The sequence below is a fragment of the Amycolatopsis sp. N2S4-7 genome (assembly GCF_058119595.1).
In genome coordinates this window covers 9763009-9820679 of record NZ_CP172299.1, presented here as the reverse complement: position 1 = coordinate 9820679, position 57671 = coordinate 9763009, and the positions used below count along the sequence as shown (strand labels likewise).

Sequence of the window (57671 nt, the reverse complement as noted above, 5' to 3'; positions counted from 1 at the left end):
GCCGGCGCCGGTGGTGGGGATGAGGTTCAGCCCGCTCCCGCGCTCGCGGCAGACCTCGGCGACCCCGGCCAGGAAGCGCCGGGCCTGCGGGTCTTCGAAGGCGTACGCGAGGTGCTCGCCGAGCACGACGCCGATCGCGCCGTTGTGGCGGCGGCGCAACGACCGCGCGGTCGGGTCCGGTCCGCGGTAGCCCAGCTCGGCGGCGGCCTCCCGGACCCGGCGCAGCGTGTCCGGGGCGACCCGGTCCGGCTGGTTGTAGCAGTACGACACGGTCATCGCCGAGACCCCGCAGCGGCGTGCCACGTCCGCCATGGTGACGCGTGCGGCCCTGGACATGGCCCCACCTTAGCTGTGTATCGTTAAACAATGCCCGTCGTACCGCGCACCGGGATCGCGCTGGGAGCGCTCGGCGCCGCCTGCTTCGTGTCCGTGACGTCGGAGAACCTCCCCGTGGCGCTGCTGCCCCAGCTCGCTTCCGGGCTCGCGGCCGGGGACTCCGCGATCGGCTTCCTGATGACGGGGTACGCGGTCGTCGTCGCGGTGACGGTGGTGCCGCTGGTCGCGCTGGCTTCGCGCTGGGACCGCCGCGCGACCGCGCTGGTGACGATCGCGCTGGTCGTCGTGTCCAACCTGGTGCTCGCCGCCGCGCCGGGGTACGGCGTCGCGGTGGCCGCGCGGCTGGTCGCGGCCGCGGGCCACGGGGTCTTCTGGTCGGTCGTCGCGGCGATGGCCGCCCGGCTGCTCGGACCCGGCCGGGGCGGCCGGGCCACGGCGGTCGTGTTCGCCGGGAACTCCCTGGCGTTCCTCTTCGGGCTGCCGCTGAGCTCCTGGCTCGGCGCGACGCTCGGCTGGCGGACGGCCGTCCTGGTCGTGGCCGGAGTCGCGGCGGTGGCGGCCCTGGTCATCCGGGTCACGGTCGAGCCGATGCCCGCGGAGGCGCCGGACCGGGGGCCGGTCGCCGTCCGGCGCGTCGTCGCCGACCGGTCGCTGGTCCCGGTCAACCTGACGACCCTGCTCGTGGTGACCGGGCACTTCGCGGCCTTCACCTACATCACGGCGATCATCGCGGACTACGTCCACCTGACCGGCCCGGCGACGTCGAGCCTGCTGTTCGCCCACGGCACGGCCGGTCTGCTGGGGCTGGTCCTGATCGGACGCCACGTCGACGGGCACCCGCGGGCGACGGCGCTCGTCACCACCGGCGGGCTCGCCGTCTGCATGCTCGTGCTCGTCACCGGCGGCCCGGCCTGGGTTTCCGCCGCGGCGATCGTGCTGTGGGCGGCCCCGGCGGCCGGGATCGGCGTGGTCCTTCAAGCGGCGGTGTTGCGCGTCGCGAAGACCCGCCCGGACCTCGCCTCGGCGGTGTACATCGTGGCGTTCCAGATCGGCATCGCCCTGGGCGCCGCACTGGGCGGATTCGGCCTGGACAAGGGAATGCTCCCGGCGGCGGTCCTGATCGCGGCGACCGGCGGCCTCACGGCGGCGCTCGTCGTGCGGCGGTCCACGGCGTTCGAGCGGCCGGAACCCGTCCTGCCGAAATGACGCCTCCACCGGTGAGGTCGTTCTCGTGTGGACAGCGCCTTCCCCGATCGCAGCCGCTGTAATAGCCTTGCCCGATTGCGCTCCACTGGGTTCTCGAGGGGGAAGTTCCACTATGGGATTCGAACGTGATGTGCGGAATTTCATTGTTCGAACTCCGCTGGCGGAGAGCCGGCTTGTCGGCAATGCCTACGCAACCCTGAACCGGGTCAGGTTCAGGCGCTCTTGGGAGTTGCCGATACAGTTCCGCGGCGGCCGGTTCGTGATCGGCCGCGATCTGACCCTGTATCCGTTCGTGCGGGCCGGCGGATTCGAGGAGCGCGAGCTGGATTGGCTGCTTCCGCGGATCAAGACGACCGACGTGGTGTGGGACGTCGGCGCCAACATCGGGATCTACACCGTTCTGATGGCCAAACTCGCTGATCGGGTCGTGGCCTTCGAGCCGATTCCGGCCACCATGGAACGGCTGCGCGCGAATGTCGAGCTCAACCAGCTCGACAACGTCGAACTGGTCGAGCTCGCACTGGCGGACAAGGCCGGGCGCACCTCGATGGCGGTCATGGCCGAGGGTTCCGGCGGCTCCCACCTGGTGCGCGACGGTGGTGGCGGCCTCGACGTGACCGCCACGACGGGTGACCTGTACATGGCCGAACACGGCGTGCCCGACGTCGTCAAGGTCGACATCGAGAGCTTCGAGCCGGAGTTCGTCCGTGGCGCGTTCGGCATGCTCCAGGCCCGGCGGCCGCTGCTGACGCTCGAGGTGAACCGGACTTCGATGGCCACGCCCGCCGCGCGCGAATCGTGGCAGACCATGGCGGACGGCCTGTTCGACCTCTACGGCGACGCCGTCTGGTTCGGCCCGTCCGGTCCGCCGGTGACCATCCGCGGGCTGACCCCGGACGAAGTTCCGCTGCGGCCGTGCACACTGGCGTTCGGAGGGGCCTAGCCGACGCCTCGCTAATCCGCCTGCCGTTGCGGTGCCAACCGGTGCATCCGCAACGCCAGCTGGATCTCCAGCGCCCGGTCCGGCGCCTGCCAATCCTCCCCCAGCAGCGACGCCACCCGCTCCAGCCGCTGCACCACCGTGTTCACGTGGACGTGCAGCACGTCCTTCGTCCGTGCCAGCTGCGACCCGTTCGCGAAATACGCCCGCAGCGTCGCCACCAGCTCCGTACCGCGGCGCTCGTCGTAGTCCAGGACCGGCCCCAGCGTCCGGCGGACGAACGCGTCCAGGTCCGCGCGGTCGCCCAGCAGCTGGCCGAGGAAGCCCAGGCCCGCCATCGCCGCGCCTTCGCCGGTCCGGCCGAGGGCGAGCAGCGCCCGGACGCAACGGGCCGCTTCCGCGTGGGCTTCCGCGATCGCCGACGGCCCGCTCGCCGGACCCGCGGCGCCGACCGTGACCGGGCGGCCGGTCGCCGTGCCGAGGTCGGCCGCCACGCGGCGGGCCAGCTCGTCCGGGTCGCCCGCGCCGAGGAGCACGACCTCCTCCGCGTGCACGCCGACGAGCGTCGCGTGGCGGACGGCCGCGCTCGCCAGGCGCCGCCGTGAACCGCCGTCCGCGTGGGCGACCAGCACCGCGTGCGGCGCCGACAGGTCGATCCCCAGCCGGCGGCCGCGGGCCAGCAGCGCGCGGGGGTTGCGGTCCGGGGCCGTGAGCAGGTCGGTCAGCAGCTCGCCGCGGACCTCGTCTTCGGCGCGCACCACCGACCGCCGGAGCATCAGCAGCAGCGCCGTCACGACGCCGGCGCGTTCGAACAGCCGCCGGTCGGGGTCGGTGAGCCCGTCGCGGCCGGCCAGCACCAGGCTGCCGAGCAGCTCCGGCCCGGCCTGCACCGCGCACACCCAGTTGTCCTTTGTGGACACCGCGCGCCCGGCCGCGCGGGCCGCGGCGAGCACGTCCGGGTCGAGCACCGCCGGCGCCGCGGAGCTAGCCAGCAGCGTGCCGTCGGCGTCGTACACCGTGAGGTCGCCGTGCAGCACCCCGGCGACCGCCGCGGCGACGTCGGGCAGGTCGCCGCCGCGCAGCACGAGGTCGGTCAGCCGGTCGTGGGCGTCCTCGGCGCGTTCCATCGCCGCGTTCTGCGCCCGGATCGTCGCGTTGGCCTCGTTGAGCTCGGCGACGGCGCGGCGCGTCTGGTCGAGGAGGTTCGCGCTGTCCAGGGCGATCGCCGCGTGGTCGGCGAGCGACGACAGCAGCGCGACTTCGTCCGCGGTGAACTCCCGCGTGGCGCGGTCGGATGCGAACAGGACGCCCAGCACCTTCGGGCCGATCGCGAGCGGGACGCCGAGGATCGCGGTCAGGCCTTCGTCGCGGACGCCCGAGTCGATGTGCCGGGTGTGCTTGAACCGCTCGTCGTTGAAGTAGTCCGAAGTCGCGTACGGCCGCGCGGTCTGCGCGACCAGGCCGCCGAGGCCCTCCCCCATGCCGAGCACGATCTGCTGGAACTCGGCCGACACCGACCCGTCGCTGACCCGGACGTAGGTCTTGTTCTCCGTCTCGTCGTTCAGGCTGAGGTAGGAGACGTCCACGCCGAGCAGCGCCCGCGCCCGCCGGACGATCGAGCGCAGCACGGTGTCCGGATCGGACAGCGCGGCGAGCTCGCTCGCGGTGTCGAACAGCGCGGCGAGCTGAGCCTCGCGCCGCCGGTGCTCGGCGAGCGTCTCGCGGATCCGCAGCGCCAGCTCGCCCGCGCCGGCCAGCGCGGCCAGGTCGGCCGCGCCGAGCGTGCCCCCGGCGCGGGCGGCCACGACGACGTGCGCCAGCTGCTCGCTGCTCGCCCCGGAGGCGAGCAGGTCGAGCAGCCGGCGCAACGCCGTGACGTTCTCGGAGGGTGCGGTCACGGCGGTCATGCTAGGGCGAAACGGTCGCCGTCTCCGCCTCGACGCTGTCGTCGTGCAGCGACTCGCCGCGCGTCTCGCGGGCGGCGAGCAGCGCGATCACCGTGATCAGGCACATCGCCGCGACGTACAGCGAAACCGGCAGGGTGCTGCCCCACGCCGAGAACAGCGCCACGGCGATCAGCGGCGCGACGGCCCCGGCGGCGATCGACGACAGCTGGCCGCCGACCGAGAGGCCGGTGTAGCGCACCCGGGTCGGGAACTGCTCGGCGAAGAACGCGGCCTGCGGGCCGTACATCGCGCCGTGCAGCACCAGCCCGACGGTCGTGGCCAGCACGATCACCGCCGACGACTTCGTGTCCAGCAGCGCGAAGAACGCGAAGGCCCACACGCCCATCCCGATCGCGCCGAACAGGTACACCGGGCGGCGCCCGACGCGGTCGGACAGCGCGCCCCAGACCGGGATCGTCACGAAGTGCACGGCCGAGCCGATGAGCACCGCGGTCAGGCCCATGCCCTTCGGCAGGTGCAGCCCGGTCGTGACGTACACCAGGATGAACGCGGTGATCACGTAGTACGACACGTTCTCGGCCATCCGGGCGCCGATCGTGATCAGCACCTGGCGCCAGCTGTTGCGGAAGACGTCGACGACCGGGACGTGCTTCTCGGCGCGCGCCTCGGCCTGGCGCTGGGCGGCCAGGAACACCGGCGATTCCGCGACGGCCAGCCGGATCCACAGCCCGATCAGCAGCAGCACGCCCGAGAGCAGGAACGGGACCCGCCAGCCCCACGACATGAACGTCGCGTCGGACTGGGTGGCCGAGAGGATCGCCAGCACCGCGGTGGCCAGGAGGTTGCCGCCGGGCGCGCCGCACTGGGGCCAGCTCGCCCAGAAGCCACGGCGGCGGTCGTCACCGTGCTCCGAGACGATCAGGACGGCGCCACCCCACTCGCCACCGAGCGCGAAGCCCTGGACGAGGCGAAGCAGCGTGAGCAGGATCGGCGCCGCGACACCCGCGCTCGCGTAGGTCGGCAGGACGCCCATCAGGCACGTCGAGCCGCCCATCAGCACCAGGCTGACGACCAGGAGTTTCTTGCGGCCGAGCCGGTCGCCGAAGTGGCCGAACACGAGCCCGCCGACCGGCCGGGCCAGGAACCCGACGGCGTAGGTCAGGAACGCCAGCAGCGTGCCGGTGAGCGGGTTCGCCGTCGGGAAGAACAGTTTGTTGAACACCAGCGCGGCGGCCGAGGTGTAGAGGAAGAAGTCGTACCACTCGATGGTGGTGCCGATCAGGCTCGCGCCGACGATCTTGGCGATCGCCGACCGGTGGGGTTGGCTCACTGCGGGCTCCACTTCCTTGTGGGGTCGGTTTCCGGGCTGGGTTTTCAGGCAGCGGTCCAGCCGCCGTCGAGCGGGATGGACGCCCCGGTGACGTGGCCGGCGTGCGGCGAGCACAGCCACGTCACCAGGGAAGCGACGTCGTCGGCTTCGATGAGCTTCTTGATGGCGGCGCGCCTCAGGAGGACCTCGGAGACGACGTCCTCGCGCGGGATGCCGTGCTCGGCGGCCTGCGCGTCGATCTGGTTGTCGACCAGCGGGGTGCGGACGTACCCGGGGTTCACGCAGTTGCTGGTGACGCCGTGTCCGGCCCCTTCCAGCGCGGCGACCTTCGAGAGGCCTTCGAGGCCGTGCTTGGCGGCGACGTACGCGGCTTTGTAGGGCGAGGCGCGCAGCCCGTGGACGCTCGACATGTTGACGATCCGGCCCCACCCCCGGGCGTACATCGACGGGAGGGTGTGCCGGACGAGCAGGAAGGGAGCCGTGACCATCAGGGCCTGGATGCGCGTGAAGACGTCCGGCGGGAAGTCTTCGAGGGGCGCGACGTGCTGGATCCCGGCGTTGTTGACCAGGATGTCGACCTCGGCGGGGAGGGCGTCGATCGTCGTGGGGTCGGTGAGGTCGGCGGTGTGCGCCCAGCCCCCGGCCTCGGTGGCGGCGGCTTCGGCTTTGGCGGCGTCGACGTCGACGACGTGCACCTTGGCCCCGGCCGCCGCGAGGGCTCGGACGCAGGCCAGGCCGATACCGCCGGCCCCGCCGGTGACGAGGGCGGTGCGCCCGTCCAGATCGCTGGTCATGGACGGGAACGGTAAGCGTGACGCCGGTCGCGGGCTATGTGCGCGGCAGCCACACCTGGGGAAGATCCGATGGTTTCCGCCCACACAAGGTGATCAGGGGCGTTCCGCCAGCACCGCGAGGTAGTGCACGTTCGTCATGATCCCGAGGAGGTTGCCGAACGGGTCGACGACGGTCGCCGTCACGAACCCCGGCCCGCGTTCGGTGATCGGCTCGAACTCCTTCGCGCCCAGTTCGAGCAGCCGCGCGAGCGTCGCTTCGAGGTTGTCGACGTGCCAGCGGACGATCTCCCCGCCCGGCCCGGTCTGCGGACCGGGCGCGTACTTCCGGTCGATGATGCCGAGTTCGTGCTGGTAGTCGCCGATCCGGAACTCCGAGTACCCGGGGACGTTGAAGTACGGCTCGATCCCCAGGAACTCCGTGTACCAGGCCTTCGCGGCTTCGTGGTCCTCGGCGTAGTAGGTGACGGTGGCCATTCCTCGCAGCATGTCTGCTCCTCTCACGCGGTGGTGAAGCCAGCATGCGGAGTGAAAGTGCGCACCGACTGAGCACTTTGTTTGCGAGACTTCCCCCATGCGCGCCGACCGCCTCGTGGCCACGCTCCTGCTGATGCAGACCCGCAGCCGCGTCACGGCCGCCGAACTGGCTGCGGAGCTGGAGATCTCCGTCGCGACGGCCCGCCGTGACCTCGAAGCGCTGTCGGCCGCCGGGGTGCCCGTCTACCCGCAGCCGGGCCGCGGCGGCGGCTGGCAGCTCGTCGGCGGCGCGCGCACGGACCTGTCCGGGCTGAGCGCCCGTGAGGCGCAGGCTCTGTTCCTCCTCGCGGGTCCCGCCGCGGCCGCCGCACCGGAGGTCAAGTCGGCGCTGCGGAAGCTGATGGGGGCGCTGCCCGGCACGTTCCGGGCGGACGCCGAGGCCGCCGCGGAGGCGGTCGTCGTCGACCAGGCCGGTTGGGGCGAGCGCCCGAAAGAGCGGCCACCGGTGGTGGAACTGCTGCGGGACGCCGTCATCGCCCGGAAGAAGGTCCGTCTGACCTACACCGGCCGCGAGCGCCTGGTGGACCCGTGGGGCCTGGCCGACAAGGACGACGTCTGGTACCTGATCGCGGGGACGCCGAAGGGCCGCCGCACGTTCCGGGTGGACCGGATCGCCGAGGCGGTCACCACCGACGAGGCCGCCGACCGGCCGTCCGACCTGGAGCTGGCGAAGGTGTGGGACGAGGTGGTCGAGGAAATGGAGAAGCGCCGGTCGTTGCTCACCGCGGACGTCGTGCTGTCCCGCCGGCACTACGGGGTACTGCGCGACCGGTTCGGCCGCCACTGCGAACTGGCCGCCGAACTACCCGGCGACCGAGTACGCGCCCGGGTCGCGGCCGCCGCGCCGGTCATGATCGCGCAGGAACTGGCCGGGTGGGGCGCGCTCGTCGAGGTCGAAGGACCGGAGTCCGTGAAAGCCGAGCTCGCACGCCTCGGCGCCGAACTCGTCGCCCGCTACACCACCGGGTAAGCCGCGCCGACGAGGTGCTGCGCGACCAGATGAGTCGCCCCGCGGGGGGCCGCACAACCGCATGAGCCCCGCCGACAGGGTGCTGCGCGACCGGTTCGGCCGCCACTGCGAACTGGCCGCCGAACTACCCGGCGACCGGGTCCGCGCCCGGGTCGCGGCCGCCGCGCCGGTGATGATCGCGCAGGAACTGGCCGGATGGGGCGCCCTCGTCGAGGTCGAAGGACCGGAGTCCGTGAAAGCCGAGCTCGCACGCCTCGGCGCCGAACTCGTCGCCCGCTACGCGACCGCCTGAGCCGGGGACGTCATAACGGCTTCAACCGACACGAACGAGTCCGCCATCGTGGCCCTTATGCTCGGTGAACACCGTTAATCACTCCACAGTAGACACTCCAGGGACCCACTACGAGTGTCCGTTACCCGCCGGTATCTGGCCGTTCGGAGTATCCCTGATCACCCATTTGCTGCTAATGTGACGCCTCCGTGACCTGAACGTGTGTTCGGTGACACTCCGGTGAGGGCAGACGATGCGTGACGATGTGGTCGAGGCGAGTGCCGTGGTCGGACACACGCCTGACGTGGTGTGGCAGATCGTCGGATCGCCGGAGTGGTACTCGCGCTTCGTGCCGGAGATCAGCTGGTGCGAGGTCCAGGAGCCGGCCTCGCGCGGCCGGGGGCCGAAGGGCATGATCCGGATCGCGCCCGAGCGCGGGCCGATGCTGGAGGCGCAGGTCCAGGCCGTCGTGTACCGGCCGGGCGAGCACGTCGTGTGGTGCGGCGTCCCCGACGAGGGCACGTGGGTCTCGCTGGAGCTGAGACCCCTGGCCGGCGGCCGGACCGAGCTGTTCGTCCGGATGATGCTGCCGCCGTCGCACCTCGATCTGGTGTCCTCGGTGAAGAAGGACCTCCGCGCCCTCGCCCGGCGCCTCGACCTGCACCTGGCCGGCGAGCACGACCCCGACGCCGACCTCGACGGCACCAAGGCCACCAAGCTGCGCACCACGAGCGTCCTGCTGCGCGCCGGGGTGCTCGCCCCGGCGCGGCCGGACAAGCTGGCCCGCCAGCTGAACTCCCTCGCGCAGTGGGGCGCCACCGTCGCGGGCGGCTACCAGGCCGCCGCCGGCCGCGTCCCCGACGAGCCCGCCCTGCACGACGAGCGCAACCTGCGCACCTTCCGCCAGGTCCAGGAGCGCAGCGACCGGCTCGCCAACGCGCTGAGCGAACTCGGCGTCTCCGAACGCGACCGGATCGCGCTGATGTGCCGCAACCACTCCGCGATGGTCGAGTCGTTCGTCGCCGCCAGCAAGCTCGGCGCCGACGTCGTCCTGCTGAACACCGGGCTGTCCGCGGCGTCGGTCAAGGACGTCCTCGCCGAGCACAAGCCGGCCGCCGTGCTGGCCGACGACGAGTTCGCGCGGACCATCGCGAACGTCCCCGGCGAGTTCGCCCGGATCAGCACGTGGCCGGACGCCGACGCCGGCTACCCGACCGTCGACGAGCTGATCCACGCCGCGCCCGCCGACCCGCCGAAGCCGGTCGACCGGCCCGGCCGCCTCGTCGTGCTGACCTCCGGCACCACCGGGACGCCGAAGGGCGCGCGCCGCCCCACGCCGAAGGGCCTGGGGTCCGCCGCGGCGATCCTCGACCGCATCCCGCTGCGCGCCGGCGACCGGATCCTCGTCGCGGCACCGCTGTTCCACAGCTGGGGCCTCGCCGCCATGCAGATCGGCATGGCGCTGCGGGCGTCGCTCGCGCTGATCCGCAAGTTCGACGCCGAGGAGACCCTGCGGACGATCGCCGAGCAGAAATGCGACGCGCTGTTCGCCGTCCCGATCATGCTGCAGCGGATCATGGACCTCCCCGAACGGGTCCGCGCGCGCTACGACCTCTCGTCGCTGCGGATCGTGGCGAGCAGCGGCTCGGCGATGTCCGGGGCGTTCGTGACGTCGTTCATGGACTCCTTCGGCGACGTCCTCTACAACTTCTACGGCTCGACCGAGGTGTCCTGGGCGAGCATCGCCGACCCGGCCGACCTGCGCGCCGCGCCGACCACCGCCGGCCGCTGCCCGCTCGGCACGCGGGTCGCGATCCTCGACGAGGAGCGCAAGCCGGTGCCGCCGGGCGGTGAGGGCCAGATCTTCGTCGGCAACGACATGCTCTTCGACGGCTACACGAACGGCACCGACCCGGCGCGCGCGGCGGACCTGATGGCCACCGGCGACGTCGGCTACCTCGACGCGGCGGGCCGGCTGTTCGTCACCGGCCGGGCCGACGAGATGATCGTCTCCGGCGGCGAGAACGTGTTCCCCCGCCCGGTCGAGGAAGCCCTGGTGGCGCTGCCCGGCGTCCACGACGCGGCGGTGGTCGGGGTGGCGGACGCGGAGTGGGGCCAGCGCCTGGCGGCGTACGTCGTCCCGCGGCGCGGCGCTTCGCTGCACGCGGAGGACATCCGGCAGTACATCCACCAGCGGCTGGCCCGGTTCGCCGTGCCGCGGGACGTCTACTTCGTGCCGGACCTCCCCCGCAACGCGACGGGCAAGATCCTCAAGCGCCTCCTGCACGACGACACCTGGCCGGCGACCAGCGAGTACTGATGCCGGAGCACACACCGGACGGCCGGTACGTGGTGATCGACGGCCGCCGCTGGCGCGCGACGGACCCCGAGATCCCGGCCGAGGCCCGCGACCGCCTGCAGAAGCACCTCATGGCGGCCCGCCGCGCGGTCGGCGCGGCTCGCGACGACTCCGCCCGCGCGCCGGCCCGCGCGCGGGTGCAGGCGGCGAAGGTGGCGCTCGGGGAACGCGGCGAACCCTGGTGGGAACAGACGTCCGCGCAACGGCGTGAGCGCTGGGAAAGCGGCCTCGCCGAGCTGGATCAGCCGACCGGCTGACGCAGCACGGTCCTCAGCTTCGCGGGCTCCACCCGCCGGGGGTCACCGAGGTACACCTCGTGGTGCAGCCCGGCCGGCTTCAGTCCTTGCGCGGCCAGGAATTCGTCGTGCAGGCGGGCCAGCAGCGGCCCTTCGTCGTCGTACGGGCCGACGTGGAGCGCCTGCGCGCACCGGCCTTCGCGCAACGTCTCGAGCCGGACGGGGGCGTCGATCTTCTTCTGCCGCACCACTTCCCGGGCTTCCTCGACGGCGTCCGCGCCGATCCACGGCGGCTGCGCGATGAGCATCGTCCACTGCCAGGAATCCTTGGCCCGCACGGTGAACGCGGCGTAGTCCTCCGCCCACCACAAGCCTTCGAGCGGTCCGACGACGAAGTCCTCACCGCGTTGCTTCGCGGCCATCTTGATCGTGTACGCGAAGGCGTAGAGCGCTTCGACGGCCCGTCGATAGCTCTCCGCCGTGTTGGGGTTGCCGCGGCCGTCGATCGCGAGGAACCGCTGCTCCGGCACCTCGACCAGCGCCCAGTCCCGGTTCTTCGGGGCGTAGAGCTGCTTCAGCTCCTTCTTGGTGTCGTACGGCATCAGGTCATTCCTTCCAGCCACCCGGCTTCCGCCTCGAGCTGCGCGATGGAGTAGTCGAAGATCGCCCGGACGAACGGCGGCGCGCCGGGCTGGGCCGCCGCGGCGCGCCGGACCTCGGCCAGCCGTTCCGCGACCGCTTCGGCCCGCCGCGCCAGTGCAGCGGCCAGCCGCTCCGGCGGGACGAGCGGGCTGCCGGCCAGCCCCACCAGCACGGGCGGGTGCACCGGGCGCAGCTCCGCGATCGCCGCCTCCGCGGCGGCCGCGCACGCCTTCCGGCCCGCCTCGGTGGCCGTGAACGTCTTCTTGGCCTTCGGGTGCGCGCGTTCCCCCTCGACCTCGGCGACCAGGCCGCGGTCGCGGAGTTTGCCCAGCACGTAGTAGATCGAGCTGAAGCCGAGGGCGGTCCAGTCGCGCATGCCGCGTTCGGAGACGACTTCGTCCAGCTCGTAGCCGTGCCTCGGCCGCTCGGCCACCAGGCCCAGCACCGTCAGTTCCGCGTCGGTCAGCACGGCCATATTCTAGCACTAGAATAGTCGGCCACCGGAAATTGTCGGTGGGTGCTGGCATGCTTCAGCAGTACCCGAAAACCGAGGGAGCACAGTGGGGGGACAGGTGGTGGCGGCGGTGCCGTGGACCGCGGAACGCGTGGCCGGGCTCGCGCCGGATCCCGCGTCGGAGAAGGCGGGCCGGGCGCTCGCCGGGCCGGCGAGGTGGTCGGGCGCGGGTGCGTCCGAAGACGCCGTGTGGGGCTTCTGCCAGGGCAGCGGCAAGAAGCCGTACCAGACGTGCGTCGAGCTCGCCGAGCCCGCGTTCCGGTGTTCCTGTCCCAGCCGGAAGTTCCCGTGCAAGCACGCCCTCGGGCTGCTGCTGCTCTGGTCGGCCGGGCAGCTCGACGCGGCGGAGCCGCCGGAGTGGGTGCACGCCTGGCTGGCCGAGCGCGCCGATCGCGCCCGGCGGGCGGAGAAACGCGCGGAGGCGGCCGGGCCGAAGGACGAGGAGGCCGCGGCCAAGCGGGCCGGCGAACGCGCGGCGCGCGTCGAAGGCGGCGTGGCCGAGCTGAAGGTCTGGCTCACCGACCGGATCGGCGCCGGGTTCGCGGGCTTCGAACGCAGCGGCGGCGAAGAGCTGCGCACGGTCGCGGCGCGGATGGTCGACGCGCAGGCGTCCGGCCTCGCGGGCGGGCTGCGCCGGGCGGCCGGGATCGTCGGCCGTCGCGACTGGCCCGAGGCGTTGCTCGGCGAGCTGTCGTTGCTGTACCTGCTCGCGGACGCGGCGAGCCGGCTGGATGCGCTGCCGCCCGCGTTGGCCGACACGGTCCGGACCCGGCTCGGGTTTTCGGTGGAGACCGCGCGGGTGCTGGAGAGCGGCGAGCGGGTCGCGGACGAATGGCTGGTCACCGGCGCGGCCGACGAGGAGAACGATCGCCTGCTCACCCGGCGCACGTGGCTGCGCGGCCGCCGCACCGGGCGGGACGCGCTGGTGCTGTCGTTCGCGCCACCGGGCCGTCCGCTGGACTCGTCGCTGCCGCCCGGCCACCTGCTGACGGCGGAACTGGCGTTCTACCCCGGCGCGGCCCCGCTGCGCGCCCTGGTGGCCGAGCGCGGCATCCCGGCCCCGGCGCCGGCGGCCGACGGCGGTTCGATCGAAGACGCGCTGGCGGCGTACGCGCGGGCGATGGCCGCGGACCCGTGGCTGGAACGCTGGCCGGTCCTGCTGTCCGGCGTCACCCCGGCCGAGCACGCCGACGGCTGGTGTCTGTCCGAAAAGGACGGAACGGCGCTGCCGCTGGTGCCGTACGCGTTCCCGTGGTCGTTGCTGGCGATGTCCGGCGGCCGCCCGCTGACGGTGGCGGGCGAGTGGAGCCCGGCGGGGCTGCGGCCGCTGACCTGCTGGCACGAAGACCGGGCGGTGCGGCTGTGAAAGCCTGGGAAGACCTCGTCGGCACCGCCCTGCTCGGCACGCGCCGGCGCACCCTCGACGCCTCGGCCCAGCCGCCGGCGGTCCAGGAACTCATCGCGAACCGCGCCGACCCGGCGGATCGGCTCCTCGGGGCCGCGGCCGTGCTGACCACCTACCGGCGGGCCGGGCGACGGCCGCTCGCCGACGTCAAGCCGCTGCCGGTCGCCGCCCCCGACGAACGCCCCTTCGTGCCGCCGCTCGCCCGGGAACGGCTGGCGCGGCTGCTGGCCGCCAGTCACCCCGACCTGTTGCTGGAGTGGCTCGGCATCGTCGCCACCACCGGCTACCGGGTCCCGCCCGAAACCCTGCCCCTGCTGGCCGAAGCCGCCCGCACCAAGGCGGCCCTGCGCGGGCCGCTCGTCACGGTCGCCGGTCCGGTCGGGGCGTGGCTCGGGCAGCGGAACCCGGACTGGGCCTTCCTCGCCGGACCTCCCGAAGAGTCCGGGGACGTCTGGCAGTACGGCAGCCTGGCCCAGCGCCGCCGCTGGCTCGCGGCGAAGCTGGCCGAAGACCCGGGTGCCGCCAGGGAAGCCCTCACGACGTCGTGGAAGAGCGAACCCGCCGACGTCCGCTCGGACTTCCTCGGCGTGCTCGCCGGGCACGTCCGGGCGGAGGACGAAGCCTTCCTCGAAGCCGCGCTGACCGACCGCGCGGCCGCCGTCCGGGAACGGGCCGCGGACCTGCTCGGCCGGCTGCCGGGCACGCGCTACGGGCAGGGCATGGCCGAACGGCTGCGTCCCCTGGTCCGCCGCCGGGGGCGCGTGCTCGAGGTCTCGCTGCCGCAGGGCGGCCGTGACGAGGGCACCGTCCGGCTGCGGACGCTCGTCGCGGCCACTCCCCTGTCGTTCTGGTCCGAGTTCGGCCCGCCCGCCGAGGTGGTGCGGATGACCGTCGAGGGCTGCCCGGCCGGCGTGCTGCGCGACTCCTGGGCCACCGCGGCCCTGCGCCAGCGCGACGAAACCTGGGCGCACGCGCTGATCGGCGCCGACCCGGGCGGGCGCACCACCCCGCCGCTGCTCGGCGTGCTGAGCCCGGCGAACCAGGCCGCCACGGTCGGGCACCTGGTGGGCCGGCTGCCCGTCGAGTCGTTCGCGCGGCTGGTGCACGAACTGCCCCGGCCGTGGACGAAGGAACTCGGCACCGCCCTGCTCGACTGGATCGCCCGCCAGGACGACCACCGCCTGGTTTCCCACGCGGCCGTCGTGATCGCCCGCGCGGTCCCGCCCGGCTGCCTGCGCCACCCGCTGGCCACCACCCGCCTGACCATGGACGCCGGGCCGTGGCGCCGGGCGCTCACCGAGACGTTGAACTTCCGCCGCGAAATGTACGAGGAGCTCGCATGACCACCCCCGCCACCGTCCTCCGGCCGCACGCCGAGCAGGACCACGCCGCCGAGCTGGCCGCGCTGGCCGCCGCCGACGAGCGGGCCAAGCCGCCGAACTGGAACCTCTCGCCGTGGGCCGTCGTCGAGTACCTGCTCGGCGGCACCCTGCCGGACGGCACCGTGATCACGCCGAAGTACGTCGGCCCGCGGCGGCTGATCGAGGTCGCCGTCGCAACGCTGGCCACCGACCGCGCGCTGCTGCTGCTCGGCGTGCCCGGCACGGCGAAGACGTGGGTGTCCGAGCACCTGTCCGCCGCGATCAGCGGGGACTCGACGCTGCTGGTCCAGGGCACCGCGGGCACGTCGGAGGAGTCGATCCGCTACGGCTGGAACTACGCCCGGCTGATCGCCGAGGGCCCGAGTGCCGCCGCGCTGGTGGAAAGCCCGGTGCTGCGCGCGATGCGGGACGGCAAGCTCGCCCGGCTCGAGGAGCTCACGCGCATCCCGGCCGACGTCCAGGACTCGCTGATCACGATCCTGTCCGAGAAGACGCTGCCGGTCCCGGAGCTGGGCACCGAGATCCAGGCCCGGCCGGGGTTCAACCTGATCGCGACGGCGAACAACCGCGACAAGGGCGTCAACGAGCTGTCCAGCGCGCTGCGGCGGCGGTTCAACACGGTGGTGCTGCCGCTGCCGGACAGCGCCGAGGCGGAGGTCGAGATCGTCAGCAGGCGGGTCGCCGAGCTGGGCACGGCGCTGCAGCTGCCCGCGGAGGCCGCCGAGCTGGCGGAGATCCGCCGGGTGGTCACGGTGTTCCGCGAGCTGCGCTCGGGCCGCACCGAAGACGGCCGCACGGCGGTGAAGTCGCCGTCCGGCACGCTATCGACCGCGGAGGCGATCAGCGTGCTCACCGGCGGCCTCGCCCTGGCGGCGCACTTCGGCGACGGCGTGCTGCGCCCGCACGACGTCGCGGCCGGCATCCACGGCGCGGTGGTCAAGGACCCGGTGGCCGACCGCGCGATCTGGATCGAGTACCTCGAGACGGTCGTCCGCGAACGCGACGGCTGGGCCGACTTCTACCGGGCGGGCCAGGAGATCTCGTGACCACCACCGGAGACGCGCACGGCGGGCGACCCGCGGGCGAGGCGAGGCGTCCGTGACCACCCACCTGCTCGGCATCCGCCACCACGGCCCGGGTTCGGCCCGGGCCGTGGCGACGCGGCTCGCCGAACTCGAGCCCGACGTCGTGCTGATCGAGGGTCCGCCCGAGGCCGACGCGCTGGTCGAGCTCACCGAAGACCCGGCCATGGCCCCGCCGGTCGCCCTGCTGGCCTACGCGACCGACGACGTCTCGCGTGCCGCGTTCTGGCCGTTCGCCGTCTTCAGCCCGGAGTGGCAGGCGCTCACCTACGCCCGCGAGGCCGGGATCCCGGTGCGGTTCTGCGACCTCCCGGCCGCGAACACCTTCGCCGCGGGCCCGGACGAGCACGCGGGCCCGCCGGTCGACCCGCTGGCGCTGCTGGCCTCGGCCGGGGGCTACGACAACCCGGAACGCTGGTGGGACGACGTCGTCGAGTCCCGGCGGGACAGCGAAAGCCCGTTCGAGGTGATCGCGGACGCGATGACCGCGTTGCGGGAGGACGAGGAACCGCCCCGCGGCAGCGAAGCGCGGCGCGAGGCCTACATGCGCTCGGTGCTGCGCCGCACCCGCAAGGACGGCTTCGAGAACATCGCCGTCGTCTGCGGGGCCTGGCACGTGCCCGCGCTGGCCGACCCGTTGCCGCCGGCGTCGCACGACCAGGCCGTCCTCAAAGGACTCCCGAAGCGGAAGGTCGCGTGCACCTGGGTGCCGTGGACCCACGGGCGCCTGGCCACGGCCAGCGGCTACGGCGCGGGCGTGCGGTCGCCGGGCTGGTACCACCACCTGTTCACCACGGCCGGGGACGTCACCACGCGCTGGCTGGCCGGCGTCGCCGCCGTGCTGCGCGAAGAGGACCTGCCCGTCTCGACCGCGCACGTGATCGAGGCGGTCCGGCTCGCCGAGACCCTCGCCACGCTGCGCGGGCGGTCGTCGGCCGGGCTCGCCGAGGTCACCGAAGCCACCCGGTCCGTGCTGTGCGGCGGGGACGAGGTGCAGGTCGAGCTCGTCACGCGGCGGCTGGTGGTCGGCGAACGGCTCGGCGAGGTCCCCGACCGCGTGCCGCAGCCACCGCTGGCCGCCGACCTCACGGCGACGGCGAGACGCCTGCGGCTCAAGAAGGACGCGGTCGTCAAGGAACTCGACCTCGACCTGCGGACGCCCGGCGGGCTCGACCGCTCGAAGCTGCTGCACCGGCTGCGGATCCTCGGCATCGAGTGGGGCAGCCGGGAGGCGTCGGCGCGGCGGAACCGGGGCACGTTCCGGGAGACCTGGGCGCTGTGCTGGGAGCCGTCGTTCGAGGTCGACCTCGTCGCGGCGGCGGTGCACGGCACCACCGTGCCGTCGGCGGCCACCGCCGCGGTCCGCGGCACCGTCGAAGGCACCCCGCCGCTGGACGAGGTGACCACGGCCGTCGAAAACTGCCTGCTCGCCGACCTGCCGGAGGCGTTGCCCGAGGCACTCGCGGCGCTGGACGCGCGGGCGGCGGCGGACGCGGACGTCGCGCGCCTGATGTCCGCGCTGCCCGCGCTCGCGAGGGCGACCCGCTACGGGAACGTGCGCGGCACGGACACCGGCGCGTTGCGGGCGGTCGCCGACCGCATGCTCGACCGGATCTGCGCCGGCCTGCCCCCGGCGACCCACGGGATCGACGACGACGCCGCGGCCCGGATGGCCAAGCTGGTCGACGGGGTGCACGACGCGACGTCCCTGCTGGGCGACGACGCGAAGGAGCGCTGGCTGGCGGCGCTGGCGCGGCTGGCCGAACGGCCGTCGCTCCCCCCGCTGCTGGCCGGGCGGCTCACCCGGATCCTGCACGACGCCGGGCTGCTCGACGCGCTCGACATCGAACTGCTGCTGGGCCGGGCGCTCACCCCGGGCATCGCGCCGTCGGCGGGCGCGGCGTACGTCGAAGGCTTCTTCGACGGCGGCGCGCTGCTGCTGGTGCACGACGAAGGCCTGCTGCGGGTGATCGACGCCTGGCTCGCGGCGATCCCCGGCGACGTCTTCACGGAGGTGCTTCCGTTGCTGCGCCGCACGTTCGGCGCCTTCAGCGGTCCCGAGAAGCGCGCGATCGGCCAGCGCGCGGCCGGGCTCACCGGCCAGGCGGCCGTCGTGGCGGTGGCCGAAGAACTGGACGAGGACCGGGCGGAGCGCGTGCTGCCCGTCCTGGCGACACTGCTGGGGGTGGGGGCGTGAGCGTGGCCGACAACCGGGTGCGGCGCTGGCGGCTGGTGCTGGGCGGCGACGGCGCGGGCCCGGGGTCCGGGCTGGCCGAGGCCCAGTTGTCCGAAGAGGACAGCGGGGTGGACTCGGTGCTGGCCGCCCTCTACGACAAGCCGGACGAAGAGACCGCCGGCGGGCCGCGGAGTGCGAACCTGGGCGCGTCGGCGCCGCGGGTCGCGCGCTGGCTGGGTGACATCCGGCGCTACTTCCCGAGCACCGTCGTGCAGGTGATGCAGCGCGACGCGGTCGACCGGCTGGGGCTGACCCGGATGCTGCTGGAGAAGGAGCTGCTCTCGGCGGTCGAGCCGGACGTCCACCTGGTCGGGACGCTGCTCTCGCTGAACGGCGTGCTGCCCGAGGAGACCAAGGAGACCGCGCGCGAGGTCGTCCGCAAGGTGGTCGAGGAGCTGGAGGAACGGCTCGCCGAACGCACCCGCGCGGCGATCAGGGGCGCGCTGGACAAGGCGTCGCGCACGCACCGGCCCCGGCCCGGTGACGTCGACTGGGCGCGCACGATCCACGCGAACCTCAAGCACTACTCCCCCGAACTGCGCACGATCGTGCCGGAGAGGCTGATCGGGTTCGGGCGGCGCCAGCGGGCGGTGCAGCGGGAGGTGATCCTGGCCGTCGACCAGTCGGGCTCGATGGCGGAGTCGGTGGTGTACTCCGGGTTGTTCGGCGCGGTCCTGGCGTCGATGCGGGCGTTGCAGACCAGCTTCGTCGCGTTCGACACCGAGGTCGCGGACCTCACCGAGCACCTCGCCGACCCGGTCGACGTCCTGTTCGGCACCCAGCTGGGCGGCGGTACCGACATCAACCGGGCGATCGCCTACTGCCAGGGGCTGGTCGGCCGGCCCGAGCAGACCCTCCTGGTGCTGATCAGCGACCTGTACGAGGGTGGCGACGAGGACGAGCTGCTGCGCCGGATCGGCGAGCTGACCGGCGCGGGCGTCCAGGTGGTCTCGCTGCTGGCGCTGTCCGACTCGGGTGCGCCGTCGTACGACCACGAGAACGCGGCGGCACTGGCCGAGCTGGGCGTCCCGGCGTTCGCGTGCACCCCGGACCAGTTCCCGGACCTGATGGCGGCCGCCATCCGCGGCGACAACCTGCAGAGCTGGGCGGCCCGCGAGAGCAGCTGAGTTGCGGAATGAAACCGACTGCCCGGCGGTTGAGAGGAGAGCGGGACGCACTCGGGGCCCGCACCACCGACCAGGAAGGGACGGCTCGCCATGAAGGTTCGCAGCTCGGTCCGTTCGCTCGCCCGCCAGCCGGGCGCCCAGGTGATCCGGCGCGGCAACCGCGTGTTCGTGATCAACAAGGACAACCCGCGCTCGAAGGCTCGTCAGGGCTGACTCGGCGCGGCCGCCCGCTCACCGGCGCGGCCGAAGCGCAGCACGCCGTCTTCGAGGCGGTTGAAGCGCATGTCCGCGAAGTCCAGCAGGTAGTTCTGACGCATCATCCAGGGCCGCTTCCCGCCCTGCTTCGGCAGGCCGGGGGCGGCCCGTTTGATGTACCCGGACGCCAGGTCCACGATCGGGCGCGGCGCGCCCGCCGCCGAGGCCGAGGCCGGGTCCGGGGCGCAGAAGGAGAACCCGCGCCGGTCCAGGTACTCCACCAGGCGGCACACGTACTGCGACGTCAGATCCGCCCGCAGCGTCCACGAGTTGTTCGTGTACCCCACGCACCACGCGAGGTTCGGAACGCCGCCGAACATCATGCCCTTGTAGGCCCGCTGCTCCCCCGGCTCGATCGCCCGGCCGTCCACGCTCAGCGCGATCCCGCCGAACGCCACCAGCTTCAGCCCGGTCGCCGTCACGATGACGTCCGCGGGCAGCTCCCGGCCCGACGAAAGCCGGATCCCGGCCGGGGTGAACCGCGCGATCCGGTCGGTCACGACGTCGGCCTTGCCCGACCGCAGTGCCCGGAACAGGTCCGCGTCCGGCACCAGGCACAGCCGCTGGTCCCACGGGTCGTAGTCCGGCACGAAGTGCGGGTCGACCGGGATCGACGCGGGCAGCTGCGCCGCGACGCGCTTGCGCAGCGCCAGCGACGCCCGGCGGGGCAGCCGCCGCATCAGCTGGAAGAACAGCGTTCCCATCACCACGTTCTTGCCACGCACCACCCGGTGCGCGAGCTTCTCCGGCAGCAGCGCGCGGATCCAGTCGGCCAGTGCGTCCCGGCCCGGGCGCGCCACGATGTACGACGGCGAGCGCTGGAGCATCGTCACCTGCGAAGCGCTTGAAGCCAGAACCGGGACCAGCGTCACCGCGGTCGCGCCGCTGCCGATCACCACGACCCGCTTGCCCGTGCAGTCCAGCGACGAGGGCCAGTGCTGCGGGTGCACGATCTCGCCGGCGAACTCCGCGCGGCCCGGGAAGTCGACCACGTGCCCCGACTCGTACGAGTAGTAACCACTGCACAGGTACAGGAACCGGCAGGTGAACGTCGCGCCGTGCTCCGTCGAGACCGTCCACAGGGCCGACGAAGACGACCACGCGGCACGCACCACCCGGTGCCCGAAGCGGATGCGCGAAGTCACGCCGAACGCGGCGGCCGTCTCCCGGATGTAGGTGAGGATCGACGGGCCGTCGGCGATCGCTTTCGCGTCCTTCCACGGCCGGAACGGGTAGCCGAGGGTGAACATGTCCGAATCGGACCGGATGCCCGGATAGCGGAACAGGTCCCAGGTGCCGCCGATGGTCTCGCGCGCCTCCAGCACGGCGTACGTCTTGCCCGGCAGCCGCTCCCGCAGCCGGCAGGCCGCGCCGATCCCGGACAGGCCGGCGCCCACGATGAGGACGTCCACGTGCTCGGCGGTGGTCATGAATTCCAGCCTAACCCGAGGTGGGGACCCCGCCGGGCCGGGTCGGGGCACCGGCCCGGCGGGGAGGCCTGCCTAAGCTTCCGGGGGTCCGGGTGGCGAAGCCCCCGGCCGGGGCGAAGCCCCGCATGTCACAGCGGCACCACCCGGGTGGCACCGAACGTGCCCTTCAGCGGCACCACCACGGCCTTGCCCCGCACGGTCACCGTGACGCTGTCCTGCGTCTGCGTCGGGTCCGACACGGCGAGCAGGCGCCGCGTCCCGGTCCGCCCGATCGCCACCGCCGCCGGTCCCGACACGCTCACGTCGTCGACCGAGCCCGCCGCGAAGAAGTTCGCCAGCAGGGTCCCGTCGGCCAGGCGGACCGCCTGCACCACCGGCGTGTTCGCCCGCACGCGCCACGCCCAGGACGCCGTGAGCGTCTCGATCACCGAAGCGCCCGGCAGCACCGCGTACGCGTACGTCGCGTTCGTTGGCTTCATGCCGTGTTCGAGCACCAGCTTCTGGTACCGGCGGGTGTTCGGCGTCGTCGTGCCCTTGGTGTTGGCGCCGGTGTCGATGTCGCGCCACGCACCGGTCCGGTCTTCGCGCAACGCCGTCACCGAAGCGTCGTCGAGCAGCACGTACCCGCCGACGTTCTCCAGGTGCGCCCAGCGCGGCTTGCGCAGCGCGGAGACCTGGCCGAGGCCGGTCGCGACGCGGCGGCCGTCCGCGAGCAGCGCCCCGCGGCCGCCTTCGCCGAGGTTGCGGTTCTCGATCGTCGTGCGCACCGCGTGCCCGGAGGCGTCGGTGATGCCGGCGCCGAGGCAGACGATCCCGGACGGCGTGAAGAACCACGACTTCTTGGCGACCAGCGACCCGTCCCAGGACTTGAAGTCGAACGCGTACGCGCCGGTGCGCGCGTCCCAGCGGACCCCGCCCGTGTGCGGGTTCGGGCCCACCGGCACGCCGCCGAACTTGGGATCGACCGGGCCGTCGTTCTCGGTCGTGCCCGGCAGCAGCAGCGGGTCGACCGTCGGCCAGTAGGCGTCGGTGTAGTGGCCCTTGGCGTTCGGCAGGAACGTGTAGAGCACGCCGTCGCCGACGTAGTAGCCCTTCAGGTTCTGGCCGTTGATGGCTTCGTAGCGCGAGATCCGCGTCGAGCTGACGCCCAAGGACGCCGACCAGTCGCCGGTGACGTGCACCATCCGGTCCTGCTGGCCGAAGATCCGGTGCGTCGCCACGACCCGCGCCGGGCGCGCCCCCGACGCCAGCATGTCCTGCGCGAACTCGATGCCCGGCGTCGCCACCAGGTCCGGGCCGGGCGCGAAGCGTTCCGGGTCCGGGATCTTCAGGAACGGCGCGAACGTGCCTTCCTTGATCCACTTCGCCGCCAGCGCGTTCAGGTCCGACTTCGTCTTGCCGGCCGCCGTCCGGGCCAGGACCAGCGTCGCGACCGTCAGCTGGTGGCCGATGTCGTGCCCGGTCTCGCCCTGGCGCGACAGCATCCGGCCGCGTACCGGCTCCATCAGCGCGCCCGCGTAGACGAACGGCGCGAAGCTGTCGGCGACCAGCGCGTAGATCTTGTCCTTCAACGGTTGCGGGAGCGCGTATTCGGTGCCCTGCGTGACGTGGATGGCGCCGGCGAGCGCGGTGAGCAGGACGATGCCGTAGTGGCCGGGGTACGGGATGGTGTCGTGCTGGATGAACGAGCCGTCGACGTGGAACCCGTCCCCCGCCGCCCGGTCCAGCTTCGCGACGACGCTCGCCGCGCCTCCGCCCGCGACGTCGGTGAGCGCGTCGATGCCCGTCTTGATCCACGCTGTGTCGCCGAGCATCGCGCCGGAGACGATGGAGATGAGCGCCTTGTCCGCGCGGTTGGCGCCGGTTTCGACCACCGACGCGTTGTTCGCGCGCAGGTTCGGGTTGCCGACGAACCGCTTGACCGGCGCCAGGTAGCGGGCCAGCTCGGCCGCGGTCAGCTGCTCGGCGACCACCGAGAGCGTGTGCAGCAGGTAGTACGGGATGCCGATCTCGTAGGTGTACCAGTTGCCGATCTCGCCGACGTTTTCGTTGTACTGGCTGGTGTAGATGAGCTCCAGAGCCGCCTTGATCCGGTCGAGCACCACCGGGTCACCGGACAGCGCCCCGCCGGGCGTGCCCCAGTCGACGGCGATCGCGCGCAGGCGCGCGTACATCGACGTCGTGTAGTCGCTGCCCGGCCCGAGCGGCAGGTCCGTCCACAGCGGAGCACCCCCGCCGGCGACGGACATGCTCGCGTTGTAGGCCTTGGCGACGCGGCCCAGGTTGGCCAGCGCTTCGGTACGTTCCGGCGACGGCCGGGTGATGCCGGTCTGCAGCTGCCGGTAGGCGGCGACGATCGGCGCGGTCGCGGCGGGCACCGGACTCGCGGCGAGCGGTGCGGCCGGTGCGGCGTTCGCGGCGAAGGCGGGACGGGTCAGGAGCACGGTGGAAGCGGCCGCCAGGGCGCCGCCGCGCAGAGCGTTTCTCCGGTTCACGGGCACGACAATGCCTCCCAGGATCAAGACATCCTTGGCTTGCGGGAAAGGGATCCAGTTGTGCGGCGGCGGATTTCGTTCTCTGACGGCCACCTTCAGGGCAACTGGCACTCCTGAAGGTGGCCTTTTCACGGCTCTCGGCGCCGGAAACTGTCGGTGCCGAGCGATAGGCTGGAAACGGGGGCGCCCCCGCGGAGGGCAGTGAGAGTCGCGGCGAGGGCCGGGGCTCCGGGTCAGTCGAAGCCGCGGCGAGGGCCGAGGCTCCGGGTCAGTCGAAGCCGCGGCGAGTGCCGGGCCTCCTGGTCAGTCGAAGCCCCGGCGAGGGCCGAGGCTCCGGGTCAGTCGAAGCCCCGGCTCTCGCCGGGCCTTCGGGTCAGCGAGAGCCGTCGGTGCGGCGGGGCAGCTGCCAGGGGTTGGCCTCCTGCAGGGGTTCGGGCAGCAGGGCGTCGGGGAAGCCCTGCCAGGCGATCGGGCGCAGGAAGCGCTCGATCGCCGCGGTGCCGACGGATGTCGTCGTCGGGGCGGTCGTCGCCGGGTACGGGCCGCCGTGTTGCTGGGCCCAGCTCACCGTCACTCCGGTGGGCCAGTCGTTCCACAGCAGCCGGCCGGCGATGCGGGCCAGCGCCGGCAGCACCGGCCGGATCCAGTCCGCGTCGGACTCCTCGCCGTGGATCGTGGCGGTGAGCCCCGGTTCGATGACGTCGAGCAGGCGCAGCAGCTCCGCCTGGTCGGCGTAGGTGACGATCAGCGACGCCGGGCCGAAGCACTCCTCGTGCACGGTGTCACCGCCCTCGAGAAACTGCTTGCCGGTCGTCGCCAGCAGCGTCGGCGTGAACGCGGGCGCGGAAGAAGCCGACGAAGACACGACCTCGACGCCGGAGACCTCCATGAGCGAGGAGAGCTGGGAAGCGTACCCGGAAGCGATCCGGTCGTTGAGCATCGGCTGGGCCGCGGCGCCGTCCAGGGCCGCGCGCAGCGTGTCGGTCAGCCCGTGGTCCTCCGGCAGGAACAGCAGGCCCGGTTTGGTGCAGAACTGGCCGGCGCCGAGGGTGAACGACCCGGCGTAGCCCTTGGCGACGGCTTCCCCGCGCGCGGCGATCGCGGCCTCGGTGACGACGACCGGGTTGACGCTGCCGAGCTCGCCGTAGAACGGGATCGGCCGCGGGCGCGCGTTCGCGATGTCGAACAGGGCGCGCCCACCCGGGATCGAGCCCGTGAACGACGCCGCGGCGATGCGCGGGTCCTTCAGCGCCGTGACGCCTTCCTCCTGGCCGAAGATCACGTTGAACAGGGCGGCGGGCGCGCCCGCCTTGATCAGCGCCTCCCGCACGACCAGGCCGGTCCGCGCGGACAGCTCCGGGTGCCCGGGGTGCGCCTTGAGGATCACCGGGCAGCCGGCGGCGAGCGCGGACGCGGTGTCGCCGCCGGCCACGCTGAACGCGAACGGGAAGTTGCTGGCCGCGAACACCAGCACCGGGCCGATCGCGGTCTTGACGCGGCGGATGTCCGGGCGCGGGCCCATCGGCCAGTCCGGATCGGCGTGGTCGACGGTGGCGCCGAGGTACTCGCCGTCGGTGAGCACCTCGGCGAACAGGCGCAGCTGGAACGTCGTGCGCTTCAGCTCGCCGGCCAGCCGCGGTGCCTCGGGCAGGTGCGTTTCGGCGTGCGCCAGCGGGACCAGTTCGCCCGCGGCGGCGTCGAGGGCGTCGGCGACGGCGGTCAGCCAGCCGGCGCGTTCGGCCGGGGTCGCTTCGGCGGCGGGACGGGCGGCTTCGGCGGCTCCCGCCAGGATCTTCTCGAGCGTGGCGGCGTCAGTGGCCTGGCTCATGGGTGGAACAGCTCCTCATCACACATTTCCGGGGTCCGGGGGCGGGCCCCCGGCGGGGTCCGGGGTTCGACCCCGGATGTCTCAGTTCTCGTGGGCGGCGGCGGTGGCCGTTTCCAGGTCGGGCCAGCGACCCGGACCGGCCAGGCCGAGGTGGTACAGGTGCAGCTCGGCGGCGCCCGCCTTGGCCAGCTCGCCGACGTAGGCGGCGATGTCCGGTACCGGCGCGGCGGCGACCGCCGTGATGTAGCTGGCGATCGCGACCCGTTCGGGCAGAGCTTCCCGGGCCGCCGCGACGGCCTCGGCACCCGTGGCGGGAGCCCACCCGAACAATACGACGGCGTCGACGTCTTCGGGCGCCGACGGCGTCAGCCCGGGCAGCGCGCCGGTGACCCACGGGTCGAGCGCACCGTGCAGCACGACACGCATTCCCGCAGGCAACGTCGCCAAAACCGCGGCCCGCAAGGCATCGGTGGCTTCCTGCCGGACCCGCAACAGCATCGAGGTCGACGAGGGCGGCAAGCCATCGGCCGTCACCCCGAGGTCGCCGGTCGCGATCAGCCGCCGGACCTCTTCGACGAGCTGGGCCCGGACGGTGTCCGCCTCGACGTCCCACGAAGAAGCGCAGGCGTCGCAGCAGCAGATCGACAGCAGCCGGGCCACCGCGGGCGCCCACACGCCGTCGGTCTTCTCGTGCTGGTGCTGGTGCACCGCGCCGAGGGGCCCGCAGGCCTCGAGGATCACCGAAGACAGCTCCAGCCCGGCGACGGCCTCCGCGGTCACCTTCGCCGCATACTCGCGCACGGCGGGCTGCGAAGGGCACAACGCCCACGGGTAGGCCTCGCCGAAGCAGTTGCGGACGACGACGTCCGGGTGCTCGTAGCCGAGCTGGGAGTTGTGGGTCAGGACGATCCAGGCGGCGGCCGGGATCCCGGCCTCGTTGAGCAGCCGGACGGCGTCACCGCCGGAGTCCTCCGAAGCGACCCAGTCCGGAGTGGACGGACGCAGCGTGCCCCACGCGTCCGGCCGCACCGGCCGGTAGAAGGCCGCGTGCCGCGCGACCACGGCCGTGGTCGAGGCCGACCACGGGGTCGCCGCACGGGCACTGTGGTACGATAGCGCCACGGCCACCTCGTCGACGCCGAGAGCCTGGACTCGCGAGGCGAACCCGTCCGTCAGGACGTCCCAGGGGTAGGCGTATCCCGTCACCTTCACCGGGTCACCACCTCGCCGTGTTCGGCTCGAACCCGGAAACGTACTTGCGCATGTAGGTCACGTCGTCCCGTTTGGTCAGTCCACATCGGACGTAGTTCTCGTGCAGCTTCGCCAGCGCGTCCTCGTCGAGGGTGATCCCGAGCCCCGGGGTGGTGGGCACCGCGACGGCACCCTCCCGGAACTCCAGCACGCCCGGCTCGATGACGTCCTCGACCTTCCACGGCCAGTGCGTGTCGCAGGCGTAGGTCAGGTGCGGCGTGGCCGCGGCGACCTGCACCATCGCGGCCAAGCTGATCCCGAGGTGGCTGTTGGAGTGCATCGACAGGCCGACCCCGAAGCTCTCGCACGTCACCGACAGCGACTGCGTGGCCCGCAAGCCGCCCCAGAAGTGGTGGTCGGACAGCAGCACGCCGATCGCCCGCGCCCGGAAGCCCGGTTCGACGTCGCCGAAGTTGACCACGCACATGTTAGTCGCCAGCGGCATGGACGCCTCGGCGGCGACCTGGGCCATGCCGTCGATGCCGGGTGTCGGATCTTCCAGGTACTCCAGGACGCCGTCGAGCTCACCGGCCACCTGGATGCTCGTCTCGACCGTCCAGGCGCCGTTCGGGTCGATCCGCAGCGGGTGCCCGGGGAACGCTTCGGCCAGCGCGCGGACGCCGTCGACCTCCTGGGCGGGCTCGTAGACCCCGCCCTTGAGCTTGATCGAGCGGAAGCCGTACTCGTCGAACATCCGCTTCGCCGACCCGACCAGTGTCTCGGGGGTGGTGATCTCGCCCCAGGAGTCCTCGCGGCCGTCGATGTGCTTGCCGTACTTGTAGAACAGGTAGGCGGAGAACTCGACGGCGTCGCGGGCCTTGCCGCCGAGCAGGTCGGTCACCGGACGGCCGAGGAAGTGGCCCTGCGCGTCCAGGCAGGCGACCTCCAACAGGGAGTACACGCTCGCCACGGTCTTGCGGATGGAGAAGCCGCCGATCAGGCCGTGCGCGTCGGTCAGCACGGTGTCCGACAGCGCCCGCGCGACCAGCCGCTGCAGGCCGGGCAGGTCGAAGACGTCGTGGCCGCGCAGCTGCGGCAGCACCTTGCGCACCTCGCCGAGGAACGCGGAGTCGCCGTAGGACTCGCCGAGCCCGACAACCCCGTCCTCGCACTTGACCTGCACGACGCTCCGCAGCGCGAACGGCTCGTGCACGCCCATGACGTTGAGCAGCGGCGGGTCGGCGAACGCGACCGGGGTCAGCACCACATCGAGGATCTTCATCAGCCCAGCGCCTTCAGCGTGCCGAAGCCGTCCTCCACGACCTTCTCGAGGCGGTGGATCTGCTCCGGTGTCGGCTCGACCAGCGGCGGCCGGACCGGCCCGACCTTGTCCCCGCGCAGCCGCGCGGCCGCCTTCACCAGCGACACGGCGAAGCCGGCCGACTCGTCCCGCAACGCCACCAGCGGCAGGTAGAACCCGGTCAGGAGGGCGTCCATCACGCGCGTGTCCCCCTCGCCGAGCGCGCGGTGGAAGCGGTGGGCGATCTCCGGCGCGAAGCAGTGCACCGCCGAGGAGTACCGGGCGACGCCGATCGCGGCGTACGCCTTGGCCGAGACCTCCGCGGTCGGCAACCCGTTGAAGAACAGGAAGTTCCGGGCCCGCTCGGTGTCCAGCGACCGGATCGTGGTGACGATCCGGGTCATGCATTCGACGTCGCCGTAGCCGTCCTTGAGCCCGACAACCGAGGGGATGTCCAGCAGCGAAGCCGCGGCCGGCGCCGTGAACACGCCGGTGCCGCGGTGGTAGACGATCACCGGCACGGACGAGTCGCCGACGGCGTACCGGACGAAGTCGACCAAGCCCGACGACGGCCCGGTGACGAGGTACGGCGGCAGCAGCAGGACGCCGTCCGCGCCGGCCGCCTGGGCCGCCGCGATGCCGGCCCGCGCCGACGCCGCGCCGCCCCCGGCGCCCACCCAGACCGGGACGCGGCCGTCGGCCACCTCCCGGGCCCGGGTGAGCACCGAGGCGACCTCGGCGGGCGAGAGCGAGCTGAACTCGCCGGTGCCGCACGCGACGAACAGCGCACCGGCGCCCGCCGCGATGTGGCTCTCCACGTTCTCCGCGAGCGCGTCGAGGTTGACCTCGAGGTCCTCGGTGAACGGGGTGAGGGGGAACGCCAGCAGGCCGTCCAGCTCGATCTCGTTCTGTGCCATCAGTTTCTGCTCTCTCGTCCTTTTTTCGGGTTCGGCCGGGGGTGGCCTGCGTCAGGCGGGCACGGCCGTGCCTTCCTGCTTCCGGTCGACTTCGTCGTCGGCGGCGTTCACGGTGTCGACGATCTCGTCGGCGGCCGCGCTGCGCTCGGGTGCGAGCAGCCCGAGGCCGACGTACAGGGCGAGCGAGACCAGGATCGGCGTCGCGACCAGCACCGTCTGGTTCGCCTTGAACACGTAGTACACCAGCGCGTAGTCGATCAGGCCGCCCGCCCAGGAGATCAGCGCCGCCCGCGGGCCGCACTTGCGGAACCACGGCAGCATCCCCAGCAGCAGCGGGATCGAGATCGGGCCCATCAGCGCGGCGACCCAGTTGACGACGATCTGCAGCACGCCGCCGAGGTTCTGCGCCTGGGTGGCCACGAGCATCGTCAGCGCGACGAAGATCACCGTGGTGATCCGCGCGGCCTTGAGGCCCTGGACGTCGGTCCACTGCCGGGTGCGGCGGAACATCGCCGGGATCATGTCCCGGGTGATCACCGCGGAGATCGCGTTGGCGTCGGAGGAGACCATCGCCATGGTGTGCGAGAAGATCCCGGCCAGCACCAGGCCGACCAGGCCCGGCGGCAGGAACGTCGTCGTCATGATCGCGTAGGACTGCGTCGGGTCCTTGACGCCGGGGATGAGCAGCGGCGCCGCGAACATCGGGAACATCAGCACCAGCGGCCACAACAGGTACAGCGCCGACGAAAGCCGCGCGCCGCGCTTGGCCTCCTGGGTGGTCGGCGCGGCCATGTACCGCTGCGCCAGGTTCCACATACCTCCGTTGTACTCCAGCGTCTTCACCAGCACGTAGACGAGCAGGAAGATGGTGGTGTACTTGGACGTCACCGGGTCGACGTGGCCTTCGGGCAGTTTGTCCCACATCGTCCAGAGCGCGGAGATCCCGCCCAGCTTGCCCAGCACCACGACGATCATCACGACCGCGGCGATGGCCTGGATGACGAACTGGCCGAAGTCGGTGAGCGCGTCGGCCCACAGGCCGCCGATGGTGCAGTAGACCAGGGTGACGGCGCCGGTGATGAGGATGCCGAGGTTGTAGTCCAGGCCGGCGAAGACGTGCAGCAGCGTCGCGACGGCGAACCACTTGGCCGCGATGTCGAAGATCTTCAGCAGGCTGCCGCTCCAGGCGAGCGCCTGCTGCGTCGGCACGTTGTACCGCTTGGCCAGGTACTCCAGCGGCGAGGCGACGCCGAGCTTCGAGCGCAACCGGTTCCAGCGGGCGGCGAACAGCCAGCTGCCGATGCCCACGCCGATGCCGATGCTGGCGAAGCCCCAGAAGTACACGGTGACGCCGGTGGTGTACGCGACGCCCGCGTACGCGACGAAGAGCACGGCGCTGTAGCCGGACATGTGGTGGGAGATGCCCGCCAGCCACCACGGCATCTTGCCGCCGGCGGTGAAGAAGTCCTTCACGTCGCTGACCCGTTTGTGCGACCACCAGCCGATCACGATCATCAGCGCGAAGTACGCGCAGACCATCGTCCAGTCGAGTGCGTGCACCGCAGGCTCCTTTCCGCGTCCACGTCGATGCGGTCTCGAAGGAGATGTTCACATCCATGAACGGAGTCTGTTATAGTGATTATGTTCATCTATAAGAACGTTGTTCGGGACGCTAATATGGCCGGAGTCACAAGTCAACGGCCGGACGGAGGAGCACAAATGCCGCAGAAGGTGGACAACCCGGCAGCGGCCGACGGGGCTCCCGTCGAGTCCTCCGGCGTCAAGTCCGCGCGCCGGGCCGTCGACCTCATCGAGACCTTCGCGGCGAACGACGTCTGGCTGTCGCTGTCCGACCTGCACGCGCGGACCGGCTTCCCGCGGTCTTCGCTGCACGGCCTGCTGCGCACGCTGCTGGAGGCCGGCTGGCTGGAAGCCGACACGAACACCGCCCGCTACCGCCTCGGCGTCCGGGCGCTGATCTGCGGCACGGCGTACCTGGACCGCGACGCCGTCGTCCCGTTCGCCACGGAAGCGCTGGAGCGGATCCGGGAGAAGACCGGCTTCACCGCGCACTTCGCGCGCCGCAACGGCACCGAGGTCGTCTACCTGGAGACGCGGGAGTCCCAGCGGTCCACGCACCTCGTCTCGCGCGTGGGGCGCACGTTGCCCGCGCACGCGACCGCGCTGGGCAAGGCGCTGCTGGCCGAGCTGACGCACGACGAGATCGAGGCGCTGATGCTGCCGGCGACGCTGACCGCGCTGACGCCGAACACCATCACCACGCTCGAAGGCCTGCACGCCGAGTGCGCCGCGACCCGCGAGCGCGGGTACGCCGCCGAGGTCGAGGAAGGCACGCTGGGCGTCCGGTGCGTCGCCGCGGTGATCCCCTACCGGATCCCGGGCACCGACGCGATCAGCTGCTCGATGCCGATCGCCCAGGTGACCGACGACGACGCCCGCCGCGTCGGCGAGCTGCTCGCCGAAACCACCGCCGAGCTCGGGCAGCAGCTGCGCCGGGCCGGAATCCGCTGACCGCCGCCCTTATCGAGAGGAACCCCATGACGGACCAGCGCGTGCTCATCACCGGGTCGGCGGGTGTCGTCGGCACCCTGATGCGCCCCCGCCTGCGGCGCCCCGGCCGGGTGCTGCGCCTGCTCGACCTGGCCCCGCAGACGGCGTCGGACGCCTCCGAAGAGGTCGTGACGGCCTCGGTCACCGACCCGGCCGCGATGGCCGCGGCGTGCGAGGGCGTCGACGCGCTGATCCACCTCGGCGGCCACAGCCGGGAGAACACCTGGGAGGCGACCCTCGACGTCAACGTCAACGGGACGCACACGGTCCTGGAGGCGGCGCGCGAGGCGGGGATCACCCGGGTGATCCTGGCGTCGAGCAACCACGCGGTCGGCTTCCGGCGGGTGGACTCCGATCTCCCCGCCGACTCCTCACCGCGGCCGGACACCTACTACGGCGTCAGCAAGGCGGCGATCGAGGCGCTCGGGAGCCTGTACCACTCGCGGTTCGGCATGGACGTCATCGTCATCCGGATCGGCTCGTGCTTCGAGACGCCATTGCCGCTGGGGCCGCGCGGCCTGACGACGTGGCTCTCCCCCGACGACGCCGCGCGGCTGTTCGAGGCGTGCCTGAGCGCGCCTTCGCCGGGGTACCGGCTGATCTGGGGCGTCTCGGACAACACCCGCCGGATCTACTCGCTGACCGAGGCGGAGTCGCTGGGGTACAAGTCCCTGGACAACGCCGAGGTGTACGCGGAGCAGCTGGCCGGCAAGCCGGCGCCGACGGGTGCCGCGGCCGAGTACGTCGGCGGCCCGTTCTGCACGGCGCCCCTGGGGGCGTTCAACCCGCTCTGAGCCGCGGTCGCCGCGAAGGTACTAGTACCTTCGCGGCTTCCCGGGCCCGGACCCGCTCGCCAGGGTGGCGGCATGATCTTGAAATCCCGCCGCGCACGGAGGTGGACGCTCGTCGTGGCGAGCGTTCTCGTCGTCGTCCTCGCCGCCGCGTTCACGCTGTTCGAGGTGGCGAAGTCCCGGACCTTCCAGTTCTTCGGCACGCTCGTGGACCGCGTCGACACCACCGAGAAGATCGTCGCCCTCACGTTCGACGACGGTCCGGATCCGGCCGGCACCCAGGCGCTGCTCGACACGCTTCGCGGCCGCGAAGTCCCGGCCACCTTCTTCCTCATCGGCCGGGACATCGCGGCGCACCCCGGCCTCGCCCGCGCCATCGCCGCCGCGGGGCACGAGATCGGCAACCACAGCTTCAGCCACGACCGGATGATCGGCGTGACGCCCGCGTGGGTGGCCGACGAGGTCGAGGCGACCGACGCGCTCATCCGTGCCGCCGGCTACCCCGGTGAGATCCTCTTCCGGCCGCCGAACGGCAAGAAGCTCTTCGCCCTCCCGCACTACCTCGCCGAGCACCACCGCACCACGATCACCTGGGACGTCGAGCCGGACTCCGACGGCACCCCGGACGCCGCGACGATCACGTCGACGACGGTCGGTCAGGTCCGGCCCGGCTCGATCGTGCTCCTGCACGGCATGTACGCGGCCCGCGAGCAGACCCGCCAGGCGGTCGGGCCGGTCGTCGACCAGCTCAGGCAGCGCGGCTACCGGTTCGTGACCGTGTCGCAGCTGCTGGCAGCTCGGCGCTGACGACCCACTCGCCGTCCCGCGTCCCGAACGACACCGCGCCCCCGGCCGCCGCGGCCTGCTCCGCGAGCCCGGCCAGGCCGTACCCCGCGCCCCCGTGCGGAGTTCCCTTCACGGCGTTGCGCGCGGTGATCGTCACCCGGTCCCCCGGCTCGACCTCCAGGCGCAGCCGGACACCGGGGCCGTTGTGCCGCAACGCGTTCACGGCGGTTTCGGCGACGAACCGTTCGGCCAGTTCCCGCACCGGGCGCGGCAGCGCGGGCAGCACCGGATCGCGGTCGAGCACCAGGCCGGCGGTGCGCAGCCGGGCCAGGACCTCCGCGAGGTCGGGGGCGCGTTCGGCGTCGTCCCGCAGGTCGTCCAGCGTGCGCCGGACCAGCGTCAGCGCGCCGCGGCCCGCGGCCAGGAGCGTGTCGAGCCGCGCGCGGTCGGCGTCGGTCAGGTCGCCGACCGCGCGCAACGTCTCGGCCTGCACCAGCATCACGGCCGTGGTCTGGGCGAGCGTGTCGTGCAGCCGCCGGGCGGCGCGCTCGGCCCGGTCGGCCAGCGCGCGACGGCGTTCGGCGCCGAGCAGCCAGGCGACCGCGCTGATCGTGAGCACCAGGACCGTGCCGTCGACCGGCCCCTTCGCCGGGTACACCGCCGCTCCCACGACGAGCGCCGCCGCGGCCGCGAGCCACCGCCGGGGCGTGCTGTAGAGCGCGAGCAGCACCGGCACGTACATCGTGTTGCGCGGCTGGTCGAGCAGCAGGTGCCCGGCCGTCGCGAGGGTGACGACCACGAGCACGACGGCGGGAGCGCGGCGCGACCACAGCAGCGGCACCAGCTGCGCCGCGCTGAGCAGCGCGGCGAACCAGCCCTGGTGCGGGGTCCAGGCACCGCTGGCGAAGAACACCGCGCCGGTCGCGGCCGTCATGACGAGGGACTGGCGCATGTGCCCGACAGTAGCGCCGGGCCTCTAGAGTGCGGGGATGATCCGGGTTCAGGTCGTCGACAACCACGCGCTCGTGCGCGAGGGCATCGCGTTGATCCTGGACGCGCACCCGGACCTCGACGTCGTCGCGCAGTACGCGAGCGGGCCGGAGCTGCTCGCGTCGTCCGTCGAGGCCGACGTCGTCCTGCTCGACCTCTACCTGCCCGGCATGGACGGCCTCGAAGTCCTGCGCCGGCTGGGCCCCGCGGCGCCGCGCGTGCTGATGCTGACCACGGTCGGCCGGCCCCGCGAGATCCGCGAAGCCCTCAACGCGGGCGCGGCCGGGTTCGTGCTGAAGGACTCCTCCGGCGACGAACTCGCGGCCGCCGTCCGGGCCGCGCACCAGGGAGTGGCCGCGCTGAGCCCGGCTGTGGCCGTGGCGCTGACCGCGGGCGGCGTGCTGACTCCCCGCGAGCGGGACGTGCTGGAGCTGCTCGGCGACGGACTGTCCAATCGGGACATCGCGACCCGGCTGCGGCTGGCCGAGCGGACGGTGAAGGTGCACGTCGGGAACGTGCTGGCCAAGCTGGGCGTAACCAGCCGCACCCAGGCCGCGCTCCTGGCGCGGGACCGCTGAATGGACTGGCTGCCGCGCTGGTGCGGGGACCACCTGGGTGCCTCGCCGGTCGACGTGCTCTTCGAGCGGCACTCCGTCTCCGCGGTGTGCGGCCTGCGGCTGACCGACGGGCGGGAGGTCGTGGTGAAGGCCCGCGAGGACGACGGCCGGGCCGCGTCCTGCGTCGCCGTGCAGGCTTGGCTGGCGGAGCGCGGGTTGCCGTGCGCGCGGCCGCTCACGCCGGTGACCACCGTCGGCGGGCTGGCCGTGCACGCCGAGGAGTTCCTGCCCGGTGGCGAGCTGCTGCGCGGGAACTCGCCGGACGTCGCCGTCCGCTGCGCGGCGGTGTTCGCGCGGCTGACGGCCGAGCTGGCCGAGGTGACCGTCGCGCCGCCGCTGCCGAACCCGCGCTGGGCGCGGTGGGACCACCGGGATCCCGGGCTGTGGCCGTCGATCGGCTTCCTCGACGAACGCGACCAGAGCGCCGTGCCGGAGCACGTCGTCGAGACGGCCGTCCGGGCCCGCAAACGGTTGCTGGCCGCGGATCTCCCGTGCGTGCTGGGTCACGCCGACTTCGAAGCGCAGAACCTCCGCTGGCGCGACGGGGAGATCCGGGCCGTGCACGACTGGGACAGCCTGGCGTGGCAACCGGAAGCGGCGCTGGCCGGGGCGGCGAGCGGAGCGTTCGCCAGCGACTCGCCGCCGACGCTGGCCCCGATCGCGAGTTCCGCGGCGTTCCTGACGGCCTACCAGGAAAACCGGGGCCGCCGCTTCACCGCCGAGGAGCAGGAGATCGCGTGGGCGGCGAGCCTGTGGGCGGCGGCGCACAACGCGCGGTGGGAGGCGCTGCACGGGGATCCCCCGGTGTCCGGTGAGGCCGTCCGCCTCCAGGCGGCCGAACGCCTCCGCCGCGCGGGCGCGTGATCGGCTAACCTCGGGTGCGGGGGGATCCGGAATGAACACTTACGTCATCCGTGACGGCTCGGCCGTCCCGGCCGCGGTGGTCGAGGTGTTCCGCGAGTCGGCGAAAGCGTTCACGCACGACCTGGTGTGGGTACCGTTCGACCTGCCCCGCCGGAAAGGGCGCCGGATCGTCGAAGAGTGCAGCCGCGAAGAGTTCAAGCAGCACCTGTACACGATCGCCCGGCACGTCCGCGCGGACCGTCAGCGCACCGAGTGGCAGGGCGAGTACGAGTACTTCGTCCACCTCGAATCCCCCGTCTTCGCCGACACGCTGGCGCGCCCCGAGGCCCTGGTGCGCCGTCGGGAGGGCCTCCGCGAGCGGCTCGGCGCCGACGGGACCTGGCGAGCGGCGGGTGCCGATCCCGAAGGAACCGTCTCCGTCCCCGTCAGCGAAGCCGAGCACGACCGGCTCCGCTGGGAGATCGCTCGGCCGCGGTGGTTCGTGGCCCGGGACGAGCTGCCCTACCCCGTCGCCGTGGTCCGGCGCATCCCCGCCGTCGCCGAGGCCTACACGCGCAACCTCCGGTGGGAGCCCGTCCCGCCCGGTCTGCCGCTGGAAGAGATTCCCTCCGGCGAGGACGACCTCCTGTTCGCGCTCGCCTCCGGCGCCCGGCTCGCCCGCCGGACGGACGGCCCCGAATACGCCGGGTTCCTGGACGGGCCGCACCCGCAGGTCGACATCGACCGGGTGTTCACCGTGGTCCGCCGCCACGACGACGTCGAAGAGGTCTACATCCGCGAAGGACTGTGGGTCCCGTCGAAACGGCTGCGTGACATCGAGAAGGGCGAGTTCTCCTACCACCGGCACCTGCCGCTGAGCGCCGGGGAAGCCGAGCAAATCACCGCGCGGCTCCCCCGCTCGCGCTGCTTCCTCGTCGACGACGGGCGGAACCTCCCGCGCGCGGTGGTGCACCTCGACGGCGAAACCGAACGGGTCTTCGGACGCGACCTCGAGTGGCGGACGGACGGCGTGCTCGAGGAACTGGCCGGCCACCGGTACCGGACGGTCACGGAGCTCACCCCGGGCCGCGAAACCTTCGAGGCCTTCCAGCTGGCCCGGGGGGTGCGCAAATTCCGGCAGCGCCACGAATGGGGCGACGGGGTCTGGTACTTCGGGATCTACCGGACGGTGGAGGAAGCGTTCGACATCGAGGCCACGCGCATCCTCGTCTCCACCCAGCCGGGCGGTGGCTGGGGCGGGCAGCGCTACGTCGGGCGGGGCAAGTGGGAACCCACCCGGCTGCTGGACGACATCCACCGCGGCCACAGCTACGACGAAGACCTCCCCCTCAGCCCGGCCGAGGCGCAGGCGATCAAGAAGCGGCTCGGCTGACTTGTACGGCCCGTGTACGGGCCCGGCTTAGGGTCGCGCGGCATGTCGAACCACTGGAAACTGCTTTCGCTGGGCGTGTTCGCCGCCCTCGCCGCGACCACGGTGACCGCGACCGAGGCCGCCGCCGCGCCGAAGACCTACTACGTCGACCAGACCCTCGGCAGCGACAGCGCGGCCGGGACGTCGCAGACCGCGCCGTGGAAGTCCCTCGCCAAGGTCGCCGCGACGACGCTCGCGCCGGGCGACACCGTGCTGCTGCGCCGCGGCCGGACGTGGAGCGGCGGGCTCACCGTCCGCGGCTCGGGGTCGGCGGCCGCGCCGGTGAAGATCGGCGCCTACGGCGACGGCACCCGGCCGATCGTGCAGGGCAACGCCGAAGCGTGCGTGAACCTGCCCGGCGACCACCTCTGGGTGCAGGACCTGCAGGTCGGTGTCGCGGCCGACGCCGGGCGCTGCTCCTGGGCCGGCGTCGAGGTCGGCGGCGACCACGACAAGGTGCTGGCGAACTACATCACCGGTGCCGGCGCGGGCGTCTACATCGCGCCGAGCGCCGACGGCACCGAGGTCACCCAGAACGACCTGGTCGACAACAACCACATGACGGTCGTGACGCCGGGCGGCAACGACGACTCCGGCGCGTTCGCGATCCTGGTGCAGGGCAACGGGTCCGACATCGGCTGGAACCGGATCAGCGGGTCGATCGCGGTGAGCGAGGACTTCGGCGGCCTCGACGGCGCCGCCGTCGAGGTCTTCTACGGTTCGGACAACGTCATCCACCACAACATCTCCGAGGACAACGAGTCCTTCACCGAGCTCGGCACGGACGCCGACGACCCGGACGGCGTGTCCCGCAACAACGTCTACGAGTACAACGCGGTCTTCGGCGCCAAGACGCGCGGCGGCATCGTGACGCGCGGCGCGCAGGACGGCAACGGGCCGGTGACCGGCACGGTCTTCCGCAACAACTCCGTCCGGCTCAGCCACGCCGAGTCCGAAGGGTTCGTCTGCTACGGCGGCTGCACCAACCAGACGTTGAAGCTCATGCAGAACGTCATCCAGTCCGCGATGAAGGTCGGGTACGCCGACACCGGCTGGACCGCGACCGACCACAACGTCTTCTACGGCGGCCGGCGGCAGTTCACCCCGGGCGCCACGGACAAGGTCGCCGACCCGAAGTTCACCTCGGCGACGAACCTGATCCTCACCGCCGGCAGCCCGGCCATCGGCCTCGGCACGACGAAGTACGCGGACGTCGACGTCGACGGCACCGCGATCGGCACCCGGATCGACGCGGGCGCGTACCAGTTCACCCCCTGACGTACCGGGTCAGCATCGCGACCATCTCGTCCTCGAGCCGCCGGGCGTCGAGGGGGTCCGGCTCGGCCAGCAGGTCGTGGACACCCAGCTCGACCGTCGCGATGACCAGGCGGGCCGCCGTGGCGGTGTCGGCGACGCGGACCTCGGGGTGGCCCTCCAGGAGGTCGCGGGTGTGCCCGACCATGGTCCGCTTCACCCGGCCGAGCCGGTCGAGCAGCTCGTTCGACCGCGGGGCCTGCTCGATCAGCATGCGCAGCAGGTGGGGGTCGTCCCGGTGGGCTTCGACCGCGAGCCGGACGAAGACGCGGAAGACCTCCTCGATCGAACCGGGCAGCGGGCCGCTCAGGACCTTCGCCGCGGCCGCCGTGCCGTCGTCGAGGTGGCGGACCAGCAGCTCGGCGAGGATCGCGTCCTTGTTCGGGAAGTACTGGTACAGCGAGCCGATGGAGATCCCGGCGCGCTCGGCGATGCGGTTGGTGGTGCCGGCGGCGTAGCCGTGGTCGGCGAAAACGTGAGCAGCCGCGGTCAGGATCCGCTGCCGGGTCAGCTCGGCGCGAACCTGCCGCGGCTGTTTACGTGGCTGGATGCGGCGCTGGTCCGACGACACGGATCCCTCCGGGAAAGCGAGTAGTCAAGATCTGAATGTTTGCTCATAATTGTGCCATGAACAGCACAAATACGCTGCCCCGAGTGTCCATGGACGAGGTGCGGGCCCGGCTGGGCGAACCCGAGGCGATGATCAAGGCCAAGATCGGCGACCGCATCGACCGGTACGCCCGCCGCTTCATCGCCCACTCGCCGTTCCTCACGCTGGCCACCGCCGACGCGGCCGGCCGCACCGACTGCTCGCCCCGCGGCGACTACCCCGGCTTCGTGAAGGTCCTCGGCGAACGCACGCTCGCGGTGCCCGACCGGCCCGGCAACAAGATCGCCGACTCCTTCCGCAACATCGCCGAGAACGACGGCGTCGCCCTGCTGTTCTTCGTCCCCGGCATGCGGGAAACGTTGCGCGTCAACGGGAGCGCGTACGTCACCGACGACCCGGACGTGCTCGCCCGGATGCGCACCCAGGCGAAGTCACCGATCCTGGCGATCGTCGTCGAGGTCGCCGAGGTGTACTTCCACTGCGGCCGCGCGCTGATCCGCTCGCGCCTGTGGGACCCGGCCAGCCAGGCCCTCGCGGCGGAACTGCCGTCGGCAGGCGAGATCGCCGCCGAGCAGATGAACGCCGACCCCGCGCTGCTCGAGCAGCTGCTCGAAGCCGGCTACCGGAAGCTGTACTGACATGCAGAAAACGATCCTCGACCGCGTCGAGCGCCTCACCGCCGACGTCGTCTCCCTGGTCCTGCGCGGCGACGAAGGCCCCTTGGAACGGTGGGAGCCCGGTGCCCACATCGACCTGGAGCTGCCGAACTGGCTGACCCGGCAGTACTCGCTGTGCGGCGATCCCGCCGATCTGTCGGCCTACCGGATCGCGGTCCGCCACGACCCGCTCAGCCGGGGCGGCTCGGAGTACGTCCACCTGTTCCTGCGGCCCGGCCGGACGCTCTCGGTTTCCTCGCCCCGCAACCACTTCCCCCTGCGGCCGGCGCCGGAGCACCTTTTCGTGGCGGGCGGAATCGGGATCACGCCGATGGTGCCGATGCTGCGGGCGGCCGTCGCCTCGGGGGCGGCGGCGACCCTGGTGTACGCGGGCCGGTCCCTGCCGCTCGCCGAGGAACTGGTGGCCGCGTACGGCGAACGCGTGCGGCTGTTCGACCGCGGCCGGCCCGATCTCGCGGCCCTGGCGGCGGAGTTCCCGGCCGCGGAGGTCTACTGCTGCGGACCGGAGTCGATGCTCGCCGCGGCCGAGGCGGTCTTCCCCCGGGTGCACACGGAACGCTTCCAGCCCGCGCGGCGGACGTTCGGGCCGGACACGCCGTTCGAGGTGGTGGCCGCCCGCTCCGGCCGGACGATCCCGGTCCCGGCCGACGAGTCCCTGCTGGACGCGCTGAACCACGCGGGCCGCCCGGTGCCGTCCGCGTGCCGCGAAGGCGTCTGCGGCAGCTGCGAGGTCAGGGTCCTCGAGGGCGAGCCGGAGCACCGCGACGACATCGGCGCCAAGGACGGCCGCATGTACGCGTGCGTCTCGCGGTCCCTCTCCCCGCGGCTCGTGCTGGATCTCTGACGTCAGCGCCGGAACTCGATCTTCGCCGGGCGCCGCGGGGGCGGGCTTGGCCGCGCCGCCGCGGACCCCGGTCTCCAGCAGGCCGCCGGCCGCCGTGATCACGGCGGCCGGCGCGGTCAGCACGCCGGGTGCGGTCTTCCAGAAGTTTTCCTCGGCCATCCCGCCCCGGGTGAGCGCGTCGCCATCCGTCGCCGGCCGTACGGCTCGGGCGGATCAGCCCAAGCCGAGCCGGCGTACCATCGCGGTCAGCCTCGACGTCGAGGAGGAAGGCGTGGGCGAACTCGGGCTGGCCGACACCAACGGCATCCTCGCGCTGCCCTGGGTCCGCCCCGAACGCACCAGCGCCGGCCTCGGCTGGGAGCGGCTCTACGTCTCCAAGCAGCGCGAACGGCCCTTTCGGGCCGAGTTCGGGGCCGCGCGCAGCCACCAGCTGATCCTGCACCTGGACGGCCCGGTGACCGTCCGCCGCGGGGTCGGGACCGCCCGTGAACAGAGCCGGCGGATGCCCGCCGGCGGGCTCTTCCTGCAGCCCTCGCACGCCGATCTGTCCGTCGAGCTCGGCGGGGAGCTCGACACCGTGCACGTCTACCTCGCCGACGACGCCGTGCAGGAAGCCGCCGGGGAGCACGCGCCCGTGCGGCTCGCCGAGGAGCTCGGCAGCAGCGATCCCCTGCTCGAACAGCTCGTGCTCAGCCTCGACGGCGTCGTCCGCGACTGGGAGCCGAGCGCCCGCACCTACGCCGACCAGCTCGGCGCGCTCGTCGCCGCGCAGCTCGTCCGCCACCACCGCGCCGGGCGGGTGCGCGCGCCCGAGCCGGCCCGCGGGCTCTCCGACCAGCAGTTCGCGCGCGTCCGCGACCTGATGGCGGAGCGGCTGGCCGAGCCGGTGCCCCTGGGCGACCTGGCCGCGCTCGCCGGGCTGAGCGTCAGCCAGTTCTCCCGGCAGTTCAAGGCCCGCACCGGCCTCCCCCCGCACCGGTTCCTGCTGCGGCTGCGCGTCGAGCAGGCCGGGCTCCTGCTGCGCACCGGCACCGACCCGATCGCCGAGATCGCCGTCCGCTGTGGCTTCTCCCACCAGGAGCACCTCACCCGCGTGCTGCGCGCCCAGCTCGGCACGACGCCCGCGGCGCTGCGCCGGAAGGGCTGAGACGCGCGTTTCGTGCCGCCGCGCAGCACGAACGTGCAGGACCGGGCGCGGTCCGCCGCCGGATACTCCCCCGCATGACCTCGTTCAGCTACGCCGCGAACCCCGTCCGGGTGGTCTTCGGCTCGCTCGACACCCTCGGCGACGAAGCCGACCACCTCGGGCTCGGCCGCGTCCTGCTGGTCGGCGGCCCGCGCCACGGCGACCGGGCCGCGCGGGCGCTCGGCCCCCGGCTGGCCGCGCGCTTCGAGGAAGCCGCGATGCACACCCCGGTCGACGTCACCGAACGCGCGCTGAAGATCGTCGCGGAGCACGACGCCGACGGCGTCGTCGCGATCGGCGGCGGGTCGGCCACCGGGCTGGCCAAGGCGATCGCCCTGCGGACCGAGCTGCCGCAGCTGATCGTCCCGACGACGTACGCGGGCTCGGAGCTGACCTCCGTCCTCGGCCAGACGGCCGACGGCCGCAAGACCACGCAACGGTCCCCGAAGGTCCGGCCCGAGGCCGTCCTCTACGACGTCGACCTCACGCTCTCGCTGCCCGTGCCCCTGTCGGCGGCCAGCGGGCTGAACGCGCTCGCCCACGCCGTCGAAGCCCGTTACGCCCCCGACGCCAACCCGATGACCGACCTGCTCGCGGCGGAGGCGACGAAGCTGCTGATGAGCGCCCTGCCGCGGATCGCGGCCGATCCGTCCGACGTGGACGCCCGGACCGACGCCCTGCGCGGCGCCTGGCTGGCCGGAACGTGCCTCGACGCCGTCTCGATGGGCCTGCACCACCGGCTCTGCCACCTCCTCGGCGGCAGGTTCGGGCTGCCGCACGCCGAGACCCACGCCGTCCTCCTCCCGTACGTCATGGCGCACCAGGGGCTCGACGACGCGAACGACGTCTTCGAGCTCGCGGCGTCGCTCCCGATCCCGCAGTCGCTGGCGGAACTGGGACTCACCGAAGCGGACATCGCGGGCATCGCCGACGAGCCGGAAGCGGACCTCCTCCGCCAGGCGCTGAACGGCACCCGCCCCGCCGCGCCGCCGAGTCTCCGTGCGCTCACGAAACAGGTCGTCGACAGCTTCGCCGGCGCGCCCGACCGCGTCCGCCTGCTCCTCACCGACCTCGTCGAAACCCTGCACGGGTACGCCATCCGCACCGACCTCACGCAGGACGAGTGGGAGTACGCGATCGGCTTCCTCACCCGGGCCGGGCACATCACCACCGACACGCGCCAGGAGTTCATCCTGCTGTCGGACACCCTCGGCGTGTCGAGCGTCGTCGACGTCCTGGCCAACTCGCGGACGCCGGACACGACGCCGTCGGCGGTGCTCGGCCCGTTCTACGTGGACGGCCCGCCGGAGACCCCGCAGGGTGCCGACCTGGCCGAAGGCCTGCCGGGTACGCCGCTGCGGGCGGACATCCGGGTGACCGACACCGACAACCGGCCGGTCGCGGACGCGGTCGTCGACGTCTGGCAGTCCAATGAGGACGGCTTCTACGACGTCCAGCTGCCCGAGGTCGACGGCCCGGTGCTGCGGGCCCGCTTCCGGACGGACGAAGACGGGCGGCTGCGGTTCCGGACGATCGTGCCGAGCGCGTACCCGATCCCCGCCGACGGCCCGGTCGGGCAGCTGCTCGACGCCGTCGGCCGGCACCCCTACCGGGCCCCGCACGTGCACTTCATGATCGCCAAGCCCGGGTACCGGACGCTGATCACCCAGCTGTTCGTCGCCGGGGGCGAGTACCTCGACTCCGACACCGTGTTCGGCGTCAAGGACGGCCTGATCGTCGACTTCACCGAAGAGCCCGGTGGACGCCGGCTCGACTTCACGTTCCGGATCTCAAATGCCCTTCGGGGGTTCCGGGTGGCGGAGCCCCCGGCCCGGGGCGAAGCCCCGGATGTCACAGGGAGCAACGAATGAGCTACGACACCGACGTCATCGTCGTCGGCAGCGGCCCGGCCGGCGGCTCCGCGGCCCTGCTGCTGGCCACCTACGGCGTGCCGACCGTGCTGGCCACCAAGTACGGCTGGCTGGCCAACACGCCCCGCGCGCACATCACCAACCAGCGCACCATGGAGGTGCTGCGCGACCTCGGCGTCGAGGACAAGGCCCTCGCCGTGGGCACGCCGCCGGAGCTGATGGGCGACACCGTGCTCTGCACGTCGCTGACCGGGCCGGAGATCGGGCGGATCGCCAGCTGGGGCACCGGCGACCGGTCGGCGTCGGAGTACACGGCGGCGAGCCCGTGCCACATGATCGACCTGCCGCAGACCTACCTCGAGCCGATCCTGGCGAGCGAAGCCGCCGCGCGCGGCGCGAAACTGCGGCTGGACACCGAGTTCCTCGACTTCACCCAGGACGACACGGGCGTCACGGCCCGCTTCTTCGACCGCGTGCGCGGCGACGAGTTCACGTTGCGCGCCAAGTACCTGATCGGTGCGGACGGCGCGCGCAGCCGCGTCGCCGAGCAGGCCGGGCTGCCGATCGCCGGGCAGACCGGCAAGGCCGGCAGCATGAACATCACCTTCACCGCCGACCTCGCGCCGCACGTGGCGCACCGGCCGAGCGTCCTGTACTGGGTGATGCGGCCGGGCGCGCACCTCGGCGGGATCGGGATGGGCCTGGTCCGGATGGTGCGGCCGTGGAACGAGTGGCTGCTGACCTGGGGCTACGACATCGCGCAGGAGCCACCCGAAGTCGACGCCGAGGAGGCGACACGGCTGGTGCGCGACCTCGTCGGCGACCCCGGGCTGGAGGTCGAGATCACCTCGACGTCACTGTGGACGGTGAACCACAACTACGCGACGGAGTACCACCGCGGCCGGGTGTTCTGCGCCGGCGACGCCGTGCACCGGCACCCGCCGTCCAACGGGCTCGGCTCGAACACGTCCGTCCAGGACTCCTACAACCTGGCGTGGAAGCTCGCGATGGTGCTGCGCGGCGAGGCGGGCGAGGGGCTGCTGGACAGCTACACCGCCGAACGGGCGCCGGTCGGCAAGCAGATCGTCGACCGGGCGAACCTCAGCCGGGACCAGTTCGGGCCGATCTTCGCCGCGCTCGGGATCTCCGGCGACACCGACGCCGACGGCATCACGGCCGGGCTCGAGACCTGCCTCGCGCCCACGGCCGAGGGCGCGCGGAAACGGCGTGAGCTGGAGAAGGCGATCGAGCTCAAGCACTACGAGTTCAACGCACACGGCGTCGAGATGGACCAGCGGTACGTCTCCGGCGCGGTGCTGCCCGACGGTGTCGTGGCCGGTTTCGAGCGTGATCCCGAGCTGTTCCACCGGCCGAGCACCGAGCCGGGGGCGAAGCTGCCGCACGCGTGGCTGGTCGGCCCGCACGGCCGTCGCGTGTCCACTTTGGACCTGGTGGGTGGCGGCCGGTGGACGCTGCTGACCGGGCTGACCGGCACGGCGTGGCGCGACGCCGCGGCCAAGGTGGGCGCCGAGCTGGGCGTCGACCTGCGGGCGGTCCGCATCGGCGACCCGGACGCCCGCGACGCGTACGGCGACTGGTCCCGGCTCAGCGGCATCGACGAGGACGGCTGCCTGCTGGTCCGCCCGGACGGTTACGTCGCCTTCCGCCACCGCACCGCCTCGACCACCCCGGCCCGCACCCTCCTCACGGCCCTGCGCCACCTCCTCGCCCGCACGTAACGGGGAATCACCCGTGCTTGGAGGGGCATCACGGGTGATTGGGCGGGCATCACGGGGTGGTGACCGCGGTGAGGGTGACCGGGATCTTCGGGGGGCCGCTGCCGTCGCCGATGCCCGGGCGGGACGGGTCGATGCCGCCGTGGGCGACCTTGTCCAGGACGCCGAGGCCGGCGTCGTCGATGCTGCCGAACACCGTGTACTCCGGCGGGATCGTGGTCTTGCCGAAGACCAGGAAGAACTGGGAGCCGCCCGAGTCCGGCTCGGACGTCTTCGCCATGGCGAGGACGCCGCGGCCGTACGTCAGCTCGGGGAACACCTCGTCCCGGATCGTGTAGCCGGGACCGCCGGTGCCGTCGCCCACCGGGTCGCCGCACTGGAGCATCTGGAGCCCGGCCGTCACGGACAGCCGGTGGCACGACGTGCCGTCGTAGAAGCCCTGCTTCGCCAGGCTGACGAAGTTCACCACGGTGCACGGGGCCAGCGCGCGGTCCAGCGTCAGCCCGATGTCGCCCGCGCTGGTCGCCAGCCGGACCGGGGCCGTCCCGGACGACGGTGCCGGGCCGTCGGGCGGCAGCGCGACCTTCTTCGGCGCCGGTGAGCCGGAACTGGGGTTGAACGCGCAGGTCACCGGATCGGCCAGCGGCTTCGTCCGCTTCGGCACCGGGGCCCGGCCGCCGGGGACCAGCACGGGGATGCTCGGCTCGGTCGCCGGGACCGTCGGGGTCGTCGACCCGACGGTCGTCGAACCGCCCGGCCGGCTCTCGGTCCCGAGGTTCGCCTTCGCGTCCGGCTCGCGCAGGAACCCGGGATAGCCCCAGGCGGCGAACGCCAGCGCCATCACGACGACAACCACGACCGAGCCGACGATCAGCACCACGGCGGCCGGCGACGTCTTCTTCGGCGGCGCCGGCGGCTGCCACTGCGGGTACTGGTACGGCTGCTGGTGAGGTGGGTACGGGTACCGCGGCCCGCCGGGCGCCCCCTCGTCCGGCCGCTCCCCCGGTGCACCCGGCTCGCTCATCCACGCTCCCCTCGTCGGCCGCCCATTGTGCCGGGAAGACCTCCTTCCCGGGAGGAATTCCGGGAAGGAGCCCGATCACGGCTCAGCCTCGACGCGGGGAGGAACCGCGGCACGGCATCAGCAGCTCGTCACGGCAACCCCCACGGCGCACTCGCCCCGCCGGGCGCGACCGGCCGGATCCCGAAGTCCGGCCGGTCCCCCTTCCGGTACACGAAGGCGTCCTCCCCGCGGCGCAGCTCGACCTGGACGTCCCCGTTGGCCAGCCGGCGCCAGCGGCGCGACCGGCCACGCGCGTCCGTCACCGCCAGCTCGCCGTCGATGCCCGGCCGCAGCACGCAGGGTGCCCCGGCTTCGCTGTGCACCTTCAGCCACCGCGTCTTCCCGCCCGCCCGCGACGCGCTGAGCAGGAACGCGCCCTCGGTGCGGAAGTCCCGCAGCGCGATGTCGCCCCACGCCGCCGGCACCGCGGGGAACAGCCGCAGCACGCCGTTCCAGCTCTGCACCAGCATGTCCTGCAGGGACTTCGCCGCGGACAACGGCGTTTCGATGACCGGCCCGGACTCCTTGTACATCGTGTTCGGCTGGATGTACCGCCGCTGCAGCTCGCCCAGGTAGAACGCGGCCTGGTCCCCGCGCAGCATCTGCGCCGAGATCGACGCGGCCCCGGTGAACGTGTAGCCCTGCAGCGCCCCTTCGAAGCCGACCCAGTGGTTCAGCGACGTCTCGATGATCTGCCGGTGCTCCGGCTGCTCCCACGTGACGTCGTAGAGCGGGTAGATCTGCAGCAGGTGCGAGTAGTGCCGGTGCGACTTCGCGAACGGCACACCGGCGCCGATCATGTAACCGTTGGCGTCGGCCGGGTAGTCCACCAGCGTCGCCAGGACGTTCCGCCACTTCGGCGCCAGCGGATCGCCGGGCACCGTCTGCAGCAGCGTCTTGCAGCCCCAGCGGATCAGCGAAAGGTCGTAGTTGCAGTCGGGCGCGTTGACGCCGTATTCGGGCGAGAACGTCGGCGGCAGGTGCAGCTTCCCGTCCGGGCCCGGGGCGAGGAAGTGCAGGTAGTAGTTGAGCGCCTTGCGCAGCAACGGCACCAGCGTGCCCCGCAGCAGCGAAAGATCCATCGTGTGCCGGTAGGACAACCAGACGTTGTGCAGCGCCCAGGTCAGGTTGCCGACCTCCGGCGTCGGCGAATCCTTCCCCGGGATGCCGACGGGGAACCCGCTGGTGGCGCCGGACAACCCGTTGAGCAGGGTCATGTCCGTCGTCCGCGGGATACCCGCCGAGTCGGCCTGGTACGGCGAAGCGACCTGGCTGGTCAGGTTGCTCCGGTACTTGTCGAGCGCGTAGCTGACGGCGTCCAGCTCCAGGTGGTTCGAGCCGTGGATCAGCCAGTACTCGAGCTGGACGTTGAGGTTCCACCACGTCGCCGGCCACGGCGTGTTCTCCAGCCACGGGCCCGACGTCGCCATCACCGGCGCCTCGCGCCGCGCCGCCGACGCGACCTTGTACAGCTGGATCCAGTAGAAGCTCTGCAGCCGGGTGTCCGGAATGGACACGAAGCTCCGCCGGTAGTAGCCGTGCCACCAGCGCCGGTGGTCCTGGGTGAGCGCCGCGAACGGCAGCGCCCGGCGGACCGTGCCCAGCGCCCGCGCCACCGAGGTCTTCTCGGGGTGTGACCACGCCACCGACGTGTACAGCGTGCGCGTGCCACCGCGGGTGACCTCACGCCACGCCGTCACGTGCTCGCCGCCGGCCAGCAGCGGCTGGACGGCGAGCTGGGCCTCTCCGCCGGCCGACAGCTGCACCGGCGGGTTCGCGGTGTAGCCCTCCGGCGGCGGCTTGTTCCACACCGGGTCGGCGCGCGGGCTGACGGCGACCGCCGGGTGGAACACCCACCGGAACCCGCGTTCCCCTTCGCTGGGGCGCACGTCGATCGCGAGCAAGGACTGTCCGGTGTGGACGATCGCGCGCAGGCTCAGGCTGCCCGCCGCGGTCGTGATCGTACCGGTCAGCTCGGCGTTCCACAGGTCCATCCGCCAGTCGATCGCGGTGATCGCGCCGACGGGTTCGAGCGTGAAGTACCCGATCGGCAGCCGGGCCAGGCCGAACAGCGAGCCGAACTCCGGCCGGTGGTCCTGGACCTGGCTGTGCTGGACGTTGAACCGGATCGCGTTTTGCCCGGGCTCGGCGTAGATGCCCGAGCCGAGGAATCCGTTGCCCAGGAACGGGCCTTCGTACCAGGTCTTCGGCAGCCGCCGCCAGTACAGGTCGGCGGTGCCGAGGAACCCGGCCCAGCCGAAGTCGTCGCTGCCCGGCACGTCGGCGAAGGCGGGCGTGAGGCCCGCCGCGCCGGCGGCGATCCCGGCGAGTGCCCCGCCGAGCACGGTTCTGCGCGTGATGTCCATTCCGACCTCCTCGTCGAAAGCGGATTTCAGCTCGGGAGGCCCCACGCCGGTGCCGGGCCGAGGGCGGGGACGTCCCGGGGCGCGAAGCCGGGCCGCACGCCCCGCGGGGTGACGACGGCGGTGCCGCCGCGCCGCAGCCCGATCGCGATCCGGCCGGGCCCGGCCGGGCGCCAGGGCAGCCGCCTGCCGTGCTCGTCGCGGACCTCGACGTCCCCGGCGACGCCGTGCTGCAGGACCAGGGGCTCGCCGGCTTCGCTGTGCACGCGGACGAATTCCGTCGAGCCGGCGCGGCGGGAGGCGTCCACGAGGAACGCGCCTTCCGCGCGCAAACCGGCGATCGAGGCGTCGCGCCAGGTCGCCGACACCGACGGGAAGACCTTGAGCACGCCCCCGGACCCCTGCATCAGCATGTCCACCACGGACTGCGCGGCGGTGATCGGGCTTTCGATCGCGAAGTTGGAGCCCTCGCGGTACATCGTGTTCGCCGTCAGCTCGGTGTCGGCGACGATGTTCCGGTCGAGGAAGAACTTCAGGTAGCGCAACGCCTCTTCGGGCGCATCCATCACGGAGCTCATCGACGACGCGGCCGCGTAGCTGTAGCCGTGCCAGGCCTGCTGGTCGGCGATCCAGTGGTTGAACGTCCGCGTCATGACGTCGCGGTCGCCCGCACGGTCCCAGACCTTCTCCCGCAACGGGTACAGCCACAGCAGGTGCGAGAAGTGCCGGTGCGACGCGGCCAGCGGCACGCCGTCGCCGATCAGCACGCCGTTCGCGGGATCTTCGTGGTACGGCACCAGTTTCGCGCCGATTTCCCGCCAGATCGGCACGCGCGGCTCGTCGAGGCAGAGGATCCGCGCCGAGTCGACGAGCGTCCGGGCCGCCCACCGGATCAGCGACAGGTCGTAGGTGCAGTCGGGGGCGTCGGCGTACTCCGGCGACCGGGTCAGCGGCAGGTGCAGGAACCCGTCCGGGCCGGTGAAGAGGAAGTGGCGGTAGAAGTTGAGCGCCTTGGCCAGGGTCGGGTACAGGACGTCACGCAGCACGCGCCGGTCCAGGTGGTGCCGGTAGGCCAGCCAGACGTTGTGCAGGCCCCACAGCAGGTTCCCGGTCTGGTCGGTCTTGGACGTCGTCCCGGGCACGCCGACCGAGCGCGTGCCGCCGGGGCGCAGCCGCCAGTCGCCCGGGTGCGAAAGGGCGTAGGTGTCACCGTCGCGGTACGCGGGCGGCACGGACGTTTCGAGGTTCGCGTGGTCGCGCCGGAAGGTCTCGGTGACGGCGTCGAGTTCGGGGTGGTTGCTGCTGTTGACGATCGGGTAGGTGACCTGGACGTTGAGGTTCCACCAGACCGCGGTCCAGCTGTTGCCGACCTCCGGGAACCACGGGCCCCACTCGGACACCACGGGCCCGTCCGCGCGGGTGGCGGCGGCGATCTTGTACAGCTGGATCCAGTAGAACCGCTGCACCTGCTTGTCCGGCACCGAAACGAAGCTGCGCCGGTGGTAGTCGTTCCACCAGCGGCGGTGCCGGGCGAGCAGCGCGTCCGGGTTGGCCGCAAGCGCTTTCCGCACGGCCGCGAGGGCGTCGGCCGTGTGCGTCGTGCCCGGGAAGCTGTAGGCGACGGTCGCGGCGAGCAGCCGGCGCGCCCCGATCGTGCGTTCCCGCCACGCCGTCGTGTAGCCGCCGCCGGCGAGCATCGGCTGCGCGCAGTAGCCGTCGGCGAGCTCGGGCGCGGGGTTCGCGACGTACTCGGGTGGCTTGCGGACGGTCCGGGTGGTCGCCGACTCCAGCGGCTGGAACGCCCACGCCGCGCCGGCCTCGCCCGCGCTCGGGGTCAGCGAGACGAGCAGCACGCCCAGGTCGTTGTGCACCACCGCGGAGAACGCGACCGAGCCCTGCGTCGTGGTGATCGTGCCGCCCAGCTCGGCGTGGTACAGGTCGAGCGTCCAGTCGACGGCGGTGACCGCGCCGGCCAGGGTGAGCGTGAGGTAGCCGATCGGCAGCCGGGACAGGCCGATGCCGGCCTCCCACTGGATGCGCTGGTCCTGCACCTGGGTGTGGCTCAGCATCACCTTGAGGACCTGCGGCGTCTTCCCGGCGTAGACCTGCGCGCCGAGGTAGCCGTTGGCCAGGAACGGGCCTTCCTGCCAGTTCTTGGGCAGCCGCTTCCAGACCATCCGGGCGTCGGCGGCGACGTCCCGGTGCGGGTCGGCCGCGGCCAGCGCCGGCGGGGCCGCGCGGGCCCACAGACCACCGAAAGCGGCGGCCCCGGCGAGGACCGAAGCCGAGCGGAGCACCGTCCGCCGGGACACTGCGTCCATGAAGCATCCTCCGAATTCATACTACGTTTCGGTGAGATCATGCGGCGGCGTCCGGCCATAGTTGCAGAGGAGACCCCAAAAGGCCAGAGGAGTTCACCCAGACAGCGGCAGATACATCCGACGTATCAGTGTTCAGCCCGATCCGCTCACGCAACGCGGCCTTGCGCCGGAGATTGACTAGAGTGTACTTCTAGAGTTTGACTCTAGTCATCGCCGAACCGGAGGACGCCATGCGCCCCATCGCCAACACCCGGCAAGCCGACGCCTGGAACGGCTGGGAAGGTCTCCACTGGGCGCGGAACCGCGCCCGGTACAACGCGACCGTCGCCGCCTTCAACGACAACCTCTTCCGGTGTGCCGAGGTCGCGCCGGACCACCACGTGCTCGACATCGGCTGCGGGACGGGGCAGGTCACCCTGCTGGCGGCGCGGCGGGCGGACCGGGGACACGTCGTCGGGGTCGACCTTTCGGCCCCGATGCTGGACGTCGCCCGCGCCGACGCCGCGGCCCAGCGCCTCGCGAACGTACGGTTCGAGCAGGGTGACGCCCAGGTCCACCCCTTTCCCGACGCCGGTTTCGACCTCGCGATCAGCCGGGGCGGGGTGATGTTCTTCGAGGACGCCGTGGCCGCGTTCGCCAACGTCCGGCGCGGACTGCGCCCCGGCGGACGGCTGGTGTTCATCGGCCCGCAGGGCGGTTCTCCGGACAGCGAATACGCTCGCGCCACCGCGGCCCTGCGGCCCCTGATGCGCGAGCCGTCACCCGCCTCGCGGGGAATGGGATCGCTGGCCGACCCGGCCCGCATCCGGGAAGTGCTGGAAGCGGCCGGGTTCACCGACATCCGCGTCGAGCCGGTCACCGCCCCCATGGACTACGGCCGTGACGCCGCCGACGCGGCCGGCTTCATCCTCGGCCAGGGACCCGTTCGCACCAACCTGGACGGACTGGACCCGAGCGTCGTCGAACGGACGCGGGAACAGCTTCGGGCGGGACTCCGCGCGTTCGAAACCCCGGAAGGCGTCCGCATTTCCGGGGCGATCTGGCTGGTCAGCGCCGTCCGTCCCTGAGTGTGGCGGCGGGTCTCAGGCCCCGGGCAGCGCGGGCAGCGCCGGCGTGTACAACCAGCGGGTGAAGAACGGCCGGAGCGACCGCCCGGCCTGCGCTTCCGCCGCGGCGACGAAGGCCTCCGTCGTGACCAGGCCGTGCCGGTTGTCCACGGCCCACGCCTTCAGCAGCGCGAAGAACGCCGGATCCCCGATTTCCGCCCGCAGCGCGTGCAGGGTCAGCCCGCCCCGCTTGTAGACGCGCTCGTCGAACATCCGCGCCACGCCCGGGTCGGCGATCCGGACGTCGGCCGGCTTGGCCTTGATGCGCGTGTACCAGCTGCGGGCCAGGGCCGAGGCAGGCTGCCCGCCGGACTCCTCCGACCACAGCCACTCCGCGTAGGTCGCGAAGCCCTCGTTCAGCCAGATGTGCCGCCAGTCGGCCACCGTCAGGCTGTTGCCGAACCACTGGTGGGCCAGCTCGTGCACCACGAGCCGCTCGTGGGTGCGGCGGCCGTCGACGTGGTTGGCGCCGAAGATCGACATGCCCTGGGCCTCGATCGGGTCGTCGAGGTCGTCGTCGGTGACGACGATGACGTACTCGCGGAACGGGTACGGGCCGAACAGCCGCTGCAGGACCTCCATCATCCGGCCCTGCCGCCCGAAGTCGCGGTCGAACAGCCGGCGCAGCCGCGGCGGCACCGCCGCCCGCTGCGGCACGGTTTCGAGGACCGACTCCACCTGCCCGCTCGCCCGCCCGAAGCCGAGGCTCAGCCGGCGGGCGCCCACCCCCGCGTGCGGGAACCAGCCGCGGCCGGTCAGCTCGACGTCGTCGTAGCGGCCGATCTGCACGCTCATCAGGTACGTCGCCGTCGGCTCGGAACGTTCGTAGACCCACCTCGTCGTGCTGGCCGAGGTGGTCCGGTCGGCCAGGTCGCCGGTCACCGCGACCAGGTACGGCGACGCCGTCGCCACGGTGACGCGGTAGGTGGCCTTGTCCGACGGGTGGTCGTTGCACGGGAACCACGACGGCGCGCCGACCGGCTGGCTGGCCACGAGGGCGCCGTCGGTCAGCTCGTCCCAGCCGACGTCACCCCAGCGGCTGCCCACCGGCCGCGGGTTGCCGACGTAGTGCACCTCGACGGTGAACGCGGCTCCCGCCGGGATCGACTTCGCCGGCTTGACGTGCAGCTTCGCGCCCCGCTTCAGGTACTTCGCGGGCTTCCCGTCGACCAGCACGCGGTTGATCCGGAACTCGGCGAAGTCGAAGCTGACCCGGGACAGTGCCTGCGTCGCCTCGGCGGTGATCACGGCCGACGCCGACAGCCGGTTGGGCGCGACCTTGTAGTCGAGGTTCAGGTCGTAGTGCCGGACCCGGTAGCCGCCGTTGCCGTGGGCGGGGAGGTAGGGGTCACCGGAGGTGTCCGCGCCGGGTGCGGGAGCGGGGGCCTTCGAAATCACCCGTGGCGAACCTTTCCTCGTGCGTACTCGGACCAGGCTCGCACGAACGGGTGGGTCCGGCGAGCCAGGCGCGAGCTTCGTGACCTTCTACTTACCCGGCCACGCGGAGATCGGGTTGCCGAGCCACCGGGTGTCGGCCGGCACCTCGTCGCCGCGGGTCACCAGGGAGCCCGGGCCGACCGTGGTGCGCGCGCCGATGCCGGCGCCCGGCAGCACGATGCCGTGCGGGCCGAGCGTCGCACCCTCGCCGAAGGTCACCCGCGACATGCTCATGATCCGGTCGTGGAACAGGTGCGTCTGCACGACGCAGCCGCGGTTGATCGTCGCGCCGTCACCGAGCTCGACGAGGTCGGCCTCGGGCAGCCAGTACGTCTCCAGCCAGACCCCGCGGCCGATCTTGACGCCCATCGTGCGCAGCCAGGCGCTCAGCAGCGGGGTGCCGCCGATCGAGCCGATCAGCCACGGCACCGCGAGCGCCTCGACGAAGGTGTCGGCCAGCTCGTTGCGCCAGACGAAGGAGCTCCACAGCGGGTGGTCGACCTCGCGGAACTTGCCGACCAGCAGCCACTTCATCAGCGTCGCGGTCAGCGCGGCGACGACCCCGGCGGCCAGCAGGGCGGGCCCGGCCAGCAGCGCGGCCACCGCGAACCCGAACGCCGTCGCCGCCTGCAGCAGGCCGAACGCGACCGAGACGGTCAGCGCGACCCCGCACATGACCGGGACGATCCGGCACAGCTCGACCAGCGCCCGGGCCGCCTTGAGGTGCAGCGCCGGGGTGTAGGTGCGGCTCGTGTCGGCGTCGCCGATCGCGCGGCGGACCGGCAGCGGCGGCATCCCGAGGTACGACGAGCCCTTCTTCGCCTTCAACGGTGTCGAAGACAGGACGCCGACCAGGCCGCGCTTCGGCACCGAACGGCCGGGCGCGGTCATCCCCGAGTTACCGAGGAAGGCCTGCTTGCCGATCCGGGCCGGGGCGACGTGCAGCCAGCCGTGGCCGAGCTCGTAGGTGGCGACCATGGTGTCGTCGGCCAGGAACGCGCCGCTGTCGACCTTGGTCATCTTCGGCAGCGCCAGGACGGTCGACGCCTCGACGTTGCGGCCGACCTTCGCCCCGAGCAGCCGCAGCCACACGGGCGTGAACAGGCTGGCGTACAGCGGGAACAGGCCCTCACGGGCCATGCTCATCAGGCGTTCGGTCGCCCAGACCTGCCACGCGACGCGGCCGTGCACCGGGTGGTAGCCCTCGACCATGCCGAGGCTCAGCGCCCGGACGCCGGCGAGCACGAGCAGCATGTACGCGGCGAAGTAGGCGATGGTCGCGACGGGCACGAAGATCAGCGCCTGGGTGAAGGCGGCCGGCAGTGTCGGGGCGCCGGTGATCGCGTACCCGAGCACGGCGACGCCCGCCAGCGCGGCGATGCCGGGGAGGAAGCCGAGGAGCAGCGAAGTCGCGCCGTAGACGGTGGCCCAGAAGTGCGACCGCGGCGGACGGCTCGACGGCCACTTCAGCGCGTCCCGCTCGTCCTTGGCCACGCGCGCGGCGGGCGAGCCGGCCCAGCGCTGGCCGGCCGGGACGGCGCCGCGGACGGTCGACCCGGCCGCGATCTCCGCGCCCTTGCCGATCCGGACGCCCGGGAAGAGCGTGCTGCGGGCGCCGATGCGGGCTTCCGCGCCGACGCGGACCTTGCCGATGTGCACGACGTCGCCGTCGACCCAGTGGCCGGTCAGGTCGACCTCCGGCTCGATCGCGGCACCGCGGCCCAGCTTGAGGAAGCCGGTGACCGGCGGCGGCGAGTGCAGGTCGACGTCCTTGCCGATCCGCGCGCCGAGCGCCTTGGCGTACGTCGTCATCCAGGACGCGCCCGCGACACTGTCCGCGCCGCTGAACTCGGCGAGCTTCTCGGCCGTCCAGAGTCGCAAGTGGACACTGCCGCCGCGCGGGTAGGTGCCGGGCCGGACACCGGAGAGCAGGACCCGCGCGCCGCCCGCGGCGATCGCGATCCGGCCCGCGGGGCTGAACAGCACCACCCAGGCGAGACCGATCCACGCCCAGTTCAGCGTCGGCGCCCAGGCGAACCCGAGCAGGGACAGGACGTTCGACAGCGCCGCGGCGAGCGTCGCCCAGCGCAGCCCGACCAGGCCCATCAGCGGGACCGTCAGCAGTGTCTGGATCACCCCGGCACGGCGCTTGGTCGGCGCGATCTCCCGGCGTTCGGTGGCCTGCCCGCTCAGCGCGTCGAGCATCGCGGCCAGCGCGCCCAGCCTGGGGTGGGCGTAGATGTCGGCGACCGACACCTGCGGGTGCCGGGTGCGGATGCGGGCGACCACCTGGGCGGCGGTCAAGCTGCCGCCGCCGTGGGTGAAGAAGTCCGTCTTCGGGCTGTCGACCGACACGCCGAGGATCTCGGCCCAGCCTTCGGCGAGCCACGTCTCGGTCGGGGTCAGCCCGGAAGCCTCCACTGTGGACAGCGGCCACGGGAGGGCGGAGCGGTCGACCTTGCCGGAGGTGCGCGTGGGCAGGTCGTCGACGACGGCGAGCAGCGGCACCAGCGCGGCGGGCAGGTGCTCGCGCAGCCGGGTGGCGGACTGCTCGTGGTCGAACGCGACCCCGGCGGCGGGCACGACGTACCCGACGAGGACCTGGTTGCCCGCCTTCGTGCGGCGGATCGCGGCGGCCGCGCCCTGCACGCCCGGCAGGGCCTGCAGGGCGGCGTCGACCTCGCCCAGCTCGATGCGGCGGCCGCCGAGCTTGACCTGCTCGTCGAGGCGGCCGAGGAACAGCAGGCCGTCGGCTTCGGCGCGGACCATGTCGCCCGAGCGGTAGGCGCGCTGCCAGCCCAGCGACGGCAGTGGTGCGAACTTCTCCGCGTCCTTCTCGGCGTCGAGGTAGCGGGCCAGGCCGACGCCGCCGATGACGAGCTCGCCGGTGTCGCCCATGGCGACCGGCTCGCCTTCGTCGTTGACGACGGCGAGCTGCCAGCCGGCGAGCGGCAGGCCGATGCGCACGGGGCCTTCGCCGGTCAGCTGCGCGGCGCAGGCGACGACGGTGGCCTCGGTCGGGCCGTAGGTGTTCCAGACTTCGCGGCCTTCGACGGCCACGCGCTCGGCCAGCTCCGGCGGGCAGGCTTCGCCGCCGAAGATGAGCAGGCGGACGTCTTCGAGCGCGTCGGCGGGCCACAGCGCGGCCAGCGTCGGCACGGTCGAGACGACGGTGATCTGCTGCGCGACCAGCCACGGGCCGAGGTCGACGCCGGTGCGGACCAGCGCGCGCGGCGCCGGGACCAGGCAGGCGCCGTGCCGCCAGGCCAGCCACATCTCTTCGCAGGAGGCGTCGAAGGCGACGCTCAGCCCGGCCAGGACGCGGTCGCCCGGGCCGACGGGCTCCTCGGTGAGGAACAGTTCCGCCTCGGCGTCGACGAAGGCGGCGGCACTCGCGTGGGTGACCGCGACGCCCTTGGGCTTGCCGGTGGAGCCGGAGGTGAAGATGATCCAGGCGTCGTCGGCCGGGCCGGGGGTGCCTTCGCGGCCGCCCGGGGTGCTGTGGACGTGGATCTCGCCGTCGGTGGCGACGGCCGCGACCTGGGCTTCTTCGAAGACCAGCTCGGCGCGCTCGTCCGGGTCGTCCGCGTCGACCGGCACGTAGGCGGCGCCGACGGACAGGGTGGCGAGGATCGCGACGTACAGCTCGGCGGTGCCGGAGGAGATCCGGATGCCGACGCGGTCGCCGAGGCCGACGCCGTAGCTCTTGAGGCGGCGCCCGTAGCCGTCGATCTCCTCCAGCAGGCGCCGGTAGGTCAGGGTGGTGGTGCCGTCGTCGATCGCGGCGGCGTTCGGGTGCCGCTCGGCGGTGGCGGCGAGGATGTCGAGCAGCGTGCGCTCGCTCGCGCCGAGGCCCGACCAGAACAGCGCCCGGTCGGCGACGGGGGCGAGGGTGACTTCGGCGGCGGGCTCGACCGGTTCGATGGTGACGGTCATCGGCCACTCACCTCGGCCGTGACGCAGACGTGCAGGGACGAACCTCGGGCGCGCAAGCCCACCACTCACCTTCCGGGAGCCTCACCGGGCTTGCTCTCCGAACGAGGCGCCCGCAACGACCCTTCACCATACCCGCAGGTGAAGGAAAGGTATCCGCATGGTCACGAGGGAGTGTCGGACCTCACGAAGATCGCCGTGACCGGAGGGCATCACTCGTGATCAGAGAGGCATCATGCGTGATGGGAGGGGCATCGAGAGTGATGCCCTCCCATCACACGTGTTGCCCGTCCAATCACGCGTGACACCCGAACGTCACCGGGATTTGGCGGGGCGGGCCGCTTTTCCGCCGACCGGCTTCGCCTTCTTTTCGCGAACGCGGACATTCACCCGGACGGGGCTGCCGGCGAAGCCGAACTGCTCGCGGAACTTGCGCTCGATGAACCGGCGGTAGCCCGCCTCGAGGAAGCCGGTGGTGAACAGCACCAGCGTC

General features: G+C 72.6%; 47 protein-coding genes (2 of these 47 only partly in view). 25 read left to right on the top strand and 22 right to left on the bottom strand.

What is annotated here, in order from left to right:
* Nucleotides 1–336: the 5' portion of a LacI family DNA-binding transcriptional regulator gene (locus ACH54P_RS46355; protein ID WP_489909664.1), read on the bottom strand. 441 nt of this gene lie to the left of the window's left edge; only the first 336 of its 777 coding nucleotides appear in the window; the start codon lies at nt 334–336; the stop codon falls past the left edge of the window.
* A 30-nt stretch (nt 337–366) separates the two neighbouring features.
* Here ACH54P_RS46355 and ACH54P_RS46350 point away from each other — a divergent pair, with 30 nt between their 5' ends.
* Together ACH54P_RS46350 and ACH54P_RS46345 are read left to right on the top strand one after the other, a co-directional pair.
* Complete coding sequence (locus ACH54P_RS46350; protein WP_489909663.1) at nt 367–1542, top strand: MFS transporter; 1176 nt, start codon at nt 367–369, stop codon at nt 1540–1542.
* A 112-nt stretch (nt 1543–1654) separates the two neighbouring features.
* Complete coding sequence (locus ACH54P_RS46345; protein WP_489909661.1) at nt 1655–2485, top strand: FkbM family methyltransferase; 831 nt, start codon at nt 1655–1657, stop codon at nt 2483–2485.
* Nucleotides 2486–2496: 11 nt separating this feature from the next.
* On the opposite strand, the gene ACH54P_RS46340 is transcribed toward ACH54P_RS46345, so the two are convergent.
* The 4 genes from ACH54P_RS46340 to ACH54P_RS46325 form a co-directional block, all read right to left on the bottom strand.
* Nucleotides 2497–4389 (bottom strand): helix-turn-helix domain-containing protein, encoded by a 1893-nt coding sequence (locus ACH54P_RS46340; RefSeq protein WP_489909660.1) that lies wholly within the window; start codon nt 4387–4389, stop codon nt 2497–2499.
* A gap of 1 nt (nt 4390) precedes the next feature.
* Nucleotides 4391–5719 carry an MFS transporter gene (locus tag ACH54P_RS46335; RefSeq protein WP_489909658.1) on the bottom strand — a complete coding sequence of 443 codons (1329 nt, stop codon included), beginning with the start codon at nt 5717–5719 and terminating at the stop codon, nt 4391–4393.
* 44 nt (nt 5720–5763) lie between these two features.
* On the bottom strand, nt 5764–6513 hold the full coding sequence (locus ACH54P_RS46330) for a 3-hydroxybutyrate dehydrogenase (protein ID WP_489909657.1): 750 nt from the start codon (nt 6511–6513) through the stop codon (nt 5764–5766).
* Nucleotides 6514–6606: 93 nt separating this feature from the next.
* Nucleotides 6607–6999, bottom strand: coding sequence for a VOC family protein (locus ACH54P_RS46325; protein ID WP_489909656.1), 393 nt, complete (start codon nt 6997–6999; stop codon nt 6607–6609).
* Nucleotides 7000–7084: 85 nt separating this feature from the next.
* Here ACH54P_RS46325 and ACH54P_RS46320 point away from each other — a divergent pair, with 85 nt between their 5' ends.
* The 4 genes from ACH54P_RS46320 to ACH54P_RS46305 all read left to right on the top strand — a co-directional run bounded on the left by ACH54P_RS46320 (nt 7085) and on the right by ACH54P_RS46305 (nt 10904).
* Nucleotides 7085–8017, top strand: a complete 933-nt coding sequence (locus ACH54P_RS46320) for a helix-turn-helix transcriptional regulator (RefSeq protein ID WP_489909655.1) — start codon at nt 7085–7087, stop codon at nt 8015–8017.
* Nucleotides 8018–8078: 61 nt separating this feature from the next.
* A complete protein-coding gene (locus tag ACH54P_RS46315) occupies nt 8079–8309 on the top strand; it encodes a WCX domain-containing protein (RefSeq protein WP_489909654.1) in 231 nt (76 codons plus the stop codon).
* A gap of 232 nt (nt 8310–8541) precedes the next feature.
* Nucleotides 8542–10608 carry an AMP-binding protein gene (locus tag ACH54P_RS46310; RefSeq protein WP_489909653.1) on the top strand — a complete coding sequence of 689 codons (2067 nt, stop codon included), beginning with the start codon at nt 8542–8544 and terminating at the stop codon, nt 10606–10608.
* Nucleotides 10608–10904, top strand: a complete 297-nt coding sequence (locus ACH54P_RS46305) for a hypothetical protein (protein WP_489909652.1) — start codon at nt 10608–10610, stop codon at nt 10902–10904. The genes ACH54P_RS46310 and ACH54P_RS46305 overlap by 1 nt, the downstream gene beginning before the upstream one ends.
* Here the strand turns inward: ACH54P_RS46305 and ACH54P_RS46300 are convergent.
* Both ACH54P_RS46300 and ACH54P_RS46295 read right to left on the bottom strand, forming a co-directional pair.
* A complete protein-coding gene (locus tag ACH54P_RS46300) occupies nt 10889–11485 on the bottom strand; it encodes a GyrI-like domain-containing protein (RefSeq protein WP_489909651.1) in 597 nt (198 codons plus the stop codon). The genes ACH54P_RS46305 and ACH54P_RS46300 overlap by 16 nt on opposite strands.
* Complete coding sequence (locus ACH54P_RS46295; RefSeq protein WP_489909650.1) at nt 11485–11994, bottom strand: PadR family transcriptional regulator; 510 nt, start codon at nt 11992–11994, stop codon at nt 11485–11487. The genes ACH54P_RS46300 and ACH54P_RS46295 overlap by 1 nt, the downstream gene beginning before the upstream one ends.
* 91 nt (nt 11995–12085) lie before the next feature.
* Between ACH54P_RS46295 and ACH54P_RS46290 the strand changes: the two genes are divergently transcribed.
* From ACH54P_RS46290 to rpmJ, 6 genes are all read left to right on the top strand, one after another.
* Nucleotides 12086–13405, top strand: coding sequence for an SWIM zinc finger family protein (locus ACH54P_RS46290; protein WP_489909648.1), 1320 nt, complete (start codon nt 12086–12088; stop codon nt 13403–13405).
* Nucleotides 13402–14787: a DUF5691 domain-containing protein gene (locus ACH54P_RS46285; RefSeq protein WP_489909647.1), complete on the top strand. Its 1386-nt coding sequence runs from the start codon at nt 13402–13404 to the stop codon at nt 14785–14787. Before ACH54P_RS46290 ends, ACH54P_RS46285 begins: the two co-directional genes overlap by 4 nt.
* Nucleotides 14784–15872 (top strand): ATP-binding protein, encoded by a 1089-nt coding sequence (locus tag ACH54P_RS46280; protein WP_489909646.1) that lies wholly within the window; start codon nt 14784–14786, stop codon nt 15870–15872. Before ACH54P_RS46285 ends, ACH54P_RS46280 begins: the two co-directional genes overlap by 4 nt.
* Before the next feature lie 52 nt (nt 15873–15924).
* Entirely contained in the window at nt 15925–18105 is a 2181-nt protein-coding gene (locus ACH54P_RS46275) for a DUF5682 family protein (RefSeq protein ID WP_489909645.1), read from the top strand.
* Complete coding sequence (locus tag ACH54P_RS46270) at nt 18102–19271, top strand: VWA domain-containing protein (protein WP_489909644.1); 1170 nt, start codon at nt 18102–18104, stop codon at nt 19269–19271. The genes ACH54P_RS46275 and ACH54P_RS46270 overlap by 4 nt, the downstream gene beginning before the upstream one ends.
* Nucleotides 19272–19361: 90 nt before the next feature.
* Nucleotides 19362–19484 carry a 50S ribosomal protein L36 gene (gene rpmJ / locus ACH54P_RS46265; protein WP_284742536.1) on the top strand — a complete coding sequence of 41 codons (123 nt, stop codon included), beginning with the start codon at nt 19362–19364 and terminating at the stop codon, nt 19482–19484.
* Here rpmJ and ACH54P_RS46260 read toward each other — a convergent pair.
* From ACH54P_RS46260 to ACH54P_RS46230, 7 genes are all read right to left on the bottom strand, one after another.
* A complete protein-coding gene (locus ACH54P_RS46260; RefSeq protein WP_489909643.1) occupies nt 19475–20956 on the bottom strand; it encodes a flavin-containing monooxygenase in 1482 nt (493 codons plus the stop codon). The genes rpmJ and ACH54P_RS46260 overlap by 10 nt on opposite strands.
* 128 nt (nt 20957–21084) lie before the next feature.
* Nucleotides 21085–23457, bottom strand: coding sequence for a polysaccharide lyase 8 family protein (locus tag ACH54P_RS46255; RefSeq protein ID WP_489909642.1), 2373 nt, complete (start codon nt 23455–23457; stop codon nt 21085–21087).
* Nucleotides 23458–23824: 367 nt separating this feature from the next.
* A complete protein-coding gene (locus ACH54P_RS46250) occupies nt 23825–25279 on the bottom strand; it encodes an aldehyde dehydrogenase (NADP(+)) (protein ID WP_489909641.1) in 1455 nt (484 codons plus the stop codon).
* A gap of 81 nt (nt 25280–25360) precedes the next feature.
* Nucleotides 25361–26491 (bottom strand): hypothetical protein, encoded by a 1131-nt coding sequence (locus ACH54P_RS46245; protein WP_489909640.1) that lies wholly within the window; start codon nt 26489–26491, stop codon nt 25361–25363.
* Nucleotides 26492–26495: 4 nt separating this feature from the next.
* On the bottom strand, nt 26496–27752 hold the full coding sequence (locus tag ACH54P_RS46240) for a glucarate dehydratase family protein (RefSeq protein ID WP_489909639.1): 1257 nt from the start codon (nt 27750–27752) through the stop codon (nt 26496–26498).
* Nucleotides 27752–28687 carry a 5-dehydro-4-deoxyglucarate dehydratase gene (locus tag ACH54P_RS46235; protein ID WP_489909638.1) on the bottom strand — a complete coding sequence of 312 codons (936 nt, stop codon included), beginning with the start codon at nt 28685–28687 and terminating at the stop codon, nt 27752–27754. The genes ACH54P_RS46240 and ACH54P_RS46235 overlap by 1 nt, the downstream gene beginning before the upstream one ends.
* Before the next feature lie 51 nt (nt 28688–28738).
* Entirely contained in the window at nt 28739–30247 is a 1509-nt protein-coding gene (locus ACH54P_RS46230) for a sodium:solute symporter family protein (RefSeq protein ID WP_489909637.1), read from the bottom strand.
* Nucleotides 30248–30406: 159 nt separating this feature from the next.
* Between ACH54P_RS46230 and ACH54P_RS46225 the strand changes: the two genes are divergently transcribed.
* The 3 genes from ACH54P_RS46225 (at nt 30407) to ACH54P_RS46215 (ending at nt 32856) form a co-directional block, all read left to right on the top strand.
* A complete protein-coding gene (locus ACH54P_RS46225) occupies nt 30407–31219 on the top strand; it encodes an IclR family transcriptional regulator (protein ID WP_489909636.1) in 813 nt (270 codons plus the stop codon).
* 26 nt (nt 31220–31245) lie between these two features.
* On the top strand, nt 31246–32052 hold the full coding sequence (locus tag ACH54P_RS46220; protein ID WP_489909635.1) for an NAD-dependent epimerase/dehydratase family protein: 807 nt from the start codon (nt 31246–31248) through the stop codon (nt 32050–32052).
* 72 nt (nt 32053–32124) lie between these two features.
* Nucleotides 32125–32856, top strand: coding sequence for a polysaccharide deacetylase family protein (locus tag ACH54P_RS46215; RefSeq protein ID WP_489909634.1), 732 nt, complete (start codon nt 32125–32127; stop codon nt 32854–32856).
* On the opposite strand, the gene ACH54P_RS46210 is transcribed toward ACH54P_RS46215, so the two are convergent.
* The gene (locus ACH54P_RS46210; protein WP_489909633.1) at nt 32798–33787 is read right to left on the bottom strand and encodes a histidine kinase; all 990 of its coding nucleotides are present in this window, start codon (nt 33785–33787) and stop codon (nt 32798–32800) included. The two genes, ACH54P_RS46215 and ACH54P_RS46210, sit on opposite strands and share 59 nt — an antisense overlap.
* 37 nt (nt 33788–33824) lie before the next feature.
* Here ACH54P_RS46210 and ACH54P_RS46205 point away from each other — a divergent pair, with 37 nt between their 5' ends.
* Genes ACH54P_RS46205 through ACH54P_RS46190 form a run of 4 tightly spaced genes read left to right on the top strand, consistent with a single transcriptional unit; the run spans nt 33825 to nt 37995 of the window.
* Entirely contained in the window at nt 33825–34403 is a 579-nt protein-coding gene (locus tag ACH54P_RS46205; protein ID WP_489909632.1) for a LuxR C-terminal-related transcriptional regulator, read from the top strand.
* Nucleotides 34404–35306 (top strand): aminoglycoside phosphotransferase/kinase family protein, encoded by a 903-nt coding sequence (locus tag ACH54P_RS46200; protein WP_489909631.1) that lies wholly within the window; start codon nt 34404–34406, stop codon nt 35304–35306.
* A 31-nt stretch (nt 35307–35337) separates the two neighbouring features.
* Entirely contained in the window at nt 35338–36678 is a 1341-nt protein-coding gene (locus tag ACH54P_RS46195) for a hypothetical protein (RefSeq protein ID WP_489909630.1), read from the top strand.
* 42 nt (nt 36679–36720) lie between these two features.
* Complete coding sequence (locus ACH54P_RS46190; protein ID WP_489909629.1) at nt 36721–37995, top strand: right-handed parallel beta-helix repeat-containing protein; 1275 nt, start codon at nt 36721–36723, stop codon at nt 37993–37995.
* Here the strand turns inward: ACH54P_RS46190 and ACH54P_RS46185 are convergent.
* Nucleotides 37985–38602, bottom strand: coding sequence for a TetR/AcrR family transcriptional regulator (locus ACH54P_RS46185; protein ID WP_489909628.1), 618 nt, complete (start codon nt 38600–38602; stop codon nt 37985–37987). The two genes, ACH54P_RS46190 and ACH54P_RS46185, sit on opposite strands and share 11 nt — an antisense overlap.
* Nucleotides 38603–38658: 56 nt before the next feature.
* Here ACH54P_RS46185 and ACH54P_RS46180 point away from each other — a divergent pair, with 56 nt between their 5' ends.
* The 5 genes from ACH54P_RS46180 (at nt 38659) to ACH54P_RS46160 (ending at nt 44958) form a co-directional block, all read left to right on the top strand.
* Entirely contained in the window at nt 38659–39279 is a 621-nt protein-coding gene (locus ACH54P_RS46180; protein WP_489909627.1) for an MSMEG_1061 family FMN-dependent PPOX-type flavoprotein, read from the top strand.
* Nucleotide 39280: 1 nt separating this feature from the next.
* Nucleotides 39281–40162: a PDR/VanB family oxidoreductase gene (locus ACH54P_RS46175; protein WP_489909626.1), complete on the top strand. Its 882-nt coding sequence runs from the start codon at nt 39281–39283 to the stop codon at nt 40160–40162.
* A gap of 271 nt (nt 40163–40433) precedes the next feature.
* Entirely contained in the window at nt 40434–41309 is an 876-nt protein-coding gene (locus tag ACH54P_RS46170; RefSeq protein ID WP_489909625.1) for a helix-turn-helix domain-containing protein, read from the top strand.
* 74 nt (nt 41310–41383) lie between these two features.
* On the top strand, nt 41384–43219 hold the full coding sequence (locus tag ACH54P_RS46165; RefSeq protein WP_489909624.1) for a maleylacetate reductase and hydroxyquinol 1,2-dioxygenase domain-containing protein: 1836 nt from the start codon (nt 41384–41386) through the stop codon (nt 43217–43219).
* Nucleotides 43216–44958: an FAD-dependent oxidoreductase gene (locus tag ACH54P_RS46160; protein ID WP_489909622.1), complete on the top strand. Its 1743-nt coding sequence runs from the start codon at nt 43216–43218 to the stop codon at nt 44956–44958. Before ACH54P_RS46165 ends, ACH54P_RS46160 begins: the two co-directional genes overlap by 4 nt.
* Before the next feature lie 49 nt (nt 44959–45007).
* On the opposite strand, the gene ACH54P_RS46155 is transcribed toward ACH54P_RS46160, so the two are convergent.
* The 3 genes from ACH54P_RS46155 to ACH54P_RS46145 all read right to left on the bottom strand — a co-directional run bounded on the left by ACH54P_RS46155 (nt 45008) and on the right by ACH54P_RS46145 (nt 50702).
* Entirely contained in the window at nt 45008–45979 is a 972-nt protein-coding gene (locus ACH54P_RS46155) for a peptidylprolyl isomerase (protein WP_489909621.1), read from the bottom strand.
* Between the two features lie 128 nt (nt 45980–46107).
* Nucleotides 46108–48384 carry a glycosyl hydrolase family 95 catalytic domain-containing protein gene (locus ACH54P_RS46150; protein WP_489909619.1) on the bottom strand — a complete coding sequence of 759 codons (2277 nt, stop codon included), beginning with the start codon at nt 48382–48384 and terminating at the stop codon, nt 46108–46110.
* A gap of 26 nt (nt 48385–48410) precedes the next feature.
* Nucleotides 48411–50702: a glycosyl hydrolase family 95 catalytic domain-containing protein gene (locus ACH54P_RS46145; RefSeq protein WP_489909618.1), complete on the bottom strand. Its 2292-nt coding sequence runs from the start codon at nt 50700–50702 to the stop codon at nt 48411–48413.
* Between the two features lie 230 nt (nt 50703–50932).
* Between ACH54P_RS46145 and ACH54P_RS46140 the strand changes: the two genes are divergently transcribed.
* Complete coding sequence (locus tag ACH54P_RS46140; protein WP_489909616.1) at nt 50933–51769, top strand: class I SAM-dependent methyltransferase; 837 nt, start codon at nt 50933–50935, stop codon at nt 51767–51769.
* Nucleotides 51770–51784: 15 nt separating this feature from the next.
* On the opposite strand, the gene ACH54P_RS46135 is transcribed toward ACH54P_RS46140, so the two are convergent.
* The 3 genes from ACH54P_RS46135 to der form a co-directional block, all read right to left on the bottom strand.
* Nucleotides 51785–53206: a M1 family metallopeptidase gene (locus ACH54P_RS46135; protein ID WP_489909615.1), complete on the bottom strand. Its 1422-nt coding sequence runs from the start codon at nt 53204–53206 to the stop codon at nt 51785–51787.
* Nucleotides 53207–53293: 87 nt separating this feature from the next.
* Nucleotides 53294–57181, bottom strand: a complete 3888-nt coding sequence (locus tag ACH54P_RS46130; RefSeq protein ID WP_489909614.1) for a Pls/PosA family non-ribosomal peptide synthetase — start codon at nt 57179–57181, stop codon at nt 53294–53296.
* Between the two features lie 312 nt (nt 57182–57493).
* Nucleotides 57494–57671, bottom strand: partial view of a ribosome biogenesis GTPase Der gene (gene der, locus ACH54P_RS46125; protein ID WP_489909613.1) — the final stretch only. 1289 nt of this gene lie beyond the right edge of the window; only the last 178 of its 1467 coding nucleotides appear in the window; its start codon lies off the right edge, out of view — the gene reads right to left on this strand; the stop codon is at nt 57494–57496.

Bases quoted from the DNA above. Each gene is read 5' to 3' on its own strand.
- ACH54P_RS46145 (WP_489909618.1), bottom strand. From the start codon at position 50,702: ATGGACGCAGTGTCCCGGCGGACGGTGCTCCGCTCGGCTTCGGTCCTC.
- ACH54P_RS46215 (WP_489909634.1), top strand. From the start codon at position 32,125: ATGATCTTGAAATCCCGCCGCGCACGGAGGTGGACGCTCGTCGTGGCG.
- ACH54P_RS46195 (WP_489909630.1), top strand. From the start codon at position 35,338: ATGAACACTTACGTCATCCGTGACGGCTCGGCCGTCCCGGCCGCGGTG.
- ACH54P_RS46130 (WP_489909614.1), bottom strand. From the start codon at position 57,181: ATGACCGTCACCATCGAACCGGTCGAGCCCGCCGCCGAAGTCACCCTC.
- ACH54P_RS46155 (WP_489909621.1), bottom strand. From the start codon at position 45,979: ATGAGCGAGCCGGGTGCACCGGGGGAGCGGCCGGACGAGGGGGCGCCC.
- ACH54P_RS46225 (WP_489909636.1), top strand. From the start codon at position 30,407: ATGCCGCAGAAGGTGGACAACCCGGCAGCGGCCGACGGGGCTCCCGTC.
- ACH54P_RS46240 (WP_489909639.1), bottom strand. From the start codon at position 27,752: ATGAAGATCCTCGATGTGGTGCTGACCCCGGTCGCGTTCGCCGACCCG.
- ACH54P_RS46320 (WP_489909655.1), top strand. From the start codon at position 7,085: ATGCGCGCCGACCGCCTCGTGGCCACGCTCCTGCTGATGCAGACCCGC.
- ACH54P_RS46180 (WP_489909627.1), top strand. From the start codon at position 38,659: ATGAACAGCACAAATACGCTGCCCCGAGTGTCCATGGACGAGGTGCGG.
- rpmJ (WP_284742536.1), top strand. From the start codon at position 19,362: ATGAAGGTTCGCAGCTCGGTCCGTTCGCTCGCCCGCCAGCCGGGCGCC.
- ACH54P_RS46250 (WP_489909641.1), bottom strand. From the start codon at position 25,279: ATGAGCCAGGCCACTGACGCCGCCACGCTCGAGAAGATCCTGGCGGGA.
- ACH54P_RS46235 (WP_489909638.1), bottom strand. From the start codon at position 28,687: ATGGCACAGAACGAGATCGAGCTGGACGGCCTGCTGGCGTTCCCCCTC.
- ACH54P_RS46210 (WP_489909633.1), bottom strand. From the start codon at position 33,787: ATGCGCCAGTCCCTCGTCATGACGGCCGCGACCGGCGCGGTGTTCTTC.
- ACH54P_RS46350 (WP_489909663.1), top strand. From the start codon at position 367: ATGCCCGTCGTACCGCGCACCGGGATCGCGCTGGGAGCGCTCGGCGCC.
- ACH54P_RS46220 (WP_489909635.1), top strand. From the start codon at position 31,246: ATGACGGACCAGCGCGTGCTCATCACCGGGTCGGCGGGTGTCGTCGGC.
- ACH54P_RS46310 (WP_489909653.1), top strand. From the start codon at position 8,542: ATGCGTGACGATGTGGTCGAGGCGAGTGCCGTGGTCGGACACACGCCT.
- ACH54P_RS46160 (WP_489909622.1), top strand. From the start codon at position 43,216: ATGAGCTACGACACCGACGTCATCGTCGTCGGCAGCGGCCCGGCCGGC.
- ACH54P_RS46205 (WP_489909632.1), top strand. From the start codon at position 33,825: ATGATCCGGGTTCAGGTCGTCGACAACCACGCGCTCGTGCGCGAGGGC.
- ACH54P_RS46175 (WP_489909626.1), top strand. From the start codon at position 39,281: ATGCAGAAAACGATCCTCGACCGCGTCGAGCGCCTCACCGCCGACGTC.
- ACH54P_RS46200 (WP_489909631.1), top strand. From the start codon at position 34,404: ATGGACTGGCTGCCGCGCTGGTGCGGGGACCACCTGGGTGCCTCGCCG.
- ACH54P_RS46280 (WP_489909646.1), top strand. From the start codon at position 14,784: ATGACCACCCCCGCCACCGTCCTCCGGCCGCACGCCGAGCAGGACCAC.
- ACH54P_RS46325 (WP_489909656.1), bottom strand. From the start codon at position 6,999: ATGCTGCGAGGAATGGCCACCGTCACCTACTACGCCGAGGACCACGAA.
- ACH54P_RS46140 (WP_489909616.1), top strand. From the start codon at position 50,933: ATGCGCCCCATCGCCAACACCCGGCAAGCCGACGCCTGGAACGGCTGG.
- ACH54P_RS46305 (WP_489909652.1), top strand. From the start codon at position 10,608: ATGCCGGAGCACACACCGGACGGCCGGTACGTGGTGATCGACGGCCGC.
- ACH54P_RS46300 (WP_489909651.1), bottom strand. From the start codon at position 11,485: ATGCCGTACGACACCAAGAAGGAGCTGAAGCAGCTCTACGCCCCGAAG.
- ACH54P_RS46165 (WP_489909624.1), top strand. From the start codon at position 41,384: ATGACCTCGTTCAGCTACGCCGCGAACCCCGTCCGGGTGGTCTTCGGC.
- ACH54P_RS46190 (WP_489909629.1), top strand. From the start codon at position 36,721: ATGTCGAACCACTGGAAACTGCTTTCGCTGGGCGTGTTCGCCGCCCTC.
- ACH54P_RS46150 (WP_489909619.1), bottom strand. From the start codon at position 48,384: ATGGACATCACGCGCAGAACCGTGCTCGGCGGGGCACTCGCCGGGATC.
- ACH54P_RS46330 (WP_489909657.1), bottom strand. From the start codon at position 6,513: ATGACCAGCGATCTGGACGGGCGCACCGCCCTCGTCACCGGCGGGGCC.
- ACH54P_RS46345 (WP_489909661.1), top strand. From the start codon at position 1,655: ATGGGATTCGAACGTGATGTGCGGAATTTCATTGTTCGAACTCCGCTG.
- ACH54P_RS46315 (WP_489909654.1), top strand. From the start codon at position 8,079: ATGAGCCCCGCCGACAGGGTGCTGCGCGACCGGTTCGGCCGCCACTGC.
- ACH54P_RS46340 (WP_489909660.1), bottom strand. From the start codon at position 4,389: ATGACCGCCGTGACCGCACCCTCCGAGAACGTCACGGCGTTGCGCCGG.
- ACH54P_RS46260 (WP_489909643.1), bottom strand. From the start codon at position 20,956: ATGACCACCGCCGAGCACGTGGACGTCCTCATCGTGGGCGCCGGCCTG.